This window comes from Pseudomonas eutrophicaquae, from assembly GCF_023544715.1.
Taxonomy (GTDB): Bacteria; Pseudomonadota; Gammaproteobacteria; order Pseudomonadales; family Pseudomonadaceae; genus Geopseudomonas.
Genome location: NZ_JAMJEZ010000014.1, coordinates 1 through 57,331 on the forward strand (window position 1 = coordinate 1; position 57,331 = coordinate 57,331).

48 protein-coding genes (1 of these 48 cut by a window edge) are annotated in these 57,331 nt (G+C 65.0%); 26 read left to right on the forward strand and 22 right to left on the reverse strand.

From position 1 onward, the window contains the following. A partial coding sequence (locus tag MXC11_RS07980; protein ID WP_250007436.1) for a copper chaperone PCu(A)C occupies nucleotides 1–592 on the forward strand: 592 nt, incomplete at its 5' end. 69 nt (nucleotides 593–661) lie between these two features. Here the strand turns inward: MXC11_RS07980 and gorA are convergent. Both gorA and galU read right to left on the reverse strand, forming a co-directional pair. Beyond that, the gene (gorA, locus tag MXC11_RS07985) at nucleotides 662–2,020 is read right to left on the reverse strand and encodes a glutathione-disulfide reductase (protein WP_250007441.1); all 1,359 of its coding nucleotides are present in this window, start codon (nucleotides 2,018–2,020) and stop codon (nucleotides 662–664) included. A gap of 43 nt (nucleotides 2,021–2,063) precedes the next feature. Next, nucleotides 2,064–2,903, reverse strand: coding sequence for a UTP--glucose-1-phosphate uridylyltransferase GalU (galU, locus tag MXC11_RS07990; RefSeq protein WP_250007446.1), 840 nt, complete (start codon nucleotides 2,901–2,903; stop codon nucleotides 2,064–2,066). A 317-nt stretch (nucleotides 2,904–3,220) separates the two neighbouring features. On the opposite strand from galU, the gene MXC11_RS07995 reads away from it, so the two are divergent. The 10 genes from MXC11_RS07995 to MXC11_RS08040 all read left to right on the forward strand — a co-directional run bounded on the left by MXC11_RS07995 (nucleotide 3,221) and on the right by MXC11_RS08040 (nucleotide 20,181). Beyond that, nucleotides 3,221–6,763, forward strand: a complete 3,543-nt coding sequence (locus MXC11_RS07995) for an ATP-binding protein (protein ID WP_250007451.1) — start codon at nucleotides 3,221–3,223, stop codon at nucleotides 6,761–6,763. Between the two features lie 86 nt (nucleotides 6,764–6,849). After that, nucleotides 6,850–7,767, forward strand: coding sequence for a response regulator (locus MXC11_RS08000; protein WP_250007456.1), 918 nt, complete (start codon nucleotides 6,850–6,852; stop codon nucleotides 7,765–7,767). A gap of 52 nt (nucleotides 7,768–7,819) precedes the next feature. After that, nucleotides 7,820–8,176 (forward strand): 6-carboxytetrahydropterin synthase QueD, encoded by a 357-nt coding sequence (gene queD, locus MXC11_RS08005; protein WP_250007463.1) that lies wholly within the window; start codon nucleotides 7,820–7,822, stop codon nucleotides 8,174–8,176. A 47-nt stretch (nucleotides 8,177–8,223) separates the two neighbouring features. Next, on the forward strand, nucleotides 8,224–8,973 hold the full coding sequence (locus MXC11_RS08010) for a TraX family protein (RefSeq protein WP_250007470.1): 750 nt from the start codon (nucleotides 8,224–8,226) through the stop codon (nucleotides 8,971–8,973). Nucleotides 8,974–8,997: 24 nt separating this feature from the next. Next, a complete protein-coding gene (locus MXC11_RS08015; protein WP_250007475.1) occupies nucleotides 8,998–10,224 on the forward strand; it encodes an exonuclease SbcCD subunit D C-terminal domain-containing protein in 1,227 nt (408 codons plus the stop codon). Next, nucleotides 10,221–13,847, forward strand: coding sequence for an SbcC/MukB-like Walker B domain-containing protein (locus MXC11_RS08020; protein WP_250007481.1), 3,627 nt, complete (start codon nucleotides 10,221–10,223; stop codon nucleotides 13,845–13,847). Before MXC11_RS08015 ends, MXC11_RS08020 begins: the two co-directional genes overlap by 4 nt. After that, nucleotides 13,847–15,265, forward strand: a complete 1,419-nt coding sequence (locus tag MXC11_RS08025; RefSeq protein ID WP_250007488.1) for a TolC family outer membrane protein — start codon at nucleotides 13,847–13,849, stop codon at nucleotides 15,263–15,265. Before MXC11_RS08020 ends, MXC11_RS08025 begins: the two co-directional genes overlap by 1 nt. Further along, entirely contained in the window at nucleotides 15,262–16,335 is a 1,074-nt protein-coding gene (locus MXC11_RS08030) for an HlyD family secretion protein (RefSeq protein ID WP_250007493.1), read from the forward strand. The genes MXC11_RS08025 and MXC11_RS08030 overlap by 4 nt, the downstream gene beginning before the upstream one ends. After that, nucleotides 16,332–19,067, forward strand: coding sequence for a ribosome-associated ATPase/putative transporter RbbA (rbbA, locus tag MXC11_RS08035; RefSeq protein ID WP_250007498.1), 2,736 nt, complete (start codon nucleotides 16,332–16,334; stop codon nucleotides 19,065–19,067). Before MXC11_RS08030 ends, rbbA begins: the two co-directional genes overlap by 4 nt. A gap of 1 nt (nucleotide 19,068) precedes the next feature. Beyond that, the gene (locus tag MXC11_RS08040) at nucleotides 19,069–20,181 is read left to right on the forward strand and encodes an ABC transporter permease (RefSeq protein ID WP_250007504.1); all 1,113 of its coding nucleotides are present in this window, start codon (nucleotides 19,069–19,071) and stop codon (nucleotides 20,179–20,181) included. A 54-nt stretch (nucleotides 20,182–20,235) separates the two neighbouring features. Here the strand turns inward: MXC11_RS08040 and MXC11_RS08045 are convergent, their stop codons facing one another. The 4 genes from MXC11_RS08045 to MXC11_RS08060 are packed head-to-tail and all read right to left on the reverse strand — an operon-like array spanning nucleotide 20,236 to nucleotide 22,851. Beyond that, nucleotides 20,236–21,561, reverse strand: a complete 1,326-nt coding sequence (locus MXC11_RS08045; RefSeq protein ID WP_250007511.1) for a sensor histidine kinase — start codon at nucleotides 21,559–21,561, stop codon at nucleotides 20,236–20,238. Continuing rightward, on the reverse strand, nucleotides 21,558–22,235 hold the full coding sequence (locus tag MXC11_RS08050; protein ID WP_250007518.1) for a response regulator transcription factor: 678 nt from the start codon (nucleotides 22,233–22,235) through the stop codon (nucleotides 21,558–21,560). Before MXC11_RS08050 ends, MXC11_RS08045 begins: the two co-directional genes overlap by 4 nt. Then, nucleotides 22,235–22,543 (reverse strand): PepSY domain-containing protein, encoded by a 309-nt coding sequence (locus MXC11_RS08055; protein ID WP_250007536.1) that lies wholly within the window; start codon nucleotides 22,541–22,543, stop codon nucleotides 22,235–22,237. The genes MXC11_RS08050 and MXC11_RS08055 overlap by 1 nt, the downstream gene beginning before the upstream one ends. Then, nucleotides 22,543–22,851, reverse strand: coding sequence for a PepSY domain-containing protein (locus MXC11_RS08060; protein WP_250007543.1), 309 nt, complete (start codon nucleotides 22,849–22,851; stop codon nucleotides 22,543–22,545). The genes MXC11_RS08055 and MXC11_RS08060 overlap by 1 nt, the downstream gene beginning before the upstream one ends. A gap of 219 nt (nucleotides 22,852–23,070) precedes the next feature. Here MXC11_RS08060 and infA point away from each other — a divergent pair, with 219 nt between their 5' ends. Beyond that, a complete protein-coding gene (gene infA / locus MXC11_RS08065) occupies nucleotides 23,071–23,289 on the forward strand; it encodes a translation initiation factor IF-1 (RefSeq protein WP_002553999.1) in 219 nt (72 codons plus the stop codon). A gap of 83 nt (nucleotides 23,290–23,372) precedes the next feature. Here the strand turns inward: infA and clpA are convergent, their stop codons facing one another. The 4 genes from clpA to MXC11_RS08085 form a co-directional block, all read right to left on the reverse strand. Then, complete coding sequence (clpA, locus tag MXC11_RS08070) at nucleotides 23,373–25,640, reverse strand: ATP-dependent Clp protease ATP-binding subunit ClpA (RefSeq protein ID WP_250007550.1); 2,268 nt, start codon at nucleotides 25,638–25,640, stop codon at nucleotides 23,373–23,375. A gap of 36 nt (nucleotides 25,641–25,676) precedes the next feature. Further along, a complete protein-coding gene (gene clpS / locus MXC11_RS08075) occupies nucleotides 25,677–26,009 on the reverse strand; it encodes an ATP-dependent Clp protease adapter ClpS (RefSeq protein WP_462938111.1) in 333 nt (110 codons plus the stop codon). A 243-nt stretch (nucleotides 26,010–26,252) separates the two neighbouring features. Further along, complete coding sequence (gene cysS, locus MXC11_RS08080) at nucleotides 26,253–27,638, reverse strand: cysteine--tRNA ligase (protein WP_250007565.1); 1,386 nt, start codon at nucleotides 27,636–27,638, stop codon at nucleotides 26,253–26,255. Nucleotides 27,639–27,641: 3 nt separating this feature from the next. Continuing rightward, nucleotides 27,642–29,312, reverse strand: a complete 1,671-nt coding sequence (locus MXC11_RS08085; RefSeq protein ID WP_250007572.1) for a glutamine--tRNA ligase/YqeY domain fusion protein — start codon at nucleotides 29,310–29,312, stop codon at nucleotides 27,642–27,644. A 121-nt stretch (nucleotides 29,313–29,433) separates the two neighbouring features. On the opposite strand from MXC11_RS08085, the gene MXC11_RS08090 reads away from it, so the two are divergent. Both MXC11_RS08090 and lpxH read left to right on the forward strand, forming a co-directional pair. Beyond that, a complete protein-coding gene (locus MXC11_RS08090; protein ID WP_250007579.1) occupies nucleotides 29,434–29,931 on the forward strand; it encodes a peptidylprolyl isomerase in 498 nt (165 codons plus the stop codon). A 4-nt stretch (nucleotides 29,932–29,935) separates the two neighbouring features. After that, nucleotides 29,936–30,661 carry a UDP-2,3-diacylglucosamine diphosphatase gene (gene lpxH / locus MXC11_RS08095; protein WP_250007587.1) on the forward strand — a complete coding sequence of 242 codons (726 nt, stop codon included), beginning with the start codon at nucleotides 29,936–29,938 and terminating at the stop codon, nucleotides 30,659–30,661. 57 nt (nucleotides 30,662–30,718) lie between these two features. On the opposite strand, the gene MXC11_RS08100 is transcribed toward lpxH, so the two are convergent. Then, nucleotides 30,719–31,330 (reverse strand): MiaE family protein, encoded by a 612-nt coding sequence (locus MXC11_RS08100; protein WP_250007595.1) that lies wholly within the window; start codon nucleotides 31,328–31,330, stop codon nucleotides 30,719–30,721. 153 nt (nucleotides 31,331–31,483) lie between these two features. Here MXC11_RS08100 and MXC11_RS08105 point away from each other — a divergent pair, with 153 nt between their 5' ends. From MXC11_RS08105 to MXC11_RS08115, 3 genes are read left to right on the forward strand one after another with little or no spacing between them, the layout of a single operon-like run. After that, nucleotides 31,484–32,389 (forward strand): universal stress protein, encoded by a 906-nt coding sequence (locus tag MXC11_RS08105; protein ID WP_250007612.1) that lies wholly within the window; start codon nucleotides 31,484–31,486, stop codon nucleotides 32,387–32,389. After that, the gene (locus MXC11_RS08110) at nucleotides 32,367–32,693 is read left to right on the forward strand and encodes a monooxygenase (RefSeq protein ID WP_250007619.1); all 327 of its coding nucleotides are present in this window, start codon (nucleotides 32,367–32,369) and stop codon (nucleotides 32,691–32,693) included. Before MXC11_RS08105 ends, MXC11_RS08110 begins: the two co-directional genes overlap by 23 nt. A gap of 13 nt (nucleotides 32,694–32,706) precedes the next feature. Beyond that, nucleotides 32,707–34,170 carry a YdgA family protein gene (locus tag MXC11_RS08115; protein WP_250007627.1) on the forward strand — a complete coding sequence of 488 codons (1,464 nt, stop codon included), beginning with the start codon at nucleotides 32,707–32,709 and terminating at the stop codon, nucleotides 34,168–34,170. A gap of 33 nt (nucleotides 34,171–34,203) precedes the next feature. Here MXC11_RS08115 and hisN read toward each other — a convergent pair whose 3' ends face one another. Both hisN and MXC11_RS08125 read right to left on the reverse strand, forming a co-directional pair. Then, complete coding sequence (hisN, locus tag MXC11_RS08120) at nucleotides 34,204–34,995, reverse strand: histidinol-phosphatase (RefSeq protein WP_250007643.1); 792 nt, start codon at nucleotides 34,993–34,995, stop codon at nucleotides 34,204–34,206. Nucleotides 34,996–35,056: 61 nt separating this feature from the next. Further along, nucleotides 35,057–35,545 carry a DUF1289 domain-containing protein gene (locus MXC11_RS08125; protein WP_250007651.1) on the reverse strand — a complete coding sequence of 163 codons (489 nt, stop codon included), beginning with the start codon at nucleotides 35,543–35,545 and terminating at the stop codon, nucleotides 35,057–35,059. Between the two features lie 307 nt (nucleotides 35,546–35,852). On the opposite strand from MXC11_RS08125, the gene acnB reads away from it, so the two are divergent. Beyond that, a complete protein-coding gene (acnB, locus tag MXC11_RS08130; RefSeq protein ID WP_250007658.1) occupies nucleotides 35,853–38,462 on the forward strand; it encodes a bifunctional aconitate hydratase 2/2-methylisocitrate dehydratase in 2,610 nt (869 codons plus the stop codon). 92 nt (nucleotides 38,463–38,554) lie between these two features. On the opposite strand, the gene MXC11_RS08135 is transcribed toward acnB, so the two are convergent. Both MXC11_RS08135 and MXC11_RS08140 read right to left on the reverse strand, forming a co-directional pair. After that, a complete protein-coding gene (locus tag MXC11_RS08135; RefSeq protein WP_250007665.1) occupies nucleotides 38,555–39,487 on the reverse strand; it encodes a 1-phosphofructokinase family hexose kinase in 933 nt (310 codons plus the stop codon). A gap of 84 nt (nucleotides 39,488–39,571) precedes the next feature. Next, nucleotides 39,572–40,549, reverse strand: a complete 978-nt coding sequence (locus MXC11_RS08140; RefSeq protein WP_250007671.1) for an MBL fold metallo-hydrolase — start codon at nucleotides 40,547–40,549, stop codon at nucleotides 39,572–39,574. 216 nt (nucleotides 40,550–40,765) lie between these two features. On the opposite strand from MXC11_RS08140, the gene MXC11_RS08145 reads away from it, so the two are divergent. Then, entirely contained in the window at nucleotides 40,766–42,532 is a 1,767-nt protein-coding gene (locus tag MXC11_RS08145; protein WP_250007678.1) for a sulfatase-like hydrolase/transferase, read from the forward strand. A gap of 45 nt (nucleotides 42,533–42,577) precedes the next feature. Here MXC11_RS08145 and MXC11_RS08150 read toward each other — a convergent pair whose 3' ends face one another. From MXC11_RS08150 to MXC11_RS08160, 3 genes are read right to left on the reverse strand one after another with little or no spacing between them, the layout of a single operon-like run. Continuing rightward, nucleotides 42,578–43,171, reverse strand: coding sequence for a biliverdin-producing heme oxygenase (locus MXC11_RS08150; RefSeq protein WP_250007682.1), 594 nt, complete (start codon nucleotides 43,169–43,171; stop codon nucleotides 42,578–42,580). Continuing rightward, on the reverse strand, nucleotides 43,168–44,445 hold the full coding sequence (locus MXC11_RS08155; RefSeq protein WP_250007688.1) for a phytochrome family protein: 1,278 nt from the start codon (nucleotides 44,443–44,445) through the stop codon (nucleotides 43,168–43,170). The genes MXC11_RS08150 and MXC11_RS08155 overlap by 4 nt, the downstream gene beginning before the upstream one ends. A gap of 55 nt (nucleotides 44,446–44,500) precedes the next feature. Next, nucleotides 44,501–45,043 carry a hypothetical protein gene (locus MXC11_RS08160; protein ID WP_250007692.1) on the reverse strand — a complete coding sequence of 181 codons (543 nt, stop codon included), beginning with the start codon at nucleotides 45,041–45,043 and terminating at the stop codon, nucleotides 44,501–44,503. A gap of 308 nt (nucleotides 45,044–45,351) precedes the next feature. On the opposite strand from MXC11_RS08160, the gene MXC11_RS08165 reads away from it, so the two are divergent. Beyond that, entirely contained in the window at nucleotides 45,352–46,077 is a 726-nt protein-coding gene (locus tag MXC11_RS08165; protein ID WP_250007709.1) for a TorF family putative porin, read from the forward strand. An 82-nt stretch (nucleotides 46,078–46,159) separates the two neighbouring features. Here MXC11_RS08165 and crcB read toward each other — a convergent pair whose 3' ends face one another. The 4 genes from crcB to MXC11_RS08185 are packed head-to-tail and all read right to left on the reverse strand — an operon-like array spanning nucleotide 46,160 to nucleotide 51,604. Then, nucleotides 46,160–46,537: a fluoride efflux transporter CrcB gene (gene crcB / locus MXC11_RS08170; RefSeq protein ID WP_250007716.1), complete on the reverse strand. Its 378-nt coding sequence runs from the start codon at nucleotides 46,535–46,537 to the stop codon at nucleotides 46,160–46,162. Continuing rightward, nucleotides 46,534–47,856, reverse strand: coding sequence for a replication-associated recombination protein A (locus MXC11_RS08175; protein WP_250007725.1), 1,323 nt, complete (start codon nucleotides 47,854–47,856; stop codon nucleotides 46,534–46,536). Before MXC11_RS08175 ends, crcB begins: the two co-directional genes overlap by 4 nt. 6 nt (nucleotides 47,857–47,862) lie before the next feature. After that, nucleotides 47,863–48,495 (reverse strand): outer membrane lipoprotein periplasmic chaperone LolA, encoded by a 633-nt coding sequence (gene lolA, locus MXC11_RS08180; protein WP_250007743.1) that lies wholly within the window; start codon nucleotides 48,493–48,495, stop codon nucleotides 47,863–47,865. A 10-nt stretch (nucleotides 48,496–48,505) separates the two neighbouring features. Further along, a complete protein-coding gene (locus MXC11_RS08185; protein ID WP_284060447.1) occupies nucleotides 48,506–51,604 on the reverse strand; it encodes a DNA translocase FtsK in 3,099 nt (1,032 codons plus the stop codon). Between the two features lie 203 nt (nucleotides 51,605–51,807). Between MXC11_RS08185 and trxB the strand changes: the two genes are divergently transcribed. The 6 genes from trxB to pgsA all read left to right on the forward strand — a co-directional run. Then, on the forward strand, nucleotides 51,808–52,755 hold the full coding sequence (trxB, locus tag MXC11_RS08190) for a thioredoxin-disulfide reductase (RefSeq protein ID WP_250007750.1): 948 nt from the start codon (nucleotides 51,808–51,810) through the stop codon (nucleotides 52,753–52,755). A gap of 32 nt (nucleotides 52,756–52,787) precedes the next feature. Then, entirely contained in the window at nucleotides 52,788–53,501 is a 714-nt protein-coding gene (aat, locus tag MXC11_RS08195) for a leucyl/phenylalanyl-tRNA--protein transferase (RefSeq protein WP_250007770.1), read from the forward strand. Next, nucleotides 53,502–54,251, forward strand: coding sequence for an arginyltransferase (locus MXC11_RS08200; protein WP_250007780.1), 750 nt, complete (start codon nucleotides 53,502–53,504; stop codon nucleotides 54,249–54,251). Nucleotides 54,252–54,412: 161 nt separating this feature from the next. Continuing rightward, nucleotides 54,413–55,054 carry a UvrY/SirA/GacA family response regulator transcription factor gene (gene uvrY / locus MXC11_RS08205; RefSeq protein WP_250007787.1) on the forward strand — a complete coding sequence of 214 codons (642 nt, stop codon included), beginning with the start codon at nucleotides 54,413–54,415 and terminating at the stop codon, nucleotides 55,052–55,054. Then, nucleotides 55,041–56,885 (forward strand): excinuclease ABC subunit UvrC, encoded by a 1,845-nt coding sequence (gene uvrC / locus MXC11_RS08210; RefSeq protein WP_250007796.1) that lies wholly within the window; start codon nucleotides 55,041–55,043, stop codon nucleotides 56,883–56,885. The genes uvrY and uvrC overlap by 14 nt, the downstream gene beginning before the upstream one ends. 33 nt (nucleotides 56,886–56,918) lie before the next feature. Then, nucleotides 56,919–57,331, forward strand: partial view of a CDP-diacylglycerol--glycerol-3-phosphate 3-phosphatidyltransferase gene (pgsA, locus tag MXC11_RS08215; RefSeq protein WP_250007803.1) — the 5' portion only. Its footprint extends 139 nt past the window's final position; 413 of the gene's 552 nt are visible here — the first part of the coding sequence; it begins with the start codon at nucleotides 56,919–56,921; its stop codon lies beyond the right edge, outside the window.

The window sequence follows — 57,331 nt, forward strand, 5'->3', positions numbered from 1 at the left end:
CCAGGGGGCTGAGGCTGCGTGCATCGTTGGTCATTTTGAAAATACTGATTATGCTCTATCTTATTGCCGGATTAATACGCCAGTCCTCAAAGGAGTTCTAAAGATGCTCATACGCCCCTTGGCTTTGGCCGCACTGTTTGCCAGCACATTTCCCGTATTAGCGGCTGACTACCGTGTGGGAGATCTGATGGTTCATGAGCCGTGGTCGCGAGAATTGCCCCCTAATGCTCCGGCAGGCGCTGCGTATTTTGAAATACACAATGAGGGCGGCGATGGTGATCGATTGATCTCTGCCAGCACTCCGCGCGCTGCGCATAGCGAGCTGCATACCCACATCGAACGTGATGGCCTGCTGCGTATGGAAGAGGTTGCGTCTGTAAATACTCCAGCGAATCAGCGCGTCATGTTCCGCCCTGGAGGTTTGCATGTGATGCTGTTTGATCTGCAGCAGCCGCTGAAGGCCGGCGAGCGCTTCCCTCTCACGCTGGAATTTGAGAAGGCAGGCAGCCTGACGGTCGAGGTAGAAGTACGCGCGGCTGACATGCCTGCAGGACACGGTCACGGCATGGAACACGGGCATAAGGGGCACTAACACGCTCCCCTGCCCTCACTTGCGCACTGCCTGTACCAGAACCGTGCGCAAGTGAGGGTAAGCCTTCAGTTAATTCGCGCGCGGCGTGCGTAATGTCACAAACTCTTCAGCTGCTGTCGGATGGATGCCAATGGTCTCATCGAATATGGCCTTGGTTGCACCGGCTTTCATTGCAACCGCCAAGCCTTGCACGATTTCACCCGCCTCCGGCCCCACCATATGACAACCCAGCACCCGGTCATCCTCAGCATCGACAATGAGCTTCATCAACGTCCGCTCTTGTAGATCACCAAGCGTTAGTTTCATGGGTCTGAAGCGGCTCTCGAATACCTGAATACGGTGCTCCTGCTCCAGCGCCTGCTGCTCGGTGAGTCCAACCGTTGCGATATTAGGCAAGCTAAACACTGCGGTGGGAATCATTCGATAATCAACGGCGCGATACTCCTGCGGACGGAACAATTGGCGGGCCACCGCCATGCCTTCAGCCAGCGCCACCGGCGTCAGCTGCACCCGGCCAATGACATCACCGATGGCCAGTATGGATGGCGTGCTGGTGCGGTAATGCTCATCGACCGCAATGAACCCACGCTCATTTAGTGCCACACCCGCCGCATCCAGATTCAGGTTATCGAGCATGGGCCGACGGCCGGTGGCATAGAATACGCAGTCTGCTTCAAGCGTGCGGCCATCACGCAGCGTCGCCCGAAGACTGCCATCCACCTGTCGATCGATACGGGCAATGTCGCTCTCAAACTGCACATCCATGCCCTTTCTACGCAGCTCTTGTTCAAGGTGCTCGCGCACCGCGTCATCGAACCCGCGCAGGAAGCGCTCGCCTCGGTACAGCAAGGTGGTCTGCGAGCCTAATCCCTGGAAGATCGAGGCAAACTCAACGGCAATATAGCCGCCCCCCACCACCAATACCCGTGCAGGTTGTTCGGGCAGGTAAAAGACTTCGTTGGAGGTTGTGATCCACTCACGCCCGGGGATGTCCGGCACCTGAGGCCAGCCGCCCACCGCAATCAGAATGTGCGCGGCACGGTAACGCTGGCCATTGACCTCAACGGTATGGGCATCGACCAGCTGCGCGTGCCCTTCCAGAAGCGTTACGCCACTGTTGACCAACAGATTGCGATAGACGCCATTGAGACGCTGTATCTCACGATCCTTGTTGGCAATCAGGGTCGACCAGTCGAAATGAGCCTCGTGTACCGACCAGCCAAATCCTCGCGCTTGCTCCAGCTCTTCGCTGACATGCGCGCCGTACACCATCAGCTTCTTGGGGACACAGCCGACATTGACGCAAGTACCGCCCAGATAACGGCTCTCCGCCACGGCCACCTTCGCCCCGAAACCTGCTGCAAAGCGCGAGGCGCGCACGCCACCGGAGCCGGCACCGATCACGAAGAGATCGAAGTCATAGTTCATTTTTTACCTCAGGGCAGACAAGACAAGTTCCGAGCATACCGGCTCAGTAGGCCTGGCCGGTCTTGTAGAGATGCTCGTAACAGAAGTTGGTTGCATCAATGAAGCCTTCGGCACTGCCGCAATCAAAACGACGCCCTTTGAATTTATAGGCCAGCACGCAACCTTCCTGGGCCTGGCGCATCAGTGCGTCAGTAATCTGGATTTCCCCGCCTTTGCCTGGCGGCGTTTCTTTGATCAAGTCGAAGATATCCGGGGTCAGGATGTAACGACCGATGATCGCCAGGTTGGACGGTGCGTCTTCGGGCTTGGGTTTTTCAACCATGGTATGCACGCGGTAAATATCTTCGCGGATCATCTCGCCGGCGATCACGCCATAGCGCGAGGTTTCGGAGGCAGGTACTTCTTCGATAGCCACAATCGAGCAGCGGAACTGCTTGTAGAGCTTGACCATCTGCGTCAGCACACCATCCCCTTCCAGGTTCAGGCACAGGTCATCAGCCAGCACCACCGCAAAGGGTTCATCGCCAATCAATGGGCGCCCGCTGAGGATGGCGTGCCCCAGTCCTTTCATCTCGACCTGGCGGGTGTAGGAGAACGTGCACTGGTCGATCAGGCGGCGAATGCCGACCAGATACTTCTCCTTGTCGGTGTCACGGATCTGCTCTTCCAACTCATAGCTGATGTCGAAATGGTCTTCCAAGGCACGCTTGCCGCGCCCTGTCACGATTGCAATCTGCTCAAGGCCGGCCTCCAGAGCTTCTTCAACGCCGTACTGGATTAGCGGCTTGTTGACGATGGGCAACATTTCCTTGGGCATAGCCTTGGTAGCCGGGAGAAAACGTGTGCCATAGCCAGCAGCCGGGAACAGACACTTTTTGATCATGAAGGGCGCAACCTTGCGATAGGGAAAATACAGGATACGCAGTCTAATCAGGTGGTCCGGTGTCTGACAACGCGGTCAGCAGGAAGCCTCATCGCCTGATGACTACGAAGGATTGGGCTTTCAATTTCAATAAGCACAATATGATTATGTTAAACAAGGTCTCTTTGCTGACGGTGTTTAGTTGATCTCGTCACGCACTGCTTCACCCAGCGACCTGCCTTCAGTCTTTCGTTGGCATAATTCACAGATTGAGATACCCAGCCATCGGCATGTCGGCACCTTGTCGCGCTGCGTGCGGCCTTCGCCTAGGACTTTGCATGAGCACCCCTTCCAGCCCAAAACATCTGGCGTCTGTTGCGACCGCACTATGGCAGCAGACCGCTGTACTGATCGGCTGTCTGCTGACCGGCCTGAGCACTGCTCTGCTCAGTGATCACGGCGCCACACTATTGGCCTGGCCTTTCATGGTCGTGTGCGTCCTGGCCGGTGTACTGACCGGCCCCCGTGCCATCGCTGGTACCTGGCTGGCAGCCACCCTGCTTCTGCTCTGGATGATGGATAACGCCCACAATTTGTTGCTCGATCTGACGCAAACGCTGATACCCGCAGCCTGCGCGGGAGTCAGTGGCTGGCTGACGCAGAAGCGCCTGCGCGAGCATCAGCCCCCCGCTACGCCTGAACCCTTGCTGCCGTCGCGCAGTCCGCGTGGGCAGCCTGATGATCGCCTGATCGAAGCCCTGCCTCAGGCACTCTTGATCAGCAGCGACGGTTACTGCAGCCACGCCAGCCGCGCTGCGCTGCAGCTGCTGGGCACCTCGCACAGTGCATTGCTGGGTCAGCCGTTGCTTGAATGGGCTTATGCCGAAAGCCAGGCCGCACTGCAGCGTCACCTGCAGCAGCGCCCGCCCGATGCGCCCCCCTTGCCCGCCACTCCGATACACCTGCAGCGCGCCAACGCCAAAGACCTCTGGCTGAGGGTTCACTCCGTCCCCTGTCACTACCGGGGGCGGCCCGCGACGCTGCTGTTGCTAGAGGAACTGGCGCCGATGCAAGGTGATGCCGGGGATGACCTGCTGTTCAGGCTGTCCCAGGATCTGCTGGCCTATCTGGATGATGACGGCCATCTGCTGCGCATAAACCCCGCCCTTGCGGCACGCCTCGAGCCCTCGACACGCCCGTTCCTCGGGCAATCGCTCAGCGACGTGCTGCATCCTGACGATCGCCCTCATCTTGAGCAGGCGCTGCACCAAGCCTTGCAGACACAGACTCCGCAGCGTCTCGAGACACGCCTGCGAAGCCCGTCACAACAGTGGCTCTGGGTGGATTGGCAACTGTCCGCCCACGGCGCCGGCTGGCTGCTCTGCGGCCGGGACACCACCGAACAGCATCGTCATCAACAACTGCAGCATATGGACCGCGCCACGGCGCCGCAGGCGGCTACCGCACATGACGCCCAGATTGAGCACGCCCTCACCCGCCTGCTGGACCACCTGATCGAAGGGGTACTGACGCTCGATACGCACGGGCGGATTCTGCACAGCAACCCCGCGGCGCAGCGTCTTTTCGGCCTCGAATCCGACGCACTGACCCGCCTGTCCCTGCCGCAGCTACTCTCAAGTCCTGATCGCGATCACCTGCAAGAGGCGCTGATCAGCCACGCGGCCGGCGAAGACACGCCGTGGCTTGCGCAGCGGCTTGAGCTGCACGCCCAGCACCGCAGTGGACGCACGCTGATCCTGGAGCTGAGCCTGTTCCAGCACACCTTGCGCGGTCATACGCAGTGGGTGGCGACGCTGCGTGACATCAGCGAGCGCCGGGTCTTGATCGACAGCCTGACCGAGGCGCGCCGCGAGGCTGAGCAGGCCAGCGAGGCCAAATCCAGCTTCCTCGCCACCATGAGTCACGAAATTCGCACCCCCATGAATGGCGTGCTGGGCATGCTCGAGGTGCTGGCCCACACCCCGCTGGATGCGCAGCAAGAGGAAATGGTTGGCGTCATTCGCGACTCGGCCACCCTGCTGCTGGGCATCATCAATGACATTCTGGATTTTTCGAAGATCGAAGCCAGCCGACTGGAAATCGAGTCCGTAGCGCTGTCCAGCGCCACCCTGATCGAGCAAGTCTGTGCCCTGCTAGATCGACAGGCCCTACAAAATGGCGTCGAGCTGACACTGTTTACCGACCCGCAGATTCCCGCCTCGCTGCTGGGCGATCCTCTGCGCCTGCGTCAAGTGCTGGTCAACCTGCTGGGCAACGCCATCAAGTTCTCCCGCCACGAGCAGGGCCATGGGCGCGTCGAAGTCCGCAGCCGTCTGCTGTCACGGGATCAGGCCATGGTGCACCTGGAAATCAGCGTGCGCGACAACGGCATCGGCATCAGCGCCGAGGCCCAGCGTCATCTGTTCCAGGCCTTCACCCAGGCCGACAGCTCGACCACCCGGCGTTTTGGCGGCACCGGTCTGGGGCTGGCCATCTGTCATCGACTGGTGACGCTGATGGGCGGGCGCATCGAAGTGGACAGCCGCCCAGGCGAGGGCTCCACCTTCCGCGTGCTGCTGAGCCTGCCGCTCGCCGAATCAGCTGCCGCGCCGACTACGCAGCGCCTGGATGGCGTATGCGCCCTGATCGTCGGCCTACGCGAGGGGCTGCTGGCGGATCTGGCCTGCTATCTCGAGGACGAGGGCGTCTGGCTGAGTCATCTGCCGACACTCAGCAGTCCGCTGACCGACCGCCTGGCCCGGCGCGCGCAGTTCTGTCTGATCAGCGCGGATCACGCTGCTCCCAGCCAGGCCCAGCTCGAAACTGCCGCACAAGCCTGGCAACTGCCGGGGCTGCCCTTCCTTTGCATCGGCCATGGCGAACAGCGCCAGGCACAGCGCCGGAGCGACACGCAGGTGCAGATTGATCGCCATCTGCTGCGCCGCAACAGCTTTATCGAAGCCGTCGAGCTGACCCTCGGCCGGCGCGTCGAGCCGGTGCGCCGTGCGGCCACCACGCAGAGCTTGAGTGCGCCCAGCCGGGCCGAGGCGCTGGCCAGCGGCCGGCTGATACTGCTGGCTGAAGACAACGCCATCAACCAGAAGGTCTTGCTGCGCCAGCTGGGGCTGATCGGCCTGACCGCCGATGTGGCCAATGATGGTGTCGAGGCGCTGCAGCGCTGGCACAGCGGTGACTATGCCCTGCTGCTCAGCGACCTGCAGATGCCCAATATGGACGGTCTGCAGCTGGCCCAGGCCATCCGGGATGCCGAGGGCCCGGTGCAGCATCTGCCGATCATTGCCCTGACCGCCAATACCCAGCAGGGCGCCATCCAGGCCTGTCTGGCCGCCGGCATGGACGACTACCTGAGCAAGCCGGCCCAGATTGAGGAGCTGCGGGCGATGATCGAGCGCTGGCTGCCGCCGCGCGCCAGCGCCCCCGCGCCCGCGGCAGTAGTGCCGGCGCCAGCACCCACGGCTTCTCCCGTTGCCACAGCGCCAGTGTCACCTGACGCGCCCCCCAGCGCCTTCCGCGCCAGCGATCCGCGCACCCTGGATCTGGATGTGCTGCGCGCGATGGTGGGTGACGAGGATGAGGTGCTGGACGAGTTTCTCGCGGACTTTCGGGCGGCGGCAGCGCGCATGCTGGATGAGCTGGACGAGCGCCAGATGCAGGACGATGCCGCCGCCATCGCCAGCCTCGCGCATCGCCTCAAGTCCAATGCCCGCTCGGTCGGCGCCCTGAACATGGGTGAGCTGTGCGCGCGCCTGGAAGAAGCCGGCAACCAGCGCCAGCCCGGTGCTCCACGGGCAGCGCTGCTGGAGGCGCTGCGTCAGGAGTGGGAACACGTTGCCGACGGCATCGACCGACGGCTCGGCTGAGGCTGTGGTGCGGCGCGACAATGGTTTATCCTGCATCCGCGCCGCACCGGCCCACCCTTCTTACGGACCCCTGGTACGCCACGGACATGACGCTCAACAAAAAGTATCCCGCCACCATCCTGGTCGTCACCGATGACCAGGCCGATGCCGTTATCGTGCAGAACCAGTTGCGTCCCGAGTTCAACCGGGTCCTGCTGGCGCTGGACAGCGAGCGCCAGGTGGCCAATTTCGACCAGCATCTGCCGCAGGTGCTGGTCCTCGCCTTCAAGGATCTGGACAGCGCCGAGCAGTTCTACCTCAAGCTCTACCGGCAGAGCCGCGAGATCCACCAGCACCCGCACCGCACCATCGTACTGTGCAGCAAGGATGAGGTGCAGGATGCGTATGAGCGCTGCAGCAAGGGCGTGTTTGACGACTATGTGCTGTTCTGGCCGATGGCCTACGATCCGATGCGCCTGTGCATGTCCACCCTGACCGCCGTGCGTGAACTGCAGGCCCGCCAGCAGGCCGGCCAGCCCATCGCACGCCTGCAGGTCCTCGGCAGTGAGTCCCCAGCCCTGCGCACAGAACCTGCCAGCCCCCAGCCTGCTGCTGAGCCGGCTGCACCTGAAACGCTGGTGCGTCCGCAGATTCTGCTGGTGGATGACGATGAGTTCGTCCACAAGATCGTCGCCCGCCAGCTCGATGCCGCCCGCTACGAACTGATCACCGCCGCCGATGCCACGGAAGCGCTGCGTATCCTGCGCAACCTCACCCCCGACCTGGTGCTGCTGGATATCGTCATGCCCGGTGTCGATGGTCTGGAGGCCCTGCGGCGTTTTCGCAGCATGCCGGCCCTGGCCAAGGTGCCCTTCGTCATGCTCACCGGCAAGAGCGAGGAGCAGGTGGTGGTGGAAAGCCTCAAGCTCGGCGCCAGCGACTTCATTGCCAAACCCTTCGATCGCGCCACCCTGCTGGCCAAAGTGGCACGCTTTGCGCCACTGCCCGGTGCCGCCACCTCCTGAATCTCTCGCCGCTCACCCCCTCCGGTGAGTGCCACTACGTCTGGAAACGATCTTGGAACTGTTCAAAGAATTTACTTTTGAGGCCGCCCACCTGCTGCCCCATGTACCCGCTGGCCACAAATGCGGACGCCTGCACGGCCACTCCTTCCGTGTGGCCATCTACATCGAGGGCGAGGTCGATCCGTATACCGGCTGGATCCGCGACTTCAGCGAGATCAAGGCGATCTTCAAACCGATCTATGACCGCCTCGATCACTACTACCTCAACGACATCCCAGGCCTTGAGAACCCGACCAGCGAGAACCTCTCGCGCTGGATCTGGCAACAGCTCAAGCCGCTGCTCCCGGAACTGTCTCGGGTACGGGTGCATGAAACCTGCACCAGCGGCTGCGAATACCGCGGCGACTGAGCCCGGCGCGCAGCATGGTCTCGCCCTGTAGCGCCCCGCCGGTCCGCATGCCGTTACCGCCTTCGCCCCGCCAGCGCCAGCCAGGCCTTGACCTGCTCAAATGGCTGGCGCTGGCCAGCATGCTGATTGATCACCTGCGCTTTCTGCTGCCGGCAGACCCTGTGCTACAGGCCAGCTTCATCCCCGGACGACTGGCCTTTCCCTGGTTCTGCCTGGCGCTGGCCGCCAATATCGCCCGCCAGCCTCCCGGCCGGTTCGCTGCCAGCCAGATCCAGTATCTGGGCACCCTGCTGCTGTTTGCACTGCTCAGCGAACCCGCCCATGACCTGATGCTGGGCAATACGCTGCGCTTCAACATCTTCTTCACCCTCGCCTTGGGCTGGCTGCTGGCCTGGGCCGTACACAGCCGCCAATTGACTGCCCTGCTGTTAGCGGTGCTATTGGCGCTGGGCAGCCAGCGGCAGGCCGCGCAGATCACCTATGGCCTTGAAGGGGTGCTGCTGCCGGCGCTGTGTTTGCTGGCCCTGCAGCATCGCCTTGGATGGCTGGCGGCCAGCGCCGGGGCGCTGCTGGCCAATCTGAATCCCCGGCTGCTGGCGCATCTGCTGGATGGCCAGATCCGCGCCCTGCTGATCACCGGCGTCTGCCTGCTTGCCGTGCCCCTCGGCCTGTGGCTGCTGAACAGCCGCACGATCGCCCGCTGGCGCATCGCACCGGTCGGTCGCTGGGCCTATGCTTTTTATCCAGTGCACATGCTGGCGATTGCCACCCTGGCCAGCGTGCTGGCCCGCCCCTGAATGCCCCTCAAGGATTGACCGACCATGCGCCTGATCCACACCTCCGACTGGCACCTGGGCCAGACCCTGCACGGCCAGGACCGCGACCACGAGCACCAGGCCTTCCTGAACTGGCTATTGGAGCAGCTGGAACAGCAGCAGGCCGACGCCCTGCTGATCGCCGGCGACATCTTCGATACCGTCAACCCGCCCTTGCAGGCCCAGCAGCGCCTCTACGACTTCATCGTCGCCGCTCACCAGCGGCTGCCGGCGCTGGAAGTCGTGATGATCGCCGGCAACCATGATTCGGGCAGTCGTATCGAGCTGCCAGCAGCTTTGCTAGCACGCCTCAATACCCACGCCCGTGGACGGGTGCGCTGGCTGGAGGATGCCGTCCTCGACTGTGAACACCTGCTGCTGCCGCTGCACAACGCTCAAGGCCAAGTGGCGGCCTGGTGCATTGCACTGCCCTTCCTGCGTCCGGCTGAGGTCACGGGCGGCGCGCTGGGCGAGCACTACCTGCCGGGCATGACCCGCGTACACCAGACACTGATCGAGGCCGCCCAGATCCGGCGCCAACCGGGCCAGGCCCTGATAGCCATCAGCCACGCCCATATGGCCGGCGGCGCCGTTTCGGCTGACTCTGAGCGAAATCTTGTCATCGGCAATGCCGAAGCGCTGCCGGCCAGCCTGTTCCCCGAGAGCCTGGCTTATGTAGCGCTTGGTCACCTGCACCGCCCGCAGCAGGTGGCGGGGCAGGCGCGCATCCGCTACAGCGGATCGCCCATGCCGCTGTCGTTTGCCGAAGTCGATTATCCCCACCAGATCCTCTGTATCGAGCTGGACGGCGAGCAGCTGGGGAGCGTTGCAGCCCTGCCCGTACCGCGCAGCGTCGGCATGCAGCGGGTCGGCCCGCTCCCTCTGGAGCAGACACTCGCCACGCTCAGCGCACTCGAAGCCTGCTCCTTACCTCGCGAGCAGCAACCCTGGCTGGAGGTGCGCGTCAGCCTGGATGCCCCGCAGCCGGATCTGCGTCAGCAGATCGAGCAGGCCCTGGAGGGCAAGGGCTATCGTCTGGTGCGGATCGCCAGCCATTATCCGAGGGCGCAAGGCAGCCCCTCGCCGGAGGGCGATGCGCTGACCCTGCCCGATCCGGCCACCCTCTTTAGCCAGAGCTGGCAGGCCCGTTACGGCCAGCCGGCGGATGCCGAAGTCATGGCGGATTTCGCCACCCTGCTCGAGGCCGTGAGCCTGCAAGGAGAAACGCTGTGAAGATCCTCGCCATCCGCCTGAAGAATCTCGCCTCGCTGGCCGGTGAGCAGGTCATCGACTTCACCCAAGAGCCCCTGGCCAGTGCCGGGCTGTTCGCCATCACCGGGGCCACCGGTGCCGGCAAGAGCACCTTGCTGGATGCGCTGTGTCTGGCGCTATTCGGGGAGACGCCGCGGCTGAAGTTGGCCGGCAATCAGGCCAGGATTCCCGATGCCGCCGGCGATCAGGAGACCCTGACCAGTAATGATGGCCGTAACCTGCTGCGCCGTGGCTGCAGCAGTGGCTACGCCGAGGTGGATTTTCTCGGCGTGGACCAGCGCCGCTACCGTGCCCGCTGGGAGGTGCGCCGCGCCCGGGAGCGGGCCACCGGCCGCCTGCAAGCCAGCCAGCAGAGCCTGCAGGATCTGGAAACCGGCCAATTGCTGTGCAGCGCCAAGCTGGACTTTCAACAGCGTATCGAGGTCTTGCTGGGCCTCAACCATGCCCAGTTCACCCGGGCAGTGCTGCTGGCGCAGAGCGAGTTCAGCGCCTTTCTCAAAGCCAGTGACAACGAGCGCGGCGAGCTGCTGGAAAAGCTCACCGACAGCCAGCTGTACAGCCAGCTGGGACAGGCTGCCTTCCTGCGTGCCCGTGACGCCCGCGAGGTGCTGCAACGGCTGGAGCAGCAACTCGGTGAGCGAGCACCACTGGAGGAGGCCGACCGTCAGGAGCTTGAGCAGCAACACCGTCTGCTCGCCCAGACGCTCAGCGACCTGCGCCAGCAGCAAGAGACTCTGACGCAGCAGCGCCAGTGGCGCCTGACCCTCGCCCAGCTGGAAGCCGCCGAACAGCAGGCCAGCGACACCCTGGCCCAGCGGATGGCCGCGCATGCCGCCGCAGCCGCGCAGCGCCAGCAGCTGGCACTGCTGGAACAGCTGGCCCCGGTGCGCCATGCCTTCCTGCGTCTGGCAGAGCTCCCCGAGCAGCAAGCCGGACTGGAACAGCGTCTGGCGCAATACCAGCAGCAGGCCCACCGCCTGCAGCAACAGGTCGAGCAGCAGGCCCAGCTAACCCAACAAGCCCTGCAGCGCTGGCAAACTGCCCAGCAGGCTCGCCAGCATGCCGCGGCACCCTTGGCCCGCGCTTGGCAACTGGAGCAGCAGCGCGAGGTGCTGGACGCGGCACTGACGCGCAGCCACAGCCAGGCAATGGCCGCCCAGCAAGCACTGGCACACAGTGAAGAGCACCTGCACGCCCAAGCCGCTGCACAGACGCAGGCCCGGGGCCAGCTCAAACAACTGGATGCCCACCTGCAGCGCCATGCCGCCCTGCAGCCGCTGTGCGAGGCATGGGAGGGGCAGATCATCCATCTGCGTCAGGCCCTGCAGCTGGCCAACCGCATGCGGCAGGGCGAGCGCGAACAGCCACTGCTCGACGCCGCCTGCGCAGAGGCCCACCAGCGCCACCAGCAGCTGCACGCCGAATGGCAGGCGCTGCTGGCGCCCTTGCAAGGCATCAGCCCGGCCGAGGCACTGACCGCCCTGCAAGCTCCGCTACGCACCTGGCGTCAGCAGCTCGAACAGCTCGAACACGTGCTGAGCCAGCTGCAGCACTACCAGCAGCTGCAGGCACAGCAAGCGAGCGATCGCCAGCAGCATGCGCAGCTGATTGCTCAGGAAGCCCACTGCAAGGCCGAAGGCCTGGCCCTGCGTCAGGCGCTGGATGAGGATGAGCGGCAGCTGGCCGTGCAACAGGCCTTGCTCGAACGCCAACGCCTGCTGCGTAGCGCCAGCGTCGAGGCGCTGCGTAACCAGCTGCAGCCGGGTGAGCCCTGCGCGGTGTGCGGCAGCCTTGAGCATCCCTATCACCAGGACGATGCCCTGCTGGCCGCAATCGCCGAGGCCGACCTCACCGCCCTCAAGCCCCTGCGCGAGCAGATTGCTGAGCAGCAGATGAAGCGGGGCGAGAGGGTCCGGGAGCTGCTGGAGCTACGCGAGCGCCGCGCCGCGCTCGACGCGCAGCAGGAGCGGCTGGAAACCGAGCGCCGGCTGCTGCAGCAAGCCCTTCAGGCCCAGGGCATTGCCCCCCACGCTGACCGTGCGGCGCTGCTGGCCACCCAGCAGCAGCTGCGCGAGGCCATTGATAGCGCCGAGCAGGAACAAAGCACCCTGCTGACCCTGCAGCAGCAGAGCCAGCACCTGCAGCAGGCTTGTCATCTGACCGAGCAACAATGGCGCGACAGCCAAGCCCTCGTGCAGCACCAGCAGCAACAGCTGACCCAGGATCGCCGGCAGCTGGCCGAAGCCGAGCAGGCCTTCACCCGCCTGATGCCCGAAGACTGGCTGGCCCGCTGGCGACAGGACCCTGCTGCCACCCTGCTGGCGCTGGAGCCGCAAGTGCAGGAACAGCGCGAGGCCCGTCAGCAGCGTGAGAGCCTGCAAGGCTTGCTCGGCGAGCTACAAACCCGCATCGCCCAGCTGCAACTGCAGCGTGACCATGCCGAGCAGATCCTCCTCACCCTGCAGCAGCAACAGGCCGAGCAACGCGAGCAGGCGGCGCACAACCGCCAGCAGCTGGCCGAGTGTCTGGGCGAGTTTCCTAGCGCGGCCGCTTGGCAGCAATACCTGGAACAGCAGGACGCGCAGCAGCATCAAGAGGCCCAGGCGCAGCAGCAGCGCTTGCACAGCGTGCAGCAACAGCTGATCCGCCTGGACAGCGAACAGCGCAATCTCCAGCAGCGTCTGGACGAGCTGCGGGATGAGCAGCGCCAGCTCGCCGCAGCACTGGCCGACTGGCGCCAGCGTCAGGTAGCGCTGGATGACGATCAGCTGCTGACGCTGCTCGCGGTCGATCCCGCGCAGCTCGAACCCCTGCGCCAGCAGCTGCAGCAGGAAGAGCGCCAACTGGCCGAAGCACGCACCCGCCTGCAGGAGCGCCAGCAGCAACGTGCGGCGCACCGCAACCAGATGCCCGCGCCGGCGGCACTGGAGCAGCTGGAGGCTGCGCTGCAGCACACCCGCGTGCAGCTTGAGCAATACGATCAGGAGCTCACCACCTGTCGCGCCCGGTTGCTGGATGATGACCAGCGCCGCGCGGCCTGCGCCCACTTGCAGGAGCGCATCCAGAGCGTCCGGCAGGAGCACCAGCGCTGGGCGCGGATCAGCGACCTGATCGGCTCCGCCGATGGTGCGGCCTTCCGGCGCATCGCCCAGGCCAGCAACCTGGACCTTCTGGTGCGCCATGCCAACGTCCAGCTCACCCAGCTGTCGCGGCGCTACCGCCTGCAGCGCGGCGGCAGTCCGCTGGGGCTGTTGATCTGCGATACCGAGATGGGCGATGAACTGCGCTCGGTCCACTCGCTCTCCGGGGGCGAAACCTTCCTGGTGTCACTGGCGCTGGCGCTGGGGCTGGCGGCGATGGCGTCCAGCACACTGCGCATCGAATCGCTGTTCATCGATGAGGGGTTTGGCAGCCTGGACCCGGAGTCCCTGCAACTGGCGATGGACGCTCTGGACGGCCTGCAGGCGCAGGGCCGCAAGGTCGGCGTGATCTCCCATGTTCAGGAGATGCACGAGCGCATCTCGGTGCAGATTCGCGTCCGGCGCCTGGGCAATGGTGCCAGCCGGCTGGAGGTCAAGGGCTGATGCGCCGCACCGCTCACCTTCTACTGCTGATCGCCGGCTGCTGGCTGGCGCTCCCCGCCCGTGCCGAGCCGGTGCGGCTGATCGAGGTCTATCAGCAGGCGCGCGTGCATGATCGCACCCTGGCGGCCGCCGAAGCCGAACAGGCCGCCCGCGCCGAGCAGGTGCCTCAGGCACGCGCCGCCCTGCTGCCCCAGCTGGAAGCCCGCCTGAGCCTCAGCGATACCCGGCTGGACGATACCCGCACCCTGCAGCGCAGCGGCACGCTGTATCAGCTGACTTTAAGCCAGGCCCTGCTACGCGCCGATCGCTGGTTCGCCCTGCAGGCGGCTGAATCCGGCAGCCGACAAGCGGCCTTGCAGCGCGCCGACAGCGAGCAGCAGCTGATCCTGCGCAGCGCCGAGGCCTACCTGGCCGTTCTGCAGGCCGAGGACGAGCTGGCCGCCAGCCGCGCCGAAGAGCGCGCCGCGCAGCAGCAGCTCCTCGGCGCGCAGGCCCGTCTGGACACCGGACTCGGCGAGCGCACGGCCCTGCTGGAGGCCCAGGCCGCTCGCGACAGCGCCCGCGCCAGCCGTCTGGACAACGAGCGTGCCCTCATCGATGCCCACGAGGCGCTGGAAACCCTGAGCGGCCGCGCCCAAGGCCTGCTGGCGGCGCTGGCCAGCCCGCTGCCGCTGGGAGTAGCCGAGGGCGAGCAGGCGGCGGACTGGGTAGACACCGCCCGCCAGCGCAACCTGGCCCTTAAAGCCAGCGCCGCCGGCGTCGAGGTCGCCGGACAGACCCTGCGCCAGCGCAACGCCGCGCATGCCCCCAGCTTCGAGCTCGTGGCCCAGCATCAGGAAGGTGACCGAGATCGTCTTGTGATGAGCAGCGCCTCCACCGGCAGCGGGGCCGCCTCGATCAGCCAGCAGAGTCTGAGCCTGCAACTCACCGTGCCGCTTTACAGTGGCGGCCTGACTAGCGCACAAAGCCGCGAAGCCCGCCAGCGTCTGTTGCAGAGTGAAGCATTGCACGAAGGGCTGCAGCGCGATCTCATCGAACAGGTGCGTACCCTGTACCGGGCCGTGAGCAGTGCAAACAGCCGGCTCGAGGCCCGCGCACAGGCACTGCGCTCACGCAGCAGCGCCCTGCACGCCAGTGAACTGGGTTACCAGCTCGGCACCCGTACCCTGCTGGATGTCCTGGATGCGCGGCGCCAGCAGTTTGCCGCCCTGCGCCAGTACCAGCAGGTCCGCTACGCCAGCCTGCTGGATCAGCTGCGCCTGCGCCGTGCCGCCGGGCTGCTGACCCCCGACGATCTGTTGCAGCTGCATCCCGCGCAAGTAAAGGCCCACGATCCACAGAGCCTGCTGACCTGCCTGACTGTCGAGGGAGCGGACGATACCGCCGCACCCGCCGCCCACACGAGACCCTGCCCATGACCTTGCCCTCCTTGCGCCGCGCCCTGCTGCTCCTGTCCCTGCCCGTCCTGCTCGCCGGCGCCTGGGCCCTCCGGCAGCACCAGCAGCAGAGTGCTCGGGATGAGTTTTTGATCTCCGGCAATGGCCGCCTGGAAGCCACCGAAATCGATGTGGCGAGCAAACTGCCCGGGCGCATTGCCCAGATCGCGGTCAACGAAGGCGACATCGTCGAGCCCGGCCAGCTGCTCGCTAGCATGGACACCCGCAGCCTCGAAGCCCAGCAACATCAGGCCGAGGCCCAACGCCGCCAGAGTGAAACCGCCATCCTCACCGCCCGTGCCCAGGTGACCCAGCGTGAGAGCCAGCAGCGCAGCGCCGAGGCACTGGTCGTGCAGCGCCAGGCGGAGTTGAGCGCCGCCGAGAAGCGCTACCGGCGCAGCGAAGCTCTGGTACAGAGCCGCGCCATCTCGCGCCAGCAACTGGACGATGACCTCGCCGCCCGGCAGCAAGCCGCCGCCGCCCTGAGCGCCGCCCGTGCCCAGGTGCAGGCCGAGCAGGCCGCGGTCGAAGTCGCCCGCTCCCAGGTGCTGGAGGCTGAATCCGCGGCGCTGGCGGTACGCGCCACCCTAGAGCGCCTGCAGGCAGACCTTGAGGACAGCCAGCTCAAAAGTGACCGCACGGCCCGCGTGCAATACCGCATCGCCCAGCCGGGCGAGGTGCTGGGGGCCGGCGGCAAGCTGCTCAATCTGGTCGATCTCTCCGACGTCTACATGACCTTTTTCCTGCCCGAGCGGGTGGCCGGGCGGGTGGCGATCGGCAGCGAAGCCCGCCTGATCCTAGATGCCGCGCCGCACTATGTGATCCCGGCCCAGGTAAGCTACGTGGCCAGCGTCGCCCAGTTCACGCCCAAGATGGTGGAGACCGCCAGCGAGCGGGAGAAGATGATGTTTCGCGTCAAGGCACGCATCGACCCTGCGCTGCTGCGCCAGCATCGTGAGCAGGTAAAGACCGGGCTGCCGGGAGTCGCCTGGCTCAAGCTCGATGAGCACGCCGAGTGGCCGGCCCATCTGCAGATCGGCCTCCAGCCATGAGCCACCGGCCAGACTCCGTGGCGCAGCTGGCGGGCGTCGGCCTGCGTTATGGCCCGACCTGCGCCCTGGAGGATATCCAGCTGGAGATTCCCGCCCGGCAGATGGTCGGCCTGATCGGCCCGGACGGGGTCGGCAAGTCCAGCCTGCTGGCCCTGATCGCCGGTGCCCGCCAGCTTCAGCAGGGCTATCTGCAGGTACTCGGCGGGGACATGCGCGATGCCACGCACCGCCGCGCCGTCTGCCCGCGCATCGCCTACATGCCCCAGGGGCTGGGCAAGAACCTCTACCCGACCCTCAGCGTGGCCGAGAATCTGGAATTCTTCGCCCGCCTGTTCGGCCAGCCCCCTGTCGAGCGCCAGCGACGGATCGAGGCACTGACCCGCAGCACCGGCCTGTATCCGTTTCTCGCCCGCCCGGCCGGCCAGCTCTCCGGCGGCATGAAGCAGAAGCTCGGCCTGTGCTGCGCGCTGATCCACGATCCTGACCTGCTGATCCTCGACGAGCCGACTACTGGGGTCGATCCGCTGTCGCGCAGCCAGTTCTGGGCGCTGATCGGGCGGATTCGCGCCGAACGGCCCGCGATGAGCGTGCTGGTCGCCACCGCTTACATGGACGAGGCACAGCGTTTCGACCAACTGGTGGCCATGGACGCCGGGCGCATCCTCGCCACCGGCAGCCCCGCCGAGCTGCTGGCGCGCACCGCCAGCGCCAGCCTTGAGGCTGCCTTCATCCACCTGCTGCCGGAGGAAAAGCGCCGCCGCCACCGCGCCCTGCACATCCCGCCGCGCCAGAGCAGCGAGGTGGCCGCCATCGAGGCCCACGATCTCAGCATGCGCTTTGGAGACTTCGTTGCGGTGGATGCGGTGAGCTTTCGCATCGAACGCGGGGAGATCTTCGGCTTTCTTGGCTCCAATGGCTGTGGAAAGACCACCACCATGAAGATGCTCACCGGCCTGCTGCCGGCCAGCGAGGGCGAGGCGCGGCTGTTCGGCAAGCCGGTCGATCCCCATGACCTGGCGACCCGCCAGCGGGTGGGGTACATGTCGCAGGCCTTCTCGCTGTATGGCGAGCTGAGCGTGCGGCAGAACCTTGAGCTGCACGCCCGGCTGTTCCATATCCCCGCCGCCGAGCGCGAGGCGCGCATCCAGGAGATGCTCGAGCGCTTCGAGCTGGCCGACTCCGCGGACAACCTGCCCGAGCGCCTGCCGCTGGGCGTGCGTCAGCGCCTGTCACTGGCCGTGGCGGTGATCCATCGCCCGGAAATCCTGATTCTCGACGAGCCGACCTCAGGGGTCGATCCAATCGCCCGCGATGGTTTCTGGGAGCTGCTGGTGCAGCTGTCCCGCGAGGATGGTGTGACCATCTTCATTTCCACCCACTTCATGAACGAGGCGCTGCGCTGCGACCGCATCTCGCTGATGCACGCCGGCCGCGTGCTGGACAGCGACACCCCGCAGGCGCTGATCGCCAAGCGTGGGCTGCCGGATCTGGAAAGCACCTTCATCGCCTACCTGCGCGAGGTCACGCCCGAAACCACGATGCCGAACAGTCGCACGGTGACCTTGCCGCCCGCGGCCGATGGCATATCTCCGCCACCGGCAGTGCAGGCGCGCTTCAGCCTGCGCCGCCTGTTCAGCTACAGCCGCCGCGAATCCATGGAGCTGCGCCGCGACCCGGTGCGCGCCACCCTGGCGATGCTCGGCACCGTGCTGCTGATGTTCATCATGGGCTATGGGGTCAGCTACGACGTGGAGAACCTCACCTACGCGGTGCTTGATCGGGACCAGACCACCAGCAGCCAGCGCTATCTGCTGAACATTGCCGGTTCACGCTATTTCACAGAGAAAGCCCCGCTCACCGACCATGCGCAGCTCGATAGCCGCCTGCGCAGCGGCGAGATCAGCCTGGCGATCGAAATCCCGCCAGGCTTTGCCCGTGACCTCAAACGGGGCGCCCGCCCGCAGGTTGCCTTCTGGATCGACGGGGCCATGCCGATGCGCGCCGATACCGTGCAGGGCTATGTGCAGGGGATTCACGCCCGTTATCTGCAGGAGCTGGCGCAATTGACCGGGACGGAGGCCGCGCCACTGGTCGATGTGGCGATCCGCTACCGTTACAACCCGGATGTGGCGAGCCTGCCGGCGATGGTGCCGGCGATGATCCCGATTCTGCTGATGATGATCCCAGCGATGCTCACCGCCCTGGGCGTGGTGCGTGAAAAGGAGCTGGGCTCGATCATCAACTTCTATGTCACCCCGGTAACCCGCCTGGAGTTTCTGCTCGGCAAACAGCTGCCCTACATCGCGCTGGGCATGCTCAACTTTCTGACCCTAGTGCTGCTGGCGGTAGGGTTGTTTGCCATCCCGATCAAGGGCAGCCTGCTCGCCCTATGCCTGGGGGCTTTGCTTTACGTCACCTGCGCCACCGGGCTGGGGCTTTTGATGTCCTCGATTTTGCGCAGCCAGATCGCGGCGATCTTCGGTACCGCCATCGCGACCCTGCTGCCGGCGATCCAGTTCTCCGGGCTGACTCACCCGATCTCCGCGCTGGAAGGCCCGAGCGCCTTTCTCGCCCAGCTTTACCCGACCAGCCACTTTTTGATCATCAGCCGCGGGGTGTTCTCCAAGGCGCTCGGGCTGGCTGAGCTGTGGCCCTACCTGCTGCCGATGCTGGCGGCCGTCCCGCTGCTGACCCTGGCCAGCGTGGCGGGTCTGCGCAAGCAGGAGCGATGACATGCGCGCCCTCAGTAATATTTTCCAGCTTGGCCTCAAGGAACTGCGCAGCCTGCAGCGCGACCCGGCACTGCTGGCCTTGATCATCTATGCTTTTACCCTCGCGATCTACACCAGCGCCACCGCCCTGCCCGAAGCCCCGCACCGCGCCAGCGTCGCGGTGGTCGATGAGGACCGCTCCCCGGCCTCAGCGCGGATCCTCGACGGCCTGCAGATGCCCTATTTCATGCCGCCGGCACACATCGATCTGGCCACCCTGGACCGCGGCATGGACGAGGGCCGCTACACCTTCACTCTGAACATTCCACCCAACTTCCAGGCCGATCTGCTCGCCGGGCGCAGCCCCAGCGTGCAGCTCAACGTCGATGCCACCCAGGTCAGTCAGGCCTTTACCGGGGCCGGACATATCCAGCAGATCATCACCCGCGAAGCCAGTGCCTTTGTTCAGCCGCAGGCGGGGGAGACGCCAGCGGTGGACGCCGTGATCCGCATAGCCTTCAACCCCAACCTGATGCGCGCCTGGTTTGGTGCAGTCAACGAGGTGATCAACCAGATCACCCTGCTAGCCATCATCCTCACCGGCGCGGCGCTGATCCGCGAGCGCGAGCACGGCACCATCGAGCATCTGCTGGTCATGCCGGTCACGCCGCTGGAGATCATGCTCGGCAAGGTCTGGGCGATGGGACTGGTGGTGCTGGTGGCGGCCACCTTTTCGCTGCAGGTGGTGGTCGGTGGCTGGCTGCAGGTGCCTTTGCAGGGTTCGCTGGCGCTGTTTGTCGCCGGCTGTGCGCTGCACCTGTTCGCGGTGACCTCGATGGGGGTCTTTTTAGGCACGGTGGCGCGTTCCATGCCGCAGCTGGGTCTGTTGGTGATTCTGGTGCTGATGCCTCTGGAGATTCTCTCCGGCGGCATCACGCCACGCGAGAGCATGCCCTGGCTGGTGCAACAGGTGATGCTGGTGGCACCCACCACCCACTTCGTCCAGCTCGCTCAGGCAATCCTGTTTCGCGGGGCGGGGCTGGAGACGCTCTGGCCACAGTTGCTGGCCCTCGCCGCCATCGGCGCTCTGTTCTTCACCGCCGCCCTGAGCCGGCTACGCAAGTCACTGCGCTAAAGAGTCCGGTATGCCGTGACCTGATGATGACCCGCTGCAGAGCGGCGCAGCCCTTCAGCGGGAGGCCGGCGCGGCCGGCAGCAGGACGCGCGCGCACAGACCACCCAGCGCCGGGCTGTCCTCGAGTTCCAGGGTACCGCCGCAGGCCTCGGCGATGTCGCGCACGATGGCCAGCCCCAGGCCGTGCCCCGCGACCTGCTCGTCGAGCCGCTGGCCACGGGCGATGACCTCACGACGACGCTCCGGCGCGATGCCGGGACCATCATCCTCCACGGCCAGCCAATAGCCTTCAGCACCGCGCCCGGCACTGCACAGCACCTGGCTGTCGGCCCACTTGCAGGCGTTATCCAGCAGGTTGCCCAAAAGCTCCAGCAGATCCTCGCGATCACGCGGGATGCTCAGGCCGGCCGGCGCCTGCCAGTGGATGTCCACATGGGGATGCACCAGCGCGAGAGTACGGCACAGGGCGGGCAGTTCGCTGCTGCAGTCAAAGTGCGCGCCGGGCAACGCCTCGCCGGCCAGGCGCGCGCGCCCCAGTTCGCGGGCCAGGCGCTGCTCGATCTGCTGCAGGGGCTCGCGCAGCGCACGGCGCAGCGCCGGTTCAGCGCGCAGCTCCTCACGCTCGAGCAGACTGAACAGCACGGCCAGCGGGGTCTTCAGGGCATGCCCGAGGTTGCCAAGACCGTGACGTGAGCGCTGCAGCGTCTGCGCGGTATGGCGCAGCAGGTGATTGAGTTGCCCGACCAGCGGCGACAGCTCACCCGGTACCTGCTCATCAAGCTGAGTCAGACGCCCGGCCTGCAGCTCGGCAATCTGCGTGCGGACCTGCTCCAGCGGACGCAGGGCCCGGCGCACGCTCAGCCACTGCAGCAGCAGGGTCAGCAGCAAGGCGCCACCGCCGAGCAGCGCCGTGAGCCAGCGGATGCGGGCGAACTGGTCTAGCACCGGGGTGTAGTCACTGGCCACTGTGATGCTCAGCCGCTGGGCGAAGCGCTGGTAATCGCCACGAAACACCAGCAGCTGCTGATCGATCACCCCGGCCTGCAGATCAGCCTGCAGACCCGCCGTGGCAGGCTGGGGCAGATCACTGTCCCACAGCGAGCGCGAGCGCCAACGGCCCTCAGGGAAGTCGATGCGAAAATACCGCCCGGAATAGGCGCGCTGAAAGGCCGGTGCCAGGCGCGTCTCATCCAGCTGCAGACCGGCCGGGCCACGCACCAGCGCCGCCAGCAGCCCCTGCGCCTCCTCTTCCAGAAGGCCTGCGTGATAGCGGCGCAGGCCATCGTCGAGCAGCCACAGGCTGCCTTGCAGCAGCAGCAACCCCACCAGCAGCAGGATGCTGGCCAGCCCAATGCCCAGCCGCTGCTGGATCGACCTCATGCCGGGGTATCCGCCGCACCGGCGTAGCGATAACCCTGCCCGCGACGAGTCTCGATCACCTCACGCCCGAGCTTGCGGCGCAGGTGGTTGACATGCACCTCGATGACGTTCGATTCCCGCTCGCTTTCGCCATCGTAGAGATGGTCATTGAGCTGGCTCTTGGAGAGGATCTGCCCGGCGTGCAGCATGAAGTAGCGCAGCAGGCGAAACTCCGCACCGCTCAGACTGATTTCCTCATCGCCGCGGCGCACACACTGGCGCGCTTCATCCAGCACCAGACCCGCGGCACTCAGCTCGTTCTGATTGGCCAGCCCGCGTGCCCGACGCAGCAGCGCCTGAATGCGCAGGGCCAGCTCCTCAGGGTGGAACGGCTTGCTGAGATAGTCATCAGCCCCGGCCTTGAGCCCCTCGATACGCTCCGCCCAGCTGGCCCGCGCCGTGAGGATCAGGACCGGCACACTCAGCCCGTCCGCGCGCCAGCGCTGCAATACCTCAAGACCGGGCAGCCCCGGCAAGCCCAGATCAAGCACGATCAGGTCATAGGGCTCCGTGGCGCCCTGCACCAGCGCATCGCGGCCATCGGCCAGCCAGTCCACGGCATAGCCCTGGCGGGTCAGGTCGCTCAACAGCTCATCGGCCAGCGTGACGTTATCCTCGACCAGCAACAGGCGCATCAGTCGTCCTCCTCGTCCTTGAGCAGACGCCCGGTCACTGCATCGAACTCCAGCTCACGCACCTGCCCGTCACGGGTCAGCAGTTCGATCTCGTAGAGGTAGTGATCGTCATCCTCTTCCAACTCGACTTCCAGAATACGCGCCTGCGCATACCGCTGGCGCGCCTGCTGCAGCACGTCGCTCAGCGGCAGGATGATGCCCCGCTCACGCAGGCGCAGCGCCTCGTCCTGACTGAGGTCACGAGCAAGGGCGCTGCTCTCCCAGAGCAGCAGCGGCAGCGGCAGCAACAGGCAAAGCAGGCGTTTCATCAATCGTCCTGATGGTTCTTGAGGATCTGGCCGGTGGTGGCATCCAGCTCAAGGTCCCACATCACCCCGCGCGGGTCACGCAGCTCAAGCTGGTAAATGTAGCGGCCATATTCCTCTTCCAGTTCGGTTTCTGCAATTGATGCCCCCGGATGCTGGGCGCGTGCGGCCGCGTTGAGCTGCTCAAAGGGCAGGATCGTACCGGCATCGCGCAGGCGAATGGCCTCGTCAGGGCCAAGGTCTCGGGCCTGGCTCAGGGTCGGCACCAGCACCAGGGCGAGCAAAGCAGGAAGGGTCAGCAGCGTTTTCATGGGATCACTCCGAAGCGGATAGGGATTCAACCGGCACAAGCCTTGCGCACTGAACTTAAATCATCCTGAAAGCGCAGCCGGCACCCCGCCTCACGAGCGTAGGCTGGCCGCATCGCGCGACACACCCTTGGCGCTGATCGGGCTTTTCGGGCACAATAACGCCCGTTTTTGCCCGACTCCATCCACGGGCCATCCTAAAGTAATTGAGGGCTTTACCGCATGTCGAAAGAAGACAGCTTCGAAATGGAAGGCACTGTCGTCGACACCCTGCCCAACACCATGTTCCGCGTGGAGTTGGAAAACGGGCACGTCGTTACCGCGCACATCTCCGGAAAGATGCGCAAGAACTACATCCGCATCCTGACCGGTGACAAGGTGCGCGTCGAACTGACGCCCTACGACCTCAGCAAGGGTCGCATCACCTACCGCGCCCGCTGATCTCAGCGACCGGACAGGTCAACTGCTCATACAAAAACGCCCGGCACATGCTGGGCGTTTTTGTTGGGCGCAGATCAGCCGGCTCAGGCCGGCTCAGCTACGCACTCGTAGTCAAAGACCAGCTCGCCCGCGCGGGCGTCGATGTACACAGTGCCCCCCTGCTCGGCCAGCTCGCCAAACAGGATCTGCTCGGCCAGCGGGCGCTTGATCCGCTCCTGGATCAGCCTCGCCATCGGGCGGGCGCCCATCTGCTCATCGTAGCCACGTTCAGCCAGCCAGCTGCGCGCCGCCTCGCTGACCTCCAGCTGCACGTGCTTGTCTTCCAGCTGGGCCTGCAGCTCGGTGAGGAACTTGTCGACCACGCTCTTAATGATCGCGTGATCGAGCCGGCCAAACTGGATGATCGCATCCAGACGGTTGCGGAACTCCGGCGTGAAGCTCTTGCGAATTACCTCCATGGCATCGCTGGAGTGATCCTGACGGGTGAAACCGATCGAGGCCCGTGCCGCTGTCTCAGCCCCCGCGTTGGTGGTCATGATCAGGATCACGCTGCGGAAATCCGCCTTGCGGCCGTTGTTGTCGGTCAGGGTGCCGTGATCCATCACCTGCAGCAGCAGGTTGAAGACCTCCGGATGCGCCTTCTCGATCTCATCCAGCAGCAGCACGCAGTGCGGCGTCTTGCTGATCGCCTCGGTGAGCAGACCGCCCTGATCAAAGCCCACATAGCCCGGCGGCGCGCCGATCAGCCGTGAGACAGTATGCCGCTCCATGTACTCGGACATGTCAAAGCGCACCAGCTCAACGCCCAGCGCCTTGGCCAGCTGACGGGCCACCTCGGTCTTGCCCACCCCGGTGGGGCCGGCAAACAGGAAGGAACCCACCGGCTTATCCGGCGCCTTGAGCCCGGCGCGCGACAGCTTGATAGCGGTGGACAGCGCATCGATCGCCTCATTCTGGCCGAACACAGTCAGCTTGAGATCTCGCTCCAGATTACGTAGCAGCTCCTTGTCGGAGGTGGTGACGTGCTTGGGCGGAATCCGCGCAATCTTGGCGATGATGTCCTCGATCTGCGGCACATCGATGCACTCGGCGCGCTGTTCGGCCGGCAGCAGCCGCTGACGGGCCCCGGCTTCATCGATCACATCAATGGCCTTGTCCGGCATGTGCCGGTCGTTGATGTAGCGAGCGGCCAGTTCGGCAGCAGCACGCAGCGCCTCATCGGTATAGGTGATGGCATGGTGCTGCTCGAAGCGGCTCTTGAGCCCCTTGAGGATGCCGAAGGTATCGTCCACCGAGGGCTCGACCACATCCACCTTCTGGAAACGCCGCGCCAGCGCGCGATCCTTCTCGAAAATGCCGCGAAACTCCTGGAAGGTGGTGGAGCCGATGCAGCGCATTTCACCGGACGACAGCAGCGGCTTAAGCAGGTTGGAAGCATCCATCACCCCGCCAGAGGCCGCCCCGGCACCGATGATGGTATGAATTTCATCGATGAACAGGATGGCGTGCGGACGACGACGCAGCTCAGCGAGCAGCGCCTTGAAGCGCTTCTCGAAGTCGCCGCGGTACTTGGTGCCGGCCAGGAGTGCGCCCAGATCCAGCGAATAGACCACGCTCTCGGCCAGCAGCTCCGGCACCTGCCCATCGACGATACGCTTGGCCAGCCCTTCGGCAATTGCGGTCTTGCCCACCCCGGCCTCACCGACCAGCAGCGGATTGTTCTTGCGCCGGCGGGCGAGAATCTGCGCCACCCGCTCGACCTCCTGATCGCGCCCGACCAGCGGATCGATCCGCCCCTGACGCGCCAGCTCGTTGAGGTTGCTGGCATACGCCTCGAGGGCATTGCGGCGGGTGGCCGTGTCGGCTGATTCCTCGTCGCTGCTCTCCGGCTCCTGCGCAGCCGACTCCTCTCCCGGGACCTTGGAGATGCCGTGGGAGATGAAGTTGACCAGATCAACGCGAGCAATGTCTTGCTTGCGCAGCAGATAGACTGCTTGGCTCTCCTGCTCACTGAAGATGGCCACCAGCACATTCGCCCCGGTGACCTCCTGCTTGCCGGAGCTTTGTACATGGAAGACCGCCCGCTGCAGCACGCGCTGGAAGCCCAGGGTCGGCTGGGTTTCACGCACGTCATCCTCGTCCGGGATCAGCGGCGTGGCGCTGTCCACAAAATCTCGCAGCTCACGGCGCAGCCGCTCCATGTCGGCACCACAGGCGCGCAGCACGGTCGCGGCAGCGCCGTTGTCGAGAAGCGCCAGCAAGAGGTGCTCGACGGTCATGAATTCATGCCGCTTCGCCCGAGCATCCTTGAAGGCAAGATTGAGGGTCACTTCGAGTTCGCGATTCAACATGGGTTCACCTCATGCCCTAGAGCCCTGGAGCCCTGATCAGTCGTCTTGCTCGATCTCGCAGAGCAGCGGGTGCTGGCACTCGCGGGCGTACTGGTTGACCTGCATGGCCTTGGTCTGCGCGATATCACGGGTATAGATACCACAGACCGCCCGGCCTTCGGTATGGACCGCCAGCATGATGCGCGTGGCAGTTTCACGATTCATGGCAAAAAATGTTTCAAGCACCTCGACCACGAAATCCATCGGGGTGTAGTCATCGTTGAGCAGCAGGACCTTGTACATCGGCGGCGGCTTGAGTGCCGGTCGGGCGTCCTGAACGGCAAGCCCGGCGTCCTCGTTACCTTCCGGTCGAGCGGGATCCTGACTCATGGAGAGGCGAAGCGGCTGGTTGGCATGCATGCGGGGAAACAACGCTGGCAGATGGATGAAGGATGGAAGATGTCTTACCGCAGCGCGGCAAGCGGCGCGAGGATCATACCGCAGCCCTTGGAGCCTGTGCAGCGCTACCCGGCCAAAGCCACCGCGCTTGCATGCACCAAGGTCAGGCACCGGGCGAGCGCTGGGTGACGGTGGCCGCTAACGGCCAGCCCGTCACCCTTGGCAGACGCCTGATCAGTCGGCCAGACGCCAAGTGGTGCCGCTCTTGCCGTCCTCCAGCACCACCCCCATGGCGGTGAGCTGATCACGAATGCGGTCGGATTCGGCCCAGTTCTTCTCGGCACGCGCGGCAAGGCGCGCGGCGATCAGCGCCTCGACCTCAGCGGCGTCGACCTTGCCGGCGGCGCCGGCCTGCAGGAAGGCCTCAGGATCAAGCTGCAGTACACCGAGCACGCCAGCCAGCTCCTTCAGGCGCGCAGCCAGCGCGGCGGCAGCGGCGAGATCCGTCTCACGCAGGCGGTTGACCTCGCGGATCATCTCGAACAGCACTGCGCAGGCTTCCGGCGAGTTGAAGTCGTCGTCCATCGCCGCCCCGAAGCGCAGGGCGAACTCCTCGCCACCGGCCGGCGGAGCGTCCGGCAGGCCCTTGAGGCCGTTGTAGAAGCGCTCCAGGGCGCCCTTGGCCTCGCGGAGGCTGTCCTCGGAGTAGTTGATCGGGCTGCGGTAGTGGCTGGATACCAACAGATAGCGCACCACCTCGGGGTGGTACTTCTCCAGCACCTCGCGGATGGTGAAGAAGTTGCCAAGGCTCTTGGACATCTTCTCGCCATCGACGCGCACCGCGCCGGCGTGCATCCAGGCGTTGGCATATTGCTTGCCGGTGGCCGCCTCGCTCTGGGCGATTTCGTTCTCATGGTGCGGGAACACCAGATCCGGGCCGCCGCCGTGGATGTCGAAGGTCTCGCCCAGGCAGCAGGTGGACATCACCGAGCACTCGATGTGCCAGCCCGGCCGCCCCGGTCCCCAGGGCGACTCCCAGCTCGGCTCGCCGGGTTTGGCGCCCTTCCAGAGCACGAAGTCGAGCGGATCTTCCTTGGCCTCGTCGACCTCGATGCGCGCACCGATCTTCAGGTCCTCGATCTTGCGGCGCGACAGCTTGCCGTAACCTTCGAATTTGCCGACCCGGTAATAGACATCGCCGTTGCCCGGCGCATAGGCATAGCCCTTGTCGATCAGGGTCTGGATCATGGTGTGCATGCCGGCGATATGGTCGGTGGCACGCGGCTCGATATCCGGGCGCAGCACATTGAGGCGCGCCTCGTCCTCGTGCATGGCGGCGATCATGCGATCGACCAGCGCGAGGAAGGGCTCGCCGTTCTCATTGGCCCGCTTGATGATCTTGTCATCGATATCGGTGATGTTGCGCACATAGGTCACGTCGTAGCCGCGATGGCGCAGCCAGCGGGTCACCACGTCGAACGCCACCATCACCCGCGCATGGCCGATATGGCAGAAGTCGTAAACGGTCATGCCGCAGACATACAGGCGCACCTGATTGTCCACCAGCGGCGTGAAGACATCCTTGCTCTTGCTCAGGGTGTTATAGATCGACAGCGCCATGGCTCAGGCTCCCCAGGAATCGCGCAGGGTGACGGTACGGTTGAACACCGGCGCACCCGGCTTGGAATCCTTCAGATCCGCGCAGAAGTAGCCTTCGCGCTCGAACTGGAAACGCTCCTCCGGCTGCGCATGGGCCAGCGACGGCTCGGCGCGGCAGCCCTTGAGCACCACCAGAGAGTCAGGGTTGATGTTGTCGAGGAAGCTGGCGCCCTCCTCGTCGGTCTTCTCCGGGTTGGCGGTCTTGAACAGGCGATCGTACAGGCGCACCTCGCACTCGATGCTGCCTTCGGCCGGCACCCAGTGAATCACGCCCTTGACCTTGCGGCCTTCCGGGTTCTTGCCGAGGGTGTTCTCGTCATAAGAGCAGCGCAGCTCGACGATGTTGCCGGCGTCGTCCTTGATCGCCTCGTCGGCGCGGATCACGTAGCTGCCGCGCAGGCGCACTTCGCCACCGGGGATCAGGCGCTTGTAGCCGGCCGGCGGATTTTCCTCGAAGTCGCTGGCGTCGATGTAAAGCTCGCGGGAGAACGGCAGCACGCGCACGCCCATGTCCTGCTTGGGATGGCGCGGTAGCTCGAGCTGCTCGACCTGACCTTCCAGGTAGTTGGTGATCACCACCTTGAGCGGCTTGAGCACGCACATGGCGCGCGCGGCATTGGCATCCAGATCTTCGCGGATGGCGAACTCCAGCATGCCGATATCCACCACCCCGCCGGCGCGGTTGACGCCGATCATGTCGCAGAAATGGCGGATCGACGCCGGGGTGTAACCGCGGCGACGGTAGCCGGACAGAGTCGACATGCGCGGGTCATCCCAGCCAGTCACGTGACCTTCATCGACCAGCTGCTTGAGCTTGCGCTTGCTGGTGATGGTGTAGTTCAGGTTGAGGCGGGCGAACTCGTACTGACGCGGCTGGGCCGGCACCGGCAGGTTGGTGAGGAACCACTCGTAGAGCGGGCGGTGATCCTCGAACTCCAGGGTGCAGATCGAGTGGGTGATGCCCTCCAGCGCATCCGACTGGCCGTGGGTGAAGTCGTAGCTCGGGTAGATGCACCATGCATCACCGGTCTGGTGGTGATGGGCGTGACGGATGCGGTAGAGGATCGGATCGCGCAGGTTCATGTTCGGCGAGGCCATGTCGATCTTGGCACGCAGCGCCTTGGCACCGTCAGGGAACTCGCCGGCCTTCATCCGCGCGAACAGGTCGAGGTTCTCCGCAACCGAGCGCTCGCGGAACGGGCTGTTCTTGCCCGGCTCAGTCAGGCTGCCGCGGTAGGCGCGCGCCTCATCCGGCGACAGGTCGCAGACGTAGGCCTTGCCGGTCTCGATCAGGTGCACCGCCCAGGCGTACAGCTGGTCGAAATAGTTGGAGGCGTAGCGCGCCTCGCCAGACCACTTGAAGCCCAGCCACTCGACGTCACTCTTGATCGCGTCGATGTATTCCTGGTCTTCCTTGGCCGGGTTGGTGTCGTCAAAGCGCAGGTTGCACTCGCCGCCAAACTCCTCGGCCAGACCAAAGTTCAGACAGATCGACTTGGCATGGCCGATATGCAGGTAGCCATTGGGCTCGGGCGGGAAGCGGGTGATGATCTTGGCGTGCTTGCCGGCTTCCAGGTCGGCCTGGACGATCGGGCGCAGGAAGTTGGCGGCTTTTTCGACGGTGGGCTTGCTCATGGGATCCTTGGTATGCGGCACGCGGCTCAGGGTAGGCCGCTCAAGTCAAAGCCCGTATCATAGCCGAAGCTGTCAACCCCCTGACAGGCCTTAGGTTTTTCCGACAGAGCGAAACGAATTCATGATCAAGCTGCACACCAACTTCGGCGTCATCACCCTCAAGCTGTTCGCTGACAAGGCCCCGGAAACCGCGGCCAACTTCGAGCAGTACGTCAAGGAAGGCCACTACGATGGCACCATCTTCCACCGCGTGATCGGTAACTTCATGATCCAGGGCGGCGGCTTCGAGCCGGGCATGAAGCAGAAGAGCACCCGCGCACCGATCAAGAACGAGGCCAACAACGGCCTGTCCAATAAGACCGGCACCATCGCCATGGCCCGCACCATGGACCCGCATTCGGCCAGCGCGCAGTTCTTCATCAACGTTTCCGACAACGACTTCCTCGACCACAGCGCGCCGACCACCCAGGGCTGGGGCTATGCGGTGTTCGGTGAGGTGGTCGATGGCATGGATGTGGTCAACCAGATCAAGGGCGTAAAAACCGCCAATCGCATGGGCCACGGCGATGTACCGGTCGAGGATGTAATCATCGAGAAGGCCGAAGTCGTCGCCGAGTGATGCGATGAGCGTCCTGTTCATTTCGGACCTGCACCTTGAAGCACAGCGCCCGGACATTGCCCGGGCGTTTGTGCATTTTCTGGAAAATCGCGCCATCCATGCCGAAGCGCTGTATATCCTCGGCGACTTCTTCGAGGTGTGGATCGGCGACGATGGCATGGACGAGTTTCAGCGCTCGATTGCCGCCGCGCTGCGCCGCCTGAGCGATGCCGGCGTTCCCATCTTCCTGATGCACGGCAACCGCGACTTTCTGATCGGCCAGCGCTTCTGCCGCGAAGCCGGCTGCACTCTGCTCAAGGAAGGCAGCGTGATCGACCTTTACGGCGAGCCGGTACTGCTACTGCACGGTGACAGCCTGTGCACCCGTGACGAGAGCTACCAGCGCCTGCGCAAGCGCCTGCGCAACCCCGTCTCCCTGTGGCTGCTGCGCCATCTGCCACTGAGTACCCGCCACAAGCTGGCGCGCAAGCTGCGCAACGCCAGCCGCGAGCGTGTGCGCGAGAAGGCCGCCGAGATCGTCGATGTCACCCCGGAGGTGGTGCCGCAGGTCATGGCCACCCACGGCGTGCGCACCCTGATCCACGGCCATACCCATCGCCCGGCGGTGCATGCGCTGGAGATTCAGGGCCAGCGCGCCGAGCGGATTGTGCTTGGCGACTGGGACCGTAAAGGCTGGGTGCTGGAGGTCGATGCCCAGGGCCGCCGCCTGCAATCCTTTGCATTGGCCTGAGCCGGGCGCGTTACCGCGGGCAAGCGGCGCGGGGGAAGCCCCGCCCACCCCTTGCACTCAGGCGGCGGCGCCACTGTGGAAGCGAAAATCCTTGTCCGGGGTAAGAATTGCCTCACGCTCCAACTCGGCAAAAAAGGCCACCCGCTCATCGATCGGCTCATCGGCATACTGCGCGGCCATGCGCAGGTAGTCCTGGTAATGACGCACCTCGGACTTGAGCAAGGACGTGTAGAAGTCCCCCAGCTCCGCATCCAGATGCGGCGCCAGCCGGTAGAAGCGCTCACAGGAACGTGCCTCGATGAAGGCCCCCACGATCAGGGTGTCGATCAGTTTCTGCGGCTCGCCCTTGCGGATATGGGCGTGCAGGCGCTGCGCGTACAGCGAGGCACTGAGCGGGCGATAGGTGATGCCGCGTTTTTTCATCAAGGCACTCACCTGCTCGAAATGCCGCAGCTCCTCACGCGCCAGCCGCGACAGCTTGTATTGCAGGTCATCCTTCTCCACATAGCGAAACAGCAGCGTCAGCGCGGTGCTGGCGGCTTTTTTCTCGCAGTTGGCATGATCGATCAGCAGCTCTTCGGGATGCGTGAGCGCCTGCTCGACCCACGCCTGCGGGGTGGGACAGCGCAGAAATAGCTCGATTTCGGCAAGGGCATCGGACAGGGGCATGGACGCTTCCAGGCAATGAGGAACAAGAATGCCGCGATTATACGCGCAGCCCGGGCAGCCTCGTGCGCCGATTGACCTGCGACAACAACGCAGTGCGCCGTTAGCGGCTACAGTGAAGTCAGTCATTTTTCATACCGCCCCGAGGGTCATACCATGCAATCCATTCGCAGCATTCTGGTCGTTCTGCTTGAAGAGCCGGCCAACGATCTGGCCTTGCGCCGTGCCCGCCGGATTGCCGGTGCGACGGGTTCGGAGCTGCACCTGCTACAGGGCGCGGCCGACGATGCACAGCGCACAGCGCTCAGTGCCCAAGCCGAGCAACTGCGCAACGAAGGCCATCGCGTCACCGTGTGTCAGACCCACGAACCGCTGACCCACCGCACCATCATCGCGGCCCAGCAGGCCGAAGGCTGCGGTCTGGTGGTCAAGCAGCATCAACCCGACAGCCTGCTGACCCGCGCCCTGCTCACCCCGGAAGACTGGCGCCTGATGCGCCACTGCCCGGCGCCGGTCCTGCTGGTCAAGAGTGACCGGTCCTGGAAAGGCGGCAAGGTGTTGGCCGCTGTGGATGTGGGCAACAGCGATCCGGAACATCTGGCTGTGCATGATGAAATCGTCAGCCATGCCAGCGATCTGGCACGGATTGTCGAAGGTGAGCTGCACGTCCTCACCGCGCACCCAGCTCCGGTGCTCAGCGCCAGCGACCCGGTGTTCCAGCACAGCGAGAGCATCGCCGCCCATTACCGTCAGGCCTGCCAGCAGTTTCAGGACGATTACGGTTTCAGCCACCAGCAGCTGCATGTCGCCGAAGGCAGTGCCAACTTGCTGATCCCGCAACTGGCTGACCAGCTGAATGCCGTGGTCACCGTGATCGGCACCGTGGCACGCTCGGGGCTCTCTGGCGCGCTGATCGGCAATACCGCCGAGGCGGTGCTCGATGCGCTGGAAAGCGATGTGCTGGTGCTCAAGCCCGAGGCTATCATCCAGCGGCTCGAGGCAATGCTCGAGCCCCACGAAAGCCTTACAGGAGTACAGCATGGCGGTTCTACTGCAGATTGATTTCCCCTTCCAGGGGCCATGGGGCGCCCAGATGAGCGAGGCCCTGCAGGGCCTCGCCACCTCCATCGCCGAAGAGCTGGGCCTGCTCTGGAAGATCTGGACCGAAAGTCCCGAGCGCGAGGAGGCTGGCGGCATCTACCTGTTCAGTGACCGCGCCCAGGCCGAGGCCTATCTGGCCATGCACACGGCAAGGCTGCAGTCCTTTGGCGTGCCGCAGGTCAATGGCAAGCTGTTCGAGATCAACACGGCCTTGTCGCTGATCGACCGCGCGCCCCTGCCCGCGGCAGCAGCCGACGCCCCCTGAGCAGGAGCTCATCATGAACAAGATTGCGCTCGTCGCCACCCTGCTACTGGGCGGCGCTGGCCTGTACACCGCCGCCAGCGGCTACACCGGCGGGCGCATCGCCAGCACCTTGCCCGAACGGGTCGCGCAGGGTGATCTGGCGCTGCAACAGGCTCTGCCGGGTAGCCGGCTGACCCTTGAGCGCCTGGAGCGCGGCCTGTTTTCCAGCACCGCCCACTACCAGCTGAGCCTCATGGCGCCCACGCACGGCGGCGCAGCGCACCGGCTACACCTGACCAGCACGATCGAGCACGGCCCGCTGCCCCGCTCGCGCTTGCTGCGCCTGCAGTGGCAGCCCGTGCTGGCCTTCAGCCGCAGTCAGCTGCGTGAAACACCTGATACGCGCGCCTGGTTTGTGGCAACCGGCAAAGCACAGGAGCCGCTGAGTGCAGAGCTGACCCTCGCCTATGACGGCTCGTACCAAGGCACCTTGCGTATCGCCCCGCTCGATCACAACGCTTCACCGAAGCGCCTGCGCCTGGCCGAATTGCTATTCAACTATCGCTTCAGCAACGCCACCCAGGCTCTCGACCTGACAGTCACCACGCCCAGCCTGATTCTCGGCGAAAAAGGTGAGACGCTGCGCCTGAATGGCTTGCACATCGCTCTGGAGGGGCGACAAGCGCTGCAGCAGATTGCGCTGCGTACCCAGCTGGACAGCCTGAGCATCAGCACCCGGATGAGCCAGCAGCTCAGTGAATGGCGCCTGAGCGCCCTGTCACTCGACAGCCAGCGGCAGCGCCAGCCCAGCGGGCTGTATACAGGAAGTAGCCGGCTCAGCATCCGTCAGGGAGAGCTGCTCCAGGCCAAGCAATCCACGTGGGTTCACGAGGATCTGCAGCTGCAGGAACAGATGCGCGAGCGTGATGGCATGCTGGAAGGAAGCCTCGAGCAGCACATCGCACAGATCCGCCATCAAGGTGAAGCGTTCGCTTCCAGCCGCCTGCGATTGAGCTACAGCGGCCTGCCGAGCCACTGGCTTCTCGCTACGCCAAAGACGGAGCAACCCAGCCCCGATCCTGCGCCCGTCGCCTCCAGCGTGCCGCTGCGTATTGCCCTTGATGAGGGGCGCCTGGCGTCCCGCCATGGCCTTGGCCTGCTCTCGCTGGAGGCAGAGCTGAACCCGGCCCAGCTCCCCAAGGGGGTTGAAGCGGTGAGCGGCTGCCCTGCGTCACGCCTGCAGAGTCTGCGCGGCGAGCTGTCGGTCGATCGCGCCTTGCTCGTCGACCTGCTGCGCGTACAGGCCAGCACACTGCCACAAAGCCGCCCCAGCGAGGAACAGGTGCAGGCTCAGGTCGATCTGCTGATCCAGCAGGCGCTGAGCAGCCACATGGCAGTGCGTGAGGGTGAGCGACTGTTCAGCCGCCTGCAGTACCGCGAGGGACGCCTTTTGCTCAATGGAGAACCGATCAGCGCCCTGTGCCCACCGACCCCGTGAGGCGGATACACGATGGCTTGGCGGCACCGGCGTTTACGCCGCGTGACGCAGCCGCGCCACCAGCTGCGCATGCAGCGCCGGATCGCCACAGGCGATGATCGCGCCGCCATGCTGGGCATCGCCGCCATCCCAGGTAGTCATCACCCCGCCCGCGCCTTCAACAATCGGCATCAGCGCCTGTACGTCATAGGGCTGCAGACTGGCCTCGACAATCGCATCGACAAACCCCGAGGCCAGCATGCAGTAGGCATAGCAGTCGCCGCCAAAGCGCAGCAGCTGCGCCTCCTGGGCGACCGACTCAAAGGCTTCACGGCGGGCCGGGGTGTCGAACATGTCCGGGGTGGTACACATCAAGCGGGCCTGGGACAGCTCCGGGCAGGCACGGGTCTTTAACGGGCGATCGTTGCACCAGGCGCCCTGTGGCGTGCCAAGGTAGCGCTCACCGGTGAACGGCTGATTCATCACCCCCAGCAGCGGACGCTGGCCATCGTTCAGGGCAATCAGCGTGCCCCACAGCGGCAAGCCGGTGATGAAGGCGCGCGTTCCATCAATCGGATCGAGCACCCAGGTCAGTCCATTGCGGCTGGCCAGCGCTTCTTCTTCCTCACCGAGGATGCCGTGCTGCGGGTAGTGCTGACGGATCAGGTGGCGCATCGCTCGCTCAGCCGCCCGGTCGGCCTCGGTCACCGGATCGAACAGGCGCCCGCCCTTGTCACTCACCGCCAGCGGAATACGAAAGTACGGTGCAATGGCTGCCGCGGCGGCATCGGCCAGGCGCTCGGCAAACGCGCGGTACTCGGTGATCTGCTCAGGACTCAGGGACATCAACTGCAGCTCCATGGACAAGGCCCCGGGCGGGGCTGGAAGGTAGATTGATCGGTCGCCCTCAGCCCGCCTGCCCCGCGGCGGGGACAACCGGTGCCTCGGCGCTGGCGTGCGCGAGCTGGCGCTGGTACTGGGCTTCGGACAACAGGAAATACTCACGATCGATGGCGTCCCGCAGCTCCGGCAGGCCGCTGCTGCGAAACTCTGGCAGCAGCACGATGCCATAGGCCTCAATGCGCCGGATGTGCCGGGCGCCGCGGGCGATCAGCTGATAGGCCCAGCAATACGGCGACTGGCCCTCGACAAAACGGATCTGGCGCTGCTGCAGCTGCTGGCGCAGCAAGGCTGCATCCACCACCTCCAGCTTGGCGGACACCACCTGCACCAGCAGGAGCTCAAGGCGGCGCCAGACCGCACCCTTGCGCTCCTCGTCATACAGATTCCAGTCCACCACCTCGTGCATGAAGCGCTTGCAGCCCCGGCAGACCAGGTCGCCATAGACCGTGGAGCACAGACCGACGCAGGGTGTCTTGATGAGCTGGGTGGACATGGATTTGACCGCTGGGCAACCGTGGACCGGGCGCATGTTAGCCCTTTGTCTAAGCCGGGTCACCCGCCAGCAACGGGCGGGCTTGCTTAACTTGTCATGGCTTTTCCATTAGAATCCGCGAGCCTTTTACAGGCACCAATGTCTGCTGGAAGCTGTTTTCAAAGCCTCACGAGCACAGTCCGGCGATCGGCGACGATCGCCACCGCCGCTGCCGACACACCGTCATCATGCGGGCGTAAAACTTTGAAAACAGCTTCTGGACGAAAGTCCCGGACTCCCGCATGGGACCACTGATGAGGGTAATACTGTGCTTGAAGCCTACCGCAAACACGTAGAAGAGCGTGCCGCCCAGGGCGTCGTGCCCCAGCCGCTGAACGCCGAGCAGACCGCTGCACTGGTCGAGCTGCTGAAGAACCCGCCGGCTGGCGAAGAAGAATTCCTGGTTGACCTGATCACCAACCGCGTTCCGGCGGGTGTGGATGAGGCTGCCTACGTCAAGGCGGGTTTCCTGACTGCCATCGCCAAGGGCGAAGCCAGCTCCCCGCTGATCACCAAGACCCGCGCCGTCGAGCTGCTGGGCACCATGCAGGGCGGCTACAACATCGCCACCCTGGTCGAGCTGCTGGACAACGCCGAGCTGGCCACTGTCGCCGCCGAGCAGCTCAAGCACACCCTGCTGATGTTCGATGCCTTCCACGACGTTGCCGAGCGTGCCAAGAAGGGCAACGAAGCCGCCAAGGCCGTGATGGCTTCCTGGGCTGAGGGCGAGTGGTTCACCAGCCGCCCGGCACTGGCCGAGAAGATCACCCTGACCGTGTTCAAGGTCACCGGCGAAACCAACACCGACGACCTGTCCCCGGCTCCGGATGCCTGGTCGCGCCCGGACATCCCGCTGCACGCCCTGGCCATGCTGAAGATGGCCCGTGACGGCATCAACCCGGACGTCCCGGGTTCGGTCGGCCCGATCCAGCAGATGGAAGCCCTGAAGGCCAAGGGCCATCCGGTTGCCTACGTCGGTGACGTGGTCGGTACCGGCTCCTCCCGTAAGTCCGCCACCAACTCGGTGCTGTGGTTCTTCGGTGACGACATCCCCTACGTGCCGAACAAGCGCGCTGGCGGCTTCTGCTTCGGCACCAAGATCGCCCCGATCTTCTACAACACCATGGAAGACGCCGGCGCCCTGCCGATCGAGTTCGATTGCACCAACCTGGCCATGGGCGACGTCATCGACGTGTACCCGTACGCTGGCAAGGTCTGCAAGGCCGGTACTGATGAAGTCATCACCACCTTCGAGCTGAAGACCGAAGTCCTGCTGGACGAAGTCCGTGCTGGCGGTCGTATTCCGCTGATCATCGGTCGCGGTCTGACCGAGAAGGCGCGTGCCGAGCTGGGTATGACCCCGTCCACCCTGTTCAAGAAGCCGCAAGCTCCGGCTGACAGCGGCAAGGGCTTCACCCTCGCCCAGAAGATGGTTGGCCGTGCTTGCGGTCTGGCCGAAGGCCAGGGCGTGCGTCCGGGCACCTACTGCGAGCCGAAGATGACCACCGTCGGCTCCCAGGACACCACTGGCCCGATGACCCGCGACGAGCTGAAGGACCTGGCGTGCCTGGGCTTCTCCGCCGATCTGGTGATGCAGTCCTTCTGCCACACCGCCGCCTATCCGAAGCCGATCGACGTCAAGACCCACCACACCCTGCCGGACTTCATCATGAACCGCAGCGGCGTGTCCCTGCGTCCGGGCGACGGCATCATCCACAGCTGGCTGAACCGCATGCTGCTGCCGGATACCGTCGGTACCGGTGGTGACTCGCACACCCGCTTCCCGATCGGTATTTCCTTCCCGGCCGGCTCCGGCCTGGTGGCCTTCGCCGCCGCCACCGGCGTGATGCCGCTGGACATGCCGGAATCCGTACTGGTGCGCTTCAAGGGCAAGATGCAGCCGGGGATCACCCTGCGTGACCTGGTGCATGCCATCCCCTACTACGCCATCCAGGCTGGTCTGCTGACTGTCGAGAAGAAGGGCAAGAAGAACATCTTCTCCGGCCGCATCCTCGAGATCGAAGGCCTGGACGGTCTGACCGTCGAGCAGGCGTTCGAGCTGTCCGACGCCTCGGCCGAGCGTTCGGCGGCCGGTTGCACCATCAAGCTGCCGGAAGATGCGATCGCCGAGTACCTGAAGTCGAACATCACCATGCTGCGCTGGATGATCGGCGAAGGCTACGGTGATGCTCGTACTCTGGAGCGTCGTGCCCAAGCCATGGAAGCCTGGCTGGCCAACCCGCAGCTGCTGTCCGCCGATGCCGACGCCGAGTACGCCGCTGTCATCGAAATCGACCTGAGCGAAGTCAAGGAGCCGATCCTCTGCGCGCCGAACGATCCGGATGATGCCCGTCTGCTGTCCACCGTCGCCGGTGACAAGATCGACGAAGTGTTCATCGGTTCGTGCATGACCAACATCGGTCACTTCCGCGCTGCCGGCAAGCTGCTGGACAAGGTCAAGGGTGGCATTCCGACCCGTCTGTGGCTGGCTCCGCCGACCAAGATGGATGCTCACCAGCTGACCGAGGAAGGCTACTACGGCATCTACGGCAAGGCTGGCGCGCGCATGGAAATGCCGGGCTGCTCGCTGTGCATGGGTAACCAGGCGCGCGTACAGACCGGTTCGACCGTGGTCTCCACCTCGACCCGTAACTTCCCGAACCGTCTGGGCGATGCCACCAACGTCTACCTGGCGTCGGCTGAGCTGGCTGCGGTTGCATCGATCATCGGCAAGCTGCCGACCGTCGAGGAGTACATGGAGTACGCGAAGAACATCGACAGCATGGCTGCCGATATCTATCGCTACCTGAGCTTCGACCAGATGGCCGAGTACCGCGATGCCGCGGCCAAGGCCAACATTCCGGTCATCCAGGCTTGATGCCTCGCTGATCCGGCAATGAAAAAGCCCCGCCTTCTGGCGGGGCTTTTTTGTGCGTGGCGTGGCGTACCGCAACCGCTGCCGTGAACGGCTCAGGCCGGCATCGCACCATACAGCTGCTCGACCACCTCGCGCTCGCACAGCCCTGTCCCCGGGCACATCACCGTCGCCGCGCCTGCGGCCATGGCAAAGCGCACCGCCTCGCGGGGTGTCCAGCCACGAGCCAGCGCCAGCACCAGTGCCCCGACCATGCTGTCGCCGGCGCCGACCGCACTGCGCACCGGCACCGCCAAGGCCGCAAAGCGCTCGATTCCCTCAGCATGCGCCAGCACGGCGCCCTCTTCCCCCAGCGATAGCACGATCATCCGGGCCGCACCCTGCTCGATCAACGCACGCAGTGCCTGCTCCTGCTCGGCACGCGCCTCCAGCGGCCGTCCAACCAGCGCCGCCAGCTCACTCAGGCTGGGCTTGAGCAGATCAATCCCGCCCAGCGCCACCGCCTGGCGCAAGGCCTCCCCCGAGCAGTCGAGTGCCAGACGGGCGCCCAGCTGGCGGGCCAGCGCCGCAAAGCGGGCAAAGAAGTCCGCCTGCATACCTAGCGGAAAGCTGCCACTCAGTACCAGCCAGTCCGGCTGAGGCACCGCACGGGCCATCGCCTCCAGACAGGCCTGCTGTTCGGCGGCCGTCAGCGCAGGGCCAGGCAGGACAAAGCGAAACTGCTGCCCGGTGGAGGTTTCATCGACGGTGAAGCTCTCCCGCGTATCGGCACTGATCGGGACGGTCCGTTGCGGCACCTGCAGCTCGCTGAGGATGCGCTCCAGCATGTCACCAAAGGGGCCGCCCGCCGGATAGACCGCCAACGCCTGCCCACCAAGATTGCGCACCACCCGCGCCACATTGATACCGCCACCGCCCGGATCATAGCGGGGCAGGCTGCAGCGCAGCTTGCGGGTCGGCTCGACCTGCGTCACCGCAGTGGTCAGATCCATGGCCGGGTTGAGGGTCAGGGTCACGATCTGGGGCATGACGGCTCCATAAACAGCAATAGGGTAACGAGCAGCCCCGATGGGCACGTAGCCCATCCGGGCTGAGGGGCAGATACGGCCATTTCAGCGGCTCGGCAGCGGCGAAAACTCCAGCGGCACCCAGGCATAGCCCTCGCCCTCACGCTTCACCCGCCCCACACCGGGGAACGGCAGATGGCTGCCCGCGACCAGCAGCGACTGATCGGCCGCCTCGGCCAGCACCCGGCGACGGGTCGCGATGGCCTGCGCCTTGTCGCTATCAAACTCGATGCTGACCTCCGGCAGGGCAAACTGCACGGCATGGCTGTGCACGATATCTCCCCAGAGCAGCAGCCGCTCCCCGGCCGACTCCAGCAGATAGCTGCTGTGCCCCGGCGTGTGCCCGGGGGAGGACTGGGCGCGAATGCCCGGCAGATCCAGCGCCTGCGGCTCGAACACCTGCAGACGCCCCGCCTTGGCATAGGGCGCCAGCGCCTCCTGCGGCATGCGGAAGAAGCCCTGCGCCTCGGCGGGCGACGCCGCCATCCGCGCCTTATCCAGCCAGTGATCCGCCTCGGCCTTGGGCACATAGACGCGCGCCTGCGGGAATGCCGCGCGCCCTTCAGCATCGCGCAGACCACAGACGTGATCCGGGTGCAGATGGGTCAGCAGCACGGCATCCACCTGCTCGGGGGCGTAACCGGCTGCGCGCAGGTTGGCGAGCAACTGGCCGAGCGACGGGCCGAAACAGGCCGCGGCACCACTATCGACCAGCACCAGCTGGGTGCCGGTGTGTACCAGATACGCATTGACCGCCGTCGAGACCCCTTCCGGCGCCGCCAGGAACTGGGCCGCCAGCCGCGCCTGAATGCGCTCGGCCGGTGCGCCGGCGAGCAGCGCAGCACCCAGTCGGGTCATTCCGTCATGCAGGGCGGTGACCTGCATCTGACCGACCATCAACCGGTAGACGCCCGGCACCTGAGTCTCCTGTTGGGCCGGTGGCTGCGCCGCCAGCAGCGGAGCGGTAGCGCCGAGCGCCAAGGCCAGCAGGGCCGGACGAGCATATGAGAGCAGAAAGGACATCGCAGAAACTCCATGAGCCAGAAAGCGGTGCACCGGCACCGTTGATCGTCCGGGGCTTTATGCCCGCGCCGCGGCGCGCTTGTCCAGCCTGTGGGCACCCTGCACGCCCTCAACTCTGGTTACAGAATACGGATACCTCCCCGGGTAACCGCCAATTTCCGCCCCCTGAGCGCGCACGTAGAATCGACGCCAATTTCCGCACGCAGGCCCTCACCCATGCCGCTGTCGATCGCCGCCCTGAGCCCACGCACCGCATCATCTGCCACGCCACCGGCCTCGCGTGGGCGCCTGCTGCTGAACCTGCTGCTGCTCAGCAGCCTGAGCAGCGTACTGCTGATGGCCGATGACTTCCTGCAGCAGCTGTTCACACCGGCCAACCACGCCGAACTGGAGCTGCGCTTCGTGCTGGTGGTCTTTCTGTTCAGCCTGGCGCTCTGGCTATGCGCGATGCCGCGCCTGGTCAGCGCCTTGCTGGTGATGCTGGCCGGCATGCAGCTGATCCAGCTGGGGCATGTGTCGTTCTTTGGCGAGCCCTTGAATGCCATGGACATCGCCAGCCTGTTCAGCGACTGGGCCGAGGTGCAGGAAACCGCCTGGCATAGCCTCGGCGATCACTGGAACGTGCTGCCCAGCGTGCTGCTGCCCTATGGCCTGCTGCTCTGGCTGCACCGCACCCTGCCTGCGCGGATCGCCCTGCCGCGCAGCCGCTGGGCCCTGCTGATCATCGTGCTGGTGCTGGGGGCCAAACCGTACCGGGCGACCTACCGCGACTTCAGCGCCTTCACCCCGGGGCCAACCCGCAGCGCGCTGCACAACAGCTTCAATGCCTTTACCTATTTCGGCGTGCGGCTGGCCTTCCGTGAGCAGGAAAGCCTGCCACCTGCGCCCTTCAGCCCGTACCGGATCATCGCCCAGCCCAGCCAGACCCGGCACATCTGGGTGGTGGTGGCTGACTCGCTGCGCACCGACCGTCTGCCGATGTACGGTTACTCACGCAATACCACCCCGACCCTGAATCGCCTGCATGCCAGCGGTCAATTGCTGGCACGCCCAGGAATTGCCGCCGGTGTGGCCACCGCGGTCAGCCTGCCCAACCTGCTCAATGCCATCCGCGAACCCGGACAACCGCACCTGCTGCGCCAGCAACCCCACAACCTGTTTGCCCTGGCCCGCCGCACCGGCTTCAAGACCCACTGGGTCTCTGCCCAGGAGTCCAAACTGCTCAGCCACCTTGGCCAGCGGCATCTGGATGTGTCGATCACCCGCGAGGATTACCCGCTGCGCTTTCTGGAGCGTCACGACCATACACTGATCGACTTGCTGGCCGAGCAGGGCTGGCAGTCGCCCAGTTTCGCGGTCATCAACCTGCGCACCGCGCACCTGCCTTATGAGGAAAACTACGATCAGCACGATGAGCCCGTGGCGCTCTGGCCGACCGATGCCGCACTGCCGCGCGAGGTGCGTCAGGCCAATGCCTACGACAATGCCCTGCGCTATCTCGATGATGTGCTGGAGGGCATCATCCAGCAGTTCGAGCAGCTTGAGGGCGAGCGTTACCTGCTGATCACCGGTGATCATGGCCAGCTGCTCGGCGAGGATGGGCGCTGGGGACATAACGATCTGCGCGCGGAAGTGGCCGAAGTCCCAGTCATGGTGCTGGCCCGCGAGGCACCGGCCGAGGCGCTGCATGCGCTGGAAGACAAACGCTGGATCAGTCATTACCAGGCCGCCCGCTGGACAGCGCAACGCCTGGGCTGGCACATCGACAATCCCAACCAGCGCGCCGGCGAGCACTTTGTGCAGGGCAAGCTGCTGTTTGGCGATAACCTGATCCAGCGGGTCGTGGAGACCGAACAGGGGCTGCGTTACGAAGAGCCGCGCCTGCTCAGCCGCTGGCTGCGCCAGCTGCCGGCCACCGATCAGCCACAACCACAGCTCGGCGATACGCGCAGCCCCGCGCCAGCAGCCACGCCCAATGGCTGAGCCCTGCAGGCTGCAGCAGAGGCCGGCGGGCTGGGCATTTTCGGCTCAGCCACGTGTAGTCAGGGCGTGCTGATACAGCCTGAAGGCCTGGCAGGCGGCCTCGATCACCTCGGGTACAGCCTTGGCATCAGCGCAGACCTGCGCCGCCTGCTGCAGATAAGACGGCCAGTGGCGTCCCGCCTCGGCCGTGCCCAGGAAGAGACAGGGCACCTGCTCACCCAGACGCCGCCGCACCTGCACCGCCAGCACCTCGCTGCCGAGCCGTGCGCCTTCCAGTACATAGCGCCAGCCAGTCAGTACCGGCACGCTGCATGTGGCCGGATCCAGCACAGCCTGCCACGCTTCACCCTCACCCGGCTCAGTGCATGGCGGGCAGAGAGGTGCCAGAGCCTGCAGGTCCGCCGTCAAGGCGGGTAGGCGCGGTGCATATGGCTGATTAGCCATGCCCACTCTCACCGCACCCTGCGTCAGTGCCGTCTCCAGCAGCATCTGAGGCCGGTAAAGTGCCTGCAGGGCATCGGCGTACTGTTCGATCGTGATCGCGGGGCGTAGCAGCGCCTGCAGTACGGGCTGTTGATCAAGGGCCTGATGATGCCCGCGCGTCGCCGTACGCAAGGCCTCAAGCCAGGGGGGCGTCATGCCGCTACCTCCCCCAGCAGGCGCCTCATCAACCCGCGCAGTTTGAGCAGCCTGAGCTCGGCATGGCTGGGCCAGGGCCGTGAATACCCCAGACGCCGCTCGACCCAACGCTCGAAGGAGCGGCGCGGCGCAATGGCCGACGCTCCGCCGATGATCTCGACCGGCTTATCCGGGTTACCGCCCCAGGCCACCTGCTGCACTTCCTCACTGCGGCAGAGCAGCACCCGCAAGAACCGACCGGGGCCCAGCGCCTCACGACTGGCCAGCACACCGGCCACCACCGAAAGCGGTATCCCCGGACAATCGCGCCGCAGGCTTTCCGTCACACGGGTGCTGCCCTGACCGGGCTCATCACACCAGTGACAGACCGCACGCAGGGCATCCGGCTCCAGACAGACACCGGCGCTATAGAGATGCTGGCCGTCATCGACCATCAGCCCGTCCGCCTCAAACTCCTGACACAACCAGCCACTCAGCCCGCTCAACGTGTGGGCGGCCAGCAACGGGAACGAGACCGCCGCCCTCACCCCCATGTTGCCCATGTACAGCCGATGTACCGGTGACAGGCCACGCAGATCGGTCAGTGACAGGTCAGCGCTAACCCCGTCCACGCCCAGCAGGGCGATATCGGCGGCCTCGGCATCGGGAATGCTGCGCCAGGGGTTGCGCACGTATAGCGTGCGCGCGACCTGCGGAATGTCACTGGCCGGAAAACGCAGCCCCAGATAACTGCCCGTAATCCCCTCAGCACGCACCTCACCCAGTACCTCGCCATCGCCTTCAAGCAAGAAGCGGTAATACAGCACACGATCAAAACCACTGGCCGACAACAAATGCTGCAGCAAAGTCGTGCGCGCCTGCTCCAGAGCATGTTCATCAGCAAATGCCTGCACGCGGCGCCGGCCACCGAGCGATGCAGGTAGCCTGGCATCATCGTCTATCCCCGCCGGCAGCAATTTAATCAACTGCTCGCCGCACTCACCGCGCACGGCACTCAGCAGACATTCACCGTGCGCGCCGCGAAACAGACGGGCTGCTTGCCGCGCACCGGCGGTGGCCCCCAGCGCGCTCACGGCCTCAGCCAGCGGGGCGGGCAGAGGTTGTCCCAGCAAGTGCGGGGCAGGAACCTTCAACCAGGCCTCGATATTCGCGGAAACCTGCGTGACACAGCCCTGCCGGTCGGCAATCAGCAGAGCACCATGGCCCTGAATGCAACCGCAATACTGCAACGCCTCACGCTCGCAGGCGTCGATAAATCCGTGGGTCTGGGTCATGCCACCTCCCTCTTGCATACAGGCTCTCTCCCTGCCCAGCCGCGCTGCGCGGCAATCAGGCGTCCTCGCCGTCCCCTTCAGCGCTCAAACGGCTTTCATAACTCGGCGCCGCATATATGCCCACCTCGACCGCCAAGGCCAGTACACGAGGTACATCCTCACGATAGACCAGCACCGCCTGCAGCTCATCATCCAGCGGCTCGCTGAAATCGATCAGTACGTAACCGCCTTTTTCCGGATACAGGCTGCCCAGCTGCACCTGGATGCGCCGCAGCGCGGTCAGCAGGTCGGCACGAGCCAGATCGCACGGTTTAAGCACGAAGCTGACCTGCGGCCCGAACGAGGCCTGGATCTGCCGATACAACGCCTCGGCGGTATCGGCCTGAAACAAGACGGTATCCGGCAGGCTGCCCACGATGACCCACTCCCCTAAAGGGATCGGGAAGCTGTCGTCGTAGTTGATGTCCGGATTGGCGGCCAGAAAGCCGTCGGCGTCGGCATAGGCGGCGCTGGCCTCGGCGGCAATGCGCTGGATGTCCTGCTCACTCAGGCAGCCGGAGCTGATCAGGGTGAGCAGCTCGATCAAAGAGTCGTGCATCGGGAAAATCCTGGGAAGAAATCACAGCGCGCATTGTCACCCAGAGCGCTCGCCCTCAGCAGCAAAAGATCGCCGCTGCCCGCACCGCAGCCGCCCCAGGCGCGGGGCGAGATGCCCCGCCGTAGTGCCGACTGCCCCAGAGCAGCCCACGGCGCAGGCTGCGCCTTGCGAGCAGATACGCCATAACTCATTGTTTTCAATAAAGAAATAGATTCTGGCACGCTCCGTGCTGAGTACTCAGGGAATCTTACCGGGGCGCTGTCTGCTGACCACAGGCAGCGCCTTCTCTCAGCGCAAGGAGTAACACGATGCTCAAATCCCTGACCCTCGCCCTCGGCGCCACCAGCGCCCTTATCGGCGCCAGCCTGACGCAGGCCGAAACCGTGGCCAGCCCGGTCGGCGCCTTCGAGATCAGCATGAATGCTGGCCTGGCCAGCGATTACGTGTTCCGCGGCATCTCCCAGACCCAGGGCAGTGGCGCCATCCAGGGTGGTCTGGACGTAGCCCACGAGAGCGGCCTGTATGTCGGTACCTGGGCCTCTAACGTCGACTTTGGCGGCAAGGCCTCGGTGGAGTTCGACTATTACCTGGGCTTTGCCGGCAGCCTGGGCGAGACGCTCAGTTATGATCTTGGCTGGATCAAATACGCCTACCCCGGCGAAAGCGCACTGAACTTCACGGAAACCTACGCCAGCCTCAGTGCCTACGGCGCCAGCGTAGGCGCAGCGTATTCCAGCGACGTCGGTGGTAGCGACAGCACGCTGTACAGCTACCTGGGCTATGAATACACCCTGCCCTATGAGATCGGCCTGGCCTTGCAATATGGCCGCTACGACTTCAAACAGACGACCTTCGCCAGCGGCGGCAGTGCCTACAACGACTGGTCAATCGGCTTGAGCAAGACCCTGGCCGGTCTCGACCTGGGCCTGACCTATACCGATACCGATCTCAGCAGCACCGACTGCGCAGGCTTTGTCGGCAAGAAGGACTTCTGTGACGCCAACCTGACCTTCTCGGTCAGCAAGACACTCTGAGCCGTACGGTGAAGCCGTGCCGTGGAGTCCCGGAGGGTCGGGGCTCTGCGGCGCACACCTCCTCCACCAGCAGCGTGTGCCGCTACAGAACCCGCACCAGCAGCAACCCAGCCCAGGTCGCCAACAGGCTGGCCAAGACCGTAAACCCGGCATAGCCGAGTGCCAGCGCCAGCTGGCCGCTTTCCAGCAGGCGCAGGGTATCGAGGGAGAACGACGAGAAGGTGGTCAGCCCGCCAAGAAAACCGGTGATCAGCCCGGCACGTAGCGCCAGCGGAACCTCCGGACGCAACAGAAAGGCGCCATACAGCGCACCGATCAATAGGCAACCCAGCAGGTTGACGGCCAGCGTCGCCCAGTAGAAATGCTGCGGCCAGTGGCTGCTCACCCAGTGCGCGGCGGCAAACCGCGACAGACAGCCCGTGGCGCCACCGGCGGCGACGGCCAGAATGATGCTGATCATGGCGCTCTGCGCCGGCGCGGGCTCTGCCGGTCCAGCGCGGCCAGATGGGCGAGCTTCTCGCCGATCTTCACCTCAAGCCCGCGGGGTACCGGCTGGTAATAGGTCTGCGGCGCCAACGCTTGCGGGAAGTAGTCCTCGCCAGCGGCATAGGCCTGCGGTTCATCGTGCGCGTAGCGATATTCCTCACCGTAGCCCTGCGCTTTCATCAGGGCCGTCGGCGCGTTGCGCAGGTGCAGCGGTACCTCCAGGGATCCATAGGCAGCAGCATCACGCTGCGCGGCCTTGAAGGCCTGATACACCGCGTTGCTCTTGGGCGCACAGGCCAGATAGACGATCGCCTGGGCCAGCGCCAGCTCACCTTCGGGGCTGCCCAGACGCTCCTGTACCTGCCAGGCATCCAGACACAGGCTCAGAGCGCGCGGGTCGGCATTGCCGATCTCCTCACTGGCCATACGCACCACCCGGCGCGCCAGATACAACGGATCACAGCCGCCATCGAGCATCCGGGCAAACCAGTAGAGCGCCGCATCCGGGCTGGAGCCGCGCACCGACTTGTGCAGCGCGCTGACCTGGTCGTAGAACGCCTCACCGCCCTTGTCGAAGCGCCGCCGCCCCTCACCCAGCAACCGCTCCAACAGCGCGACGCCGATGCACTCGCCATCGGCCAACAGGTCAGCAGCGTTCTCCAGCAGGTTGAGCAGCCGTCGGCCGTCGCCATCGGCCGCCTGCACCAGCAAGGTGGCCGCCGCCTCGTCCAGTTGCAGGCGCCGCTCTCCCAGCCCGCGCGGCGCTTCAAGCGCCTGGGTGAGCAGGCGGCGCAGCGCCCGCTCATCAAGCGGCTGCAGCACATACACCCGCGCCCGCGACAGCAGCGCGTTGTTCAGCTCAAAGGATGGATTCTCGGTCGTGGCACCGACAAACAGCAGGGTGCCATCCTCGACATAGGGCAGGAAGGCATCCTGCTGCGCCTTGTTGAAGCGATGCACCTCATCGACGAACAACAAGGTACGACGCCCGCAGGCCGCCTGCTGGCGCGCCACCTCCACGGCCTGGCGGATCTCCTTGACCCCCGCCAGCACCGCCGAGAGCGTCTCAAAGTGCGCATCGCCCAGTTGCGCCAGCAGGCGCGCCAGGGTGGTCTTGCCCACCCCCGGCGGCCCCCAGAAGATCATCGAGTGCAGCGCCCCCTGCTCCAGCGCCTCGCGCAAGGGCTTGCCGGGCGCCAGCAGGTGCTCCTGCCCGACATATTCCTCCAGCGTACCCGGGCGCATCCGTGCCGCCAGCGGCTGGGTGGGCGCAGGGCGCTCGAAGAGATCCATGTAGGCTCAGCGCTCCTCGATCACATCGGTGCCAGGCGGCGGCACAAAGGTGAAGCGCGCGTTATCCAGCGCCACGTTCTGCTTCACGCCGAGGAACAGGATATTGGTGCGCTGACCAATGCTGTCGATCAGCTGCATGTCATTGATCACGCCATTGCGAAACGACAGGCGCAGGGTGTCGAACAGCGTGTCGCGGGCACGGGGCTTCAGGATGAAGTCCACCACACTGCCGCCTTCCTGATAGCTGATGGTGAAGTTTTCACGGATCTTCGATACATCGCCGGAGAGCAGCAGCGCCGGCGTGTGGGTCAGGCGCTGATCCAGCGCCTGGATGGTCACCTGCTCCAGATCTGGGTCGTACAGCCAGACCTTCTCGCCATTGGAGACCAGCAGCTGCTCCATCGGCGCATCGGTATGCCAGCGCAGCAGCCCTGGGCGCTTGAGCTCCATCTCGCCATTGGCTTCCTGCAGCTGGGTGCCCGAACCATCCAAGGTCAGCTGGGAGAAGCGCCCACTCAGGGTCTGGGCCTGGCCCAGCAGGGTGGTCAGCCGCTGTACCGCGCGGCTGTCATCCTCCGCCTGAACCAGACCAGCGCCCAGGGTCAGGGCTCCCAGCAATACCATTCGAATTAGACGCATAGAGCCTCGCTCAGTCGCGCAACGGGGCGGGTGCGATCACCTCGCGCGAGCCGTTGCTATTCATGGACGTCACCACACCGGCCATTTCCATGGCCTCGATCATCCGTGCGGCGCGGTTGTAGCCGATCTTCAGCTTGCGCTGTACGGCGGAAATCGATGCCCGGCGGCTTTCGGTGACAAAGCGTACCGCCTCGTCATACAGCGGGTCTTCCTCGCTGCCCTCGCCCCCCTCGCCGCCGGTCGAATCATAGGATCCGCCGCTGCCCTCATCGGTTCCCGCCAGGATGTCCTCGATGTAATCGGGCGCACCGCGCATTTTCCAGGCTTCGACGGTGCGGTGTACCTCGTCGTCGGAGACGAAGGCGCCATGCACGCGAATCGGCAGCCCGGTGCCGGGCGGCAGATAGAGCATGTCACCGTGCCCGAGCAGCTGCTCGGCACCGCCCTGATCGAGGATGGTGCGCGAGTCGATCTTGCTGGAGACCTGGAACGCGATCCGGGTCGGAATATTGGCCTTGATCAGACCAGTGATCACATCCACCGAGGGGCGCTGGGTAGCGAGGATCAGGTGAATACCGGCGGCCCGTGCCTTCTGGGCGATCCGCGCGATCAGCTCTTCGACCTTCTTGCCGACGATCATCATCATGTCGGCAAATTCATCGACCACCACCACGATGGTCGGCAGGGCCTTGAGCGGCGGCGGCATGTCGTCCGGGCTCTCACGCCGGAACAGCGGATCACCGAGCGGCATGCCGGCTTCTTCGGCATCACGCACCTTGCGGTTGAAGCCGGCGAGGTTACGCACGCCCATCGCCGCCATCAGCTTGTAGCGGCGATCCATCTCGGCGACGCTCCAGCGCAGCGCGTTGGCGGCCTCCTTCATGTCGGTGACCACCGGGCAGAGCAGGTGCGGGATACCTTCGTAGATCGACAGCTCGAGCATCTTCGGGTCGATCATGATCAGGCGCACCTGCTCGGGCGTCGATTTGTAGAGGATCGACAACAGCATGGCGTTGACACCCACCGACTTGCCCGAACCGGTGGTGCCGGCGACCAGCAGGTGCGGCATGCGCGCGAGATCCGCCGTGACTGGATGCCCACCGATGTCATGCCCGAGGGCGATGGTGACCACCGACTTGGCCTCCTCGAACTCGGGGGTGGTCAGCACCTCGGAGAAGCGCACGATCTGGCGGTTCTCGTTGGGCACCTCGATGCCCACCGTGGTCTTACCGGGAATCACCTCGACCACCCGCACGCTGATCACCGCCATCGAGCGGGCCAGGTCCTTGGCCAGGTTGGTGATGCGACTGACCTTGATGCCGGGCGCGAGCTGGATCTCGAAGCGGGTGATCACCGGCCCCGGATGCGCGGACACCACCTGCACCTCGACGCCAAACTCCTTGAGCTTGACCTCCAAGAGGCGCGACATCGACTCCAGAGCCTCGGGGGAGAAGCTGTTGGATTTGGCCTGCGGGGGATCCAGCAGCGACAGCGGCGGCAAGGTGCCGGCCAGCCCTTCATCGACCACGACCGGAGCGACACCGGGATAGATGCTAGTGGTCGGCCGCACAGGGCGAGGGGCCGTCTGCGCCGGAGCGACCGGAGCCGCAGCCTGTGCCGGCGCCGCCACGGGCGCCGCGACCGGAGCGGCAGGGGGCGTCCAGCTGGGCGCCGGGCTGACTGGCGCAGGCGCTGCAGCCGGCACAGGTGCGGTGGCCGGCGCGGGTGCTGAGGTGGGCAGATCGAAGGGCAGATCGTCGTCCTCATCGTCCAGCGGCTCACTCTCCGGCAGCGGCTGGCGAGGGGCCGGGCTGATGGTGAGCGGCGGCACACTGGGCGCAGCCACAGCCGCAGGCGGCGGCGTGACAGAGGGCGCAACCGTGGGCGCGGGTGCAACAGGTGCAACAGGTGCAACAGGTGCAACAGGTGCAACAGGTGCAACAGGTGCAACAGGTGCAACAGGTGCAACAGGCTCGGCTGGCCGGGGTTGGGGCGTCAAGGTCTGAGCGGGTGCGGTGCGCGGCGGCTCGGCCGGACCGAAGGACTCATCCTCCAGCCAGTCGGCCAAATCATCCTCGAATACCGGCTCGCGGCGCAGGGCAGGCTCTGTTGTAGCCATAGCCCGCTGCGGCGCTTTCGAGACCACCGCCGCCAGGCTCGCCCCGGCACCCGCAACAGCACCAACCGCGCTGCGCCCGGCACTGGATACCTGCCGCAGCGCACCGGACAACGGACTCGCCGCCTGCGCCACACGCGCCGCCCATCCGGCAGAAGGCTCACGCTGGGCCGGCGCTTCAGGCTCGGGCGCCGAAGCCGCCCTGCCCTGCACCGGTTTGACGCTGGGTGCCGGGCGGCGGCTGGCCGCTTGTGCGGCCTGCTCATCCGCCTCGCGCAGTTTGAGGCGCAACAGGCGCTGCTCACGGCGCGCCGCCCACCAGCGGCTGAGCAGCCCTTGCAGAATCTCCACGAAATCCAGGGTCACCTTGCCAGTCAGATCCATCAGCCGCAGCCAGGGCAGCCGGCTGTACATCGTCCAGCCCAGCGCAAACACTGCAATGAACAGCAGCGTGCCGCCCTGCACGTTGAGGGCCTGCACCGTCCACTCACCGAACATCTTGCCCAGGATGCCCCCCGCAGAGGCCTGCGGATTGTCCTCCAGGGACTCGAACTGGATCGCCGACAGCACGGTCGTCGCCAGCAGCAAGAAGCCGCCGCCCAGCGCACGCCAGGCGATCAGCGCGAGATTCCACTGCAGCGGCTCATGACGGGTAAAGAACAGCTCCAGCTGCTTGATCAGCAGCAGAACCGGCAGCGCGTAGGCGCCATAACCCAGCACCACAAAGCACAGACTGGCGGTCCAGGCACCCATGCGACCGGCCGCGTTCTGCACCTGCACGGCACTGGTGGCCATGTCATAGCCCGGATCCTGAGGGGTATAGCTGAACAGGGCCATGCACAGGTAGACCAGCAGCATGGCCAGCCCGATCATCAGCACTTCCCGCACGCGATAGGTCAGGCGCGGCGCGGCGGAAGCCGCCGGACGACCGGCCGGGGTGCGCGTCGCGGCGCTGCGAGTACGGTTCTTTGCAGTGTTGGCGGAGGTTTTCAAAACGGCTTCTTTCCTGCGCACATCCGGCGCCATCGACTCATGAACGGGCTCTATTGTAAGCCTTTGGTCGAAGGATGCCATGCGCGGCTGGCATTCGCGGGTTTTGCCGCCTGCCAGACAGCGGTGTAGCATGCCGCGCACTACGACATGCCGCCCGGACGGCATGTCCCGATCGATGGCTCAGGCTTGTGGAGTTCCAGCTAATGACTGCAAACAAACATTCGCGACTGATCATCCTGGGCTCAGGCCCGGCCGGCTACACCGCTGCGGTCTACGCGGCGCGCGCCAACCTCAAGCCGCTGCTGATCACAGGCCTTCAGGCTGGCGGCCAGCTGACCACCACCACCGAGGTCGACAACTGGCCCGGTGATGTCGAAGGCCTGACCGGGCCGGCCCTGATGGAGCGCATGCAAAAACACGCCGAGCGCTTTGCCACCGAGATCGTCTACGACCACATCCACACCGCCGAGCTGACCCAGCGCCCCTTCGTGCTCAAGGGTGACAGCGGCACTTACAGCTGCGATGCGCTGATCATCGCCACCGGCGCCTCGGCGCAGTACCTTGGCCTGCCGTCCGAGGAAGCCTTCATGGGGCGTGGTGTGTCCGCCTGCGCCACCTGCGACGGGTTCTTCTACCGCAATCAGGTGGTCTGCGTGATCGGCGGTGGCAACACCGCGGTCGAGGAAGCGTTGTACCTGTCGAACATCGCCCGCGAAGTGCACCTGATCCACCGCCGCGACAAGCTGCGCGCCGAGAAAATCCTGCAGGACAAGCTGCTGGACAAGGCCGCCAACGGCAATATCCGCCTGCACTGGAACCACAGCCTCGATGAGGTGCTGGGTGATGCCAGCGGCGTCATCGGCGTGCGCATCAAGGATGTGAACAGTGGCGAAACCCGCGAGCTGGCGCTGAGCGGCGTGTTTGTTGCCATCGGCCACAAGCCCAATACCGACCTGTTCGCCGGCCAGCTGGAGATGCGTGACGGCTACCTCAAGGTCCAGAGCGGCAGCGAGGGCAATGCCACGGCCACCAGCATCGAGGGCGTATTTGCCGCCGGCGATGTGGCGGACCAGATCTACCGTCAGGCGATCACCTCGGCCGGCGCCGGCTGCATGGCCGCCCTCGATGCCGAACGCTACCTCGACCAGTAAGGTATGGCGGGCCTCACGGCCTGCTCTCCCCCATGCTCAGCTGGCTTGATCGCACTTCTCTGGAGTTTCCGCCTCTGGCCCGTGCCTTGCGCGAGCCAGATGGCCTGCTGGCTGCCGGTGGCGATCTCTCGCCCGAGCGGCTGCTCGCCGCCTACCGGCATGGCTGCTTCCCCTGGTTCAGCGCCGGGCAACCGATCCTCTGGTGGTCACCCGATCCACGCATGGTGCTGTTCCCGGAGGAGCTGCATGTCTCGCACAGCCTGCGCAAGCTCCTGCGCCAGCAGCGTTTTGAGATCCGTCTTGATCATGATTTTGCGGCGGTCATCAAGGCCTGCGCCGAGCCTCGCGCGTATGCCGAGGGCACCTGGATCACCCCGGCGATGCAGGCGGCGTATCTGGAATTGCACCGCCAGGGCATCGCGCACTCGGTGGAAGCCTGGCAGGACGGTGAACTGGTCGGCGGCCTCTATGGCCTGGCGCTGGGCCGGCTGTTCTTTGGGGAATCGATGTTCAGTCGTCGCAGCAATGCCTCCAAGGTGGCGTTCGTCAGCCTCGTCGAGCGCCTGCGCGATGCCGGTTTTGTACTGATCGACTGCCAGATGCACACCGAACACCTGCAGCGCCTGGGCGCCCGTCCGATCCCGCGCCCGGTGTTTGCCGACTACCTGCAGCGCTACCGCGATGTACCGGGGCCCAGTCCCTGGCCGGTATCGCTCCCTGCAACACCTCCAACGGACGCCGACTGAATGCACGCGATCCAGGCGCTGCGCTTTTATGTCTCGACCGCGCACCCCTGCAGCTACCTGCCAGGGCAGCAGGCCAGCACGCTGTTCGTTGATCCGCAGCATGCGGTGGATGCCGAGCAGTACGCCTATCTTTCCGAGCTGGGGTTTCGGCGCAGCGGCCGGCACATCTACCGCCCCCACTGCAAAAGCTGTCAGGCCTGCATCCCGCTGCGCGTTCCGGTTGAGCGCTTTCGGCCCAGCCGCCAGCAGCGACGCATCCTGCAGCGCAATCAGGATCTTAACGTCCGCTGGGTGCCGCTGCGCTGGCAGGATGAGCACTATGCGCTGTACGCCCGCTACATCGAGCAGCGCCATCGCGATGGCGATATGTACCCCCCCAGTCCCGAGCAGTTTCGCGGCTTTCTGCTGGAGGACAGCGGCTTCAGCCAGCTGATCGAGTTTCGCCTCACCGGCCGCCTACTGGCCGTGGCGCTCTGTGACCAGCTCGAGAATGGCCTCTCGGCGGTCTATACCTTTTTCGATCCGGATGAAAATGCTCGCAGCCTCGGACGCTTTGCCGTGCTCTGGCAGATCCAGGAGGCACAGCAGCTGGGACTGCCTGCGGTGTACCTCGGCTACTGGATCGAGGGCTGCCGCAAGATGAGCTACAAGTGCGAATACCGCCCCTTCGAGCTGTACCTTGAGCAGCACTGGCACTGCTTCGATGAGCGCTACACGCCGCCCGAACAGGACGCCGTTCACGGAATCTGAAGCCGCCTGCCAGCATTCCCGCAGCCCGTCCGAAAAACGCCCGTATCCTGAAGCAGTCCATCCTGCGCGGCTGTGCAGGCCGGCAGGCATTTGTTATTTTTCAGGTAGGGCAAGGACTTAGCGCCTTCGCGTCTTTATCGGGCACTGCAGAGGTTTTTCAGTTGATCAAACTGCTTCTGGTTGATGACCACGACCTGGTACGCACCGGCATGCGCCACATGCTGGCGGATGTGGAGGGGGTCAGCGTGGTGGGCGAAGCTGCCTCGGGTGAAGCGGCGCTACAACAGGTGCGGACCTTGCAGCCGGATCTGGTGATGATGGATCTGCGCATGCCAGGCATCGGCGGCATGGAGGCCACCAAGCGCATCCTACTCAGCCATCCGAAAACCAAGGTAATCGTAGTGACGGTCTGCGAAGAGGAGCCCTTCCCTTCGCGCCTATTGGAGATCGGTGCGTCCGGCTATCTGACCAAGGGGGCCGACCTGGAGGAGATGATTACCGCCATTCGCAAGGTCCACGCTGGCCAGCATTTCCTGAGCGCCTGCATTGCCCAGAAGCTGGCCATATTGAAGATCATGCCGCAGCCTACGGCGCCCTTCAGCCAGCTGTCGGAGCGAGAGTTGCAGATCGCGCAAATGGTCGCCAACGGGCTGGCTATCCAGGAAATCTCCGACTGCCTGAACCTGTCGCCCAAGACTGTCAACACCTACCGCTACCGCCTGTTTGAGAAGCTCGGCATCAACAGCGATGTGCAGCTGACCCGGATGGCCCTGCGCCATGGGATTGTCGATGCCGGTGACTGAAGCCCTGCCCGCAGCGGCCTTTGACAGCAGCGCCTTTCTGGCCAGTTGCGCCACGCACCCTGGCGTCTACCGCATGTACGATGCGGCCGAGCGGTTGCTGTACGTCGGCAAGGCCGTCAACCTGAAAAAGCGCCTGGCCAGCTATTTTCGCCAGAGCGGCCTTGCGCCGAAAACCGCAGCGCTGGTGGCGCGGATCGCCCACATCGAGCTGACCGTCACCGCCAGCGAGACCGAGGCCCTGCTGCTGGAGCAGACGCTGATCAAGCAGTGGCGCCCGCCGTACAACATCCTGCTGCGTGACGACAAATCCTACCCCTACGTATTCCTGTCCGCCGATGACTTCCCGCGCCTCGACATCCATCGCGGCAGCAAGCGCGCCCCGGGGCGCTACTTTGGCCCCTACCCCAGTGGACTGGCCATCCGCGAGAGCCTCAACCTGCTGCAGAAAACCTTTCAGGTTCGCCAGTGCGAGGAAAGCTACTACCAGAACCGCAGCCGCCCGTGCCTTCAATATCAGATCAAACGCTGCAAGGCACCCTGTGTGGGATTGGTCAGCGCTGAGGAATACGCCGAGGATGTACGCCATTCGGTAATGTTCCTTGAAGGGCGCAGCAGTCAGCTGACTCGTGAGCTGGCCAGTGCCATGGAGCAGGCCGCTCAGCGCCTGGACTTTGAACGGGCCGCGCAACTGCGTGACCAGATCGCCCCGCTGCGCCGCGTCCAGGAACAGCAAAGCATGGAGGGTGGCAGCGGTGATGTGGATGTGATCGCCGCGCTGGTCACACCCGGTGGCGCCTGCGTCAACCTGATCACCGTGCGTGGCGGGCGAGTGCTAGGCAGCAAGAGCTTTTACCCGCAGGTAGGAATCGAGGCGGGGCCGGCAGATGTGCTGATGGCCTTCCTCGCCCAGTACTACCTGGGGAGTGCCGAGCGCGATCTGCCAAGCGAGCTGATCGTCAATACGCCCCACGATGACTTCCCTGCCCTGCTGGCCGCCGTCAGCGAGGTCCGTCAGCGCCAGCTGAGCATCAGCCACCGGGTGCGCGGTACCCGGGCCCGCTGGCAGCAACTGGCCGTCACCAACGCCGAGCAAGCTCTCAATGCCCGCCTGGCGAATCGTGAGCAGATTACCCAGCGCCTTCAGGCCCTGGGGGACGCGCTGGGGCTGCGCGAGCCGCCCAAGCGCCTCGAGTGCTTTGATATCAGCCACTCCAGTGGCGAGGCGACCGTCGCCTCCTGCGTGGTCTTTGGCCCCGAGGGTGCGCTCAAATCCGATTACCGGCGCTTCAATATCGAAAATATCGCCGCCGGCGATGACTATGCGGCCATGCATCAGGCCCTGACTCGCCGCTTCCGCCGCTTGAAGGCGGGCGAAGGTAAGATGCCGGATATCCTGCTGGTTGACGGCGGCAAGGGGCAGCTCAACATGGCCCGCGAAGTGCTGCGCGAGCTGGGGGTGGTTGATGTGGTGTTGCTGGGAGTGGCCAAAGGCAGCACCCGCAAACCGGGCCTTGAAACCCTGTACCTGGAGAGCGCCGACCAGGAGTTCACCCTGCCCGGTCACTCGCCGGCCCTGCATCTGATCCAGCAGATTCGTGATGAGGCACATCGGTTTGCCATCACCGGCCACCGCGCCCGACGCGGCAAGGCACGCACTACCTCAAGCCTTGAGGATGTTCCAGGTGTCGGCCCGAAACGACGCCGCGAACTGCTCAAGCATTTTGGCGGACTACAGGAGCTCAGCCGCGCCAGCGCCGAGGAAATTGCCCGCGCGCCAGGGATCAGCAAAAAGCTCGCCGATGCGATTTATGCAACCCTGCACAGTGAGTAGAATGCCTTTTTTCGTTGCAGAGCCCGGGTACCGATGAATATCCCCAACCTTCTCACCGTCCTGCGCGTTCTGCTGATCCCAGTCTTCATTGCCCTGTTCTACCTGCCCTTCAGCTGGAGCTACTGGGCCGCCAGCGCCACCTTTGCCCTGGCCAGCGCCACTGACTGGCTGGACGGCTATCTGGCTCGCCGCCTGGGCCAGAGCACACCGTTTGGCGCCTTCCTCGATCCGGTTGCTGACAAGCTGATGGTGGCTGTCGCGCTGGTGCTGCTGGTCGCTGAACACGCCAATCTCTGGCTGACCCTGCCCGCCATGATCATCATCGGTCGGGAAATCGTGGTATCGGCGCTGCGTGAGTGGATGGCTGAACTGGGAGCACGCGCCCAGGTGGCGGTATCACGCCTCGGCAAGTGGAAGACGGCGGCGCAGATGGCCGCGCTGATCGT

Excerpts from the sequence above, each read along its gene's own strand:
- gorA (WP_250007441.1), bottom strand. The coding sequence starts at position 2,020 with ATGAACTATGACTTCGATCTCTTCGTGATCGGTGCCGGCTCCGGTGGC.
- galU (WP_250007446.1), bottom strand. The coding sequence starts at position 2,903 with ATGATCAAAAAGTGTCTGTTCCCGGCTGCTGGCTATGGCACACGTTTT.
- MXC11_RS07995 (WP_250007451.1), top strand. The coding sequence starts at position 3,221 with ATGAGCACCCCTTCCAGCCCAAAACATCTGGCGTCTGTTGCGACCGCA.
- MXC11_RS08000 (WP_250007456.1), top strand. The coding sequence starts at position 6,850 with ATGACGCTCAACAAAAAGTATCCCGCCACCATCCTGGTCGTCACCGAT.
- MXC11_RS08010 (WP_250007470.1), top strand. The coding sequence starts at position 8,224 with ATGCCGTTACCGCCTTCGCCCCGCCAGCGCCAGCCAGGCCTTGACCTG.
- MXC11_RS08015 (WP_250007475.1), top strand. The coding sequence starts at position 8,998 with ATGCGCCTGATCCACACCTCCGACTGGCACCTGGGCCAGACCCTGCAC.
- MXC11_RS08025 (WP_250007488.1), top strand. The coding sequence starts at position 13,847 with ATGCGCCGCACCGCTCACCTTCTACTGCTGATCGCCGGCTGCTGGCTG.
- MXC11_RS08030 (WP_250007493.1), top strand. The coding sequence starts at position 15,262 with ATGACCTTGCCCTCCTTGCGCCGCGCCCTGCTGCTCCTGTCCCTGCCC.
- rbbA (WP_250007498.1), top strand. The coding sequence starts at position 16,332 with ATGAGCCACCGGCCAGACTCCGTGGCGCAGCTGGCGGGCGTCGGCCTG.
- MXC11_RS08040 (WP_250007504.1), top strand. The coding sequence starts at position 19,069 with ATGCGCGCCCTCAGTAATATTTTCCAGCTTGGCCTCAAGGAACTGCGC.
- MXC11_RS08045 (WP_250007511.1), bottom strand. The coding sequence starts at position 21,561 with ATGAGGTCGATCCAGCAGCGGCTGGGCATTGGGCTGGCCAGCATCCTG.
- MXC11_RS08050 (WP_250007518.1), bottom strand. The coding sequence starts at position 22,235 with ATGCGCCTGTTGCTGGTCGAGGATAACGTCACGCTGGCCGATGAGCTG.
- MXC11_RS08055 (WP_250007536.1), bottom strand. The coding sequence starts at position 22,543 with ATGAAACGCCTGCTTTGCCTGTTGCTGCCGCTGCCGCTGCTGCTCTGG.
- MXC11_RS08060 (WP_250007543.1), bottom strand. The coding sequence starts at position 22,851 with ATGAAAACGCTGCTGACCCTTCCTGCTTTGCTCGCCCTGGTGCTGGTG.
- infA (WP_002553999.1), top strand. The coding sequence starts at position 23,071 with ATGTCGAAAGAAGACAGCTTCGAAATGGAAGGCACTGTCGTCGACACC.
- clpA (WP_250007550.1), bottom strand. The coding sequence starts at position 25,640 with ATGTTGAATCGCGAACTCGAAGTGACCCTCAATCTTGCCTTCAAGGAT.
- clpS (WP_462938111.1), bottom strand. The coding sequence starts at position 26,009 with ATGAGTCAGGATCCCGCTCGACCGGAAGGTAACGAGGACGCCGGGCTT.
- cysS (WP_250007565.1), bottom strand. The coding sequence starts at position 27,638 with ATGGCGCTGTCGATCTATAACACCCTGAGCAAGAGCAAGGATGTCTTC.
- MXC11_RS08085 (WP_250007572.1), bottom strand. The coding sequence starts at position 29,312 with ATGAGCAAGCCCACCGTCGAAAAAGCCGCCAACTTCCTGCGCCCGATC.
- MXC11_RS08090 (WP_250007579.1), top strand. The coding sequence starts at position 29,434 with ATGATCAAGCTGCACACCAACTTCGGCGTCATCACCCTCAAGCTGTTC.
- lpxH (WP_250007587.1), top strand. The coding sequence starts at position 29,936 with ATGAGCGTCCTGTTCATTTCGGACCTGCACCTTGAAGCACAGCGCCCG.
- MXC11_RS08100 (WP_250007595.1), bottom strand. The coding sequence starts at position 31,330 with ATGCCCCTGTCCGATGCCCTTGCCGAAATCGAGCTATTTCTGCGCTGT.
- MXC11_RS08105 (WP_250007612.1), top strand. The coding sequence starts at position 31,484 with ATGCAATCCATTCGCAGCATTCTGGTCGTTCTGCTTGAAGAGCCGGCC.
- MXC11_RS08110 (WP_250007619.1), top strand. The coding sequence starts at position 32,367 with ATGGCGGTTCTACTGCAGATTGATTTCCCCTTCCAGGGGCCATGGGGC.
- MXC11_RS08115 (WP_250007627.1), top strand. The coding sequence starts at position 32,707 with ATGAACAAGATTGCGCTCGTCGCCACCCTGCTACTGGGCGGCGCTGGC.
- hisN (WP_250007643.1), bottom strand. The coding sequence starts at position 34,995 with ATGTCCCTGAGTCCTGAGCAGATCACCGAGTACCGCGCGTTTGCCGAG.
- MXC11_RS08125 (WP_250007651.1), bottom strand. The coding sequence starts at position 35,545 with ATGTCCACCCAGCTCATCAAGACACCCTGCGTCGGTCTGTGCTCCACG.
- MXC11_RS08135 (WP_250007665.1), bottom strand. The coding sequence starts at position 39,487 with ATGCCCCAGATCGTGACCCTGACCCTCAACCCGGCCATGGATCTGACC.
- MXC11_RS08140 (WP_250007671.1), bottom strand. The coding sequence starts at position 40,549 with ATGTCCTTTCTGCTCTCATATGCTCGTCCGGCCCTGCTGGCCTTGGCG.
- MXC11_RS08145 (WP_250007678.1), top strand. The coding sequence starts at position 40,766 with ATGCCGCTGTCGATCGCCGCCCTGAGCCCACGCACCGCATCATCTGCC.
- MXC11_RS08150 (WP_250007682.1), bottom strand. The coding sequence starts at position 43,171 with ATGACGCCCCCCTGGCTTGAGGCCTTGCGTACGGCGACGCGCGGGCAT.
- MXC11_RS08155 (WP_250007688.1), bottom strand. The coding sequence starts at position 44,445 with ATGACCCAGACCCACGGATTTATCGACGCCTGCGAGCGTGAGGCGTTG.
- MXC11_RS08160 (WP_250007692.1), bottom strand. The coding sequence starts at position 45,043 with ATGCACGACTCTTTGATCGAGCTGCTCACCCTGATCAGCTCCGGCTGC.
- MXC11_RS08165 (WP_250007709.1), top strand. The coding sequence starts at position 45,352 with ATGCTCAAATCCCTGACCCTCGCCCTCGGCGCCACCAGCGCCCTTATC.
- crcB (WP_250007716.1), bottom strand. The coding sequence starts at position 46,537 with ATGATCAGCATCATTCTGGCCGTCGCCGCCGGTGGCGCCACGGGCTGT.
- MXC11_RS08175 (WP_250007725.1), bottom strand. The coding sequence starts at position 47,856 with ATGGATCTCTTCGAGCGCCCTGCGCCCACCCAGCCGCTGGCGGCACGG.
- lolA (WP_250007743.1), bottom strand. The coding sequence starts at position 48,495 with ATGCGTCTAATTCGAATGGTATTGCTGGGAGCCCTGACCCTGGGCGCT.
- trxB (WP_250007750.1), top strand. The coding sequence starts at position 51,808 with ATGACTGCAAACAAACATTCGCGACTGATCATCCTGGGCTCAGGCCCG.
- aat (WP_250007770.1), top strand. The coding sequence starts at position 52,788 with ATGCTCAGCTGGCTTGATCGCACTTCTCTGGAGTTTCCGCCTCTGGCC.
- MXC11_RS08200 (WP_250007780.1), top strand. The coding sequence starts at position 53,502 with ATGCACGCGATCCAGGCGCTGCGCTTTTATGTCTCGACCGCGCACCCC.
- uvrC (WP_250007796.1), top strand. The coding sequence starts at position 55,041 with ATGCCGGTGACTGAAGCCCTGCCCGCAGCGGCCTTTGACAGCAGCGCC.